The sequence below is a fragment of the Pseudomonas sp. ANT_J28 genome (assembly GCF_008370005.1).
Taxonomy (GTDB): Bacteria; Pseudomonadota; Gammaproteobacteria; order Pseudomonadales; family Pseudomonadaceae; genus Aquipseudomonas; species Aquipseudomonas frigoris.
Map to the genome: position 1 here is coordinate 57,672 of NZ_VOBM01000020.1, position 53,163 is coordinate 110,834.

A 53,163-nucleotide genomic window follows, 5' to 3' on the forward strand; every position below is an offset into this window, starting at 1 on the left:
TGTTGCACCAGCACTTTGCGACACGTGTCGTTATCGTCGACCACCAATACCCGTGCACCCTGCAGGGGGCCATCAAGGTCAGACGTCGGGTGTTCGAGGCGGTCAGGGTCCAGCGGCAGGGTCAGCCACAAGGTGCTGCCCTGGTTGGCGCCGCTCTTGACCCCGAACTCCCCTTGCATCAAGCGAATCAGCTGACGGGCGATCACCAGTCCCAGGTTGCCTCCCAAGCGGGTGGCCGAGAGAAAGTGTTTGCTGTGCAGTTCGGCGTGCATCAATGCGTCGCGCTCTTCGGCGTCCATCGGCTCACCGCTGTCCTGCACGGCAATGCGCAAGCGCGGTTTGGCACTGCGATCATCGAGCGCGACGACGATCAGAATTTCGCCTTCGTCGGTTTTCTTCAGGGCGTTTTCCAGCAGGCTCAGCAAGGTCTGACGCAGGCGAGTCGGGTCACCGCTGATGACGCGCGGCACTTGCGGCTGGATAAAGCTGATCAGCTCGACGTTCTGCTGTTCGGCCTTGGCGCGGAAGATGCTCAGGCAGTCTTCGATCAGCGCGTTGAGGTCGAACTGCACATCGTCCAGTTCGATCTGCCCGGATTCGAGCTTGGAGATGTCGAGAATCTCGTTGATCAGTGTCAGCAGTTCGTTGCCGGCACTGTGGATGGTCTGTACATAATCGCGCTGCTTGACCGAGAGCGGCGTGCCCAGCAGCAGCTCGGTCATGCCCAGCACGCCATTCATCGGGGTGCGGATTTCGTGGCTGATTTTTGCCAGGAATTCGGCCTTGGTGTTGATCTCTGCGTTGCTGGCGGCCAGGTCGCGGCTGACGCTGAAACGGTCTTCGGTGATGCTGCGCTGACGTTCGCTCAAGGCAATGCTCATCAACAGGCCACTGATGCAGATGAACACCAGCAATGTGGTGATCAGGCCTTGAGGCTCCACCAGGGTCAGCCCCAGCAGGGCGGGCAGGATAATCAGCGTACCGGCGTTGAACACCACCATTGCCGCCACGAAAAGACGCGCCGGGCGGTAGCCTTTCTGCCAGTGATAGGCGCTGACGAACAACATGGTAAGACCCGCGAGGGCGACCAGCGCGTAGGTAATGATGTTCAGCGGCAGTGTGTTGACGAACAACAGCAGCAAGCCGCAGACACTGATGAGCAGGATGTCGCCCAACAACAGCTTGTTCATCGGGTGCGGGCCGAGCGGGGCGAAGAAACGATAGGCGAACATCAGGCCACAGGGTGCCGTCAGCAGCAGGGCGAGGTAAGCGCCCGGCGTCTGGACCGCATGCCAGTTCGGTAACCAGGGGCCTGCTACGTTCAGCAGCAGGATCAGGCTGAGCATCAACAGCCCTTCGCAGCCCGCTAGCCAGAGACTGCTGCGTGAACGGGTGTAGGCATAACGAATGAGGTTGTGCAGGATCAGCATCGCGATACAGCCGAACAACAGTCCGTAGATCAGCGTCTGATTCTGATTGGCCGCGGTCATGACCGCCGACTGCAGGGTGATGTAAGGCCTCAACTGATGGTCGGAGACCATTCGCAGGTAAACATCGAGAGGTTTTTCGTTTTGCGGCAGCGGCAACATGAAGTCGCTGCTGGGCAGTGGCCGTTCAGCCTGGGGCTGGCGAGTGCCGGTGTTCAGTTGCTCGATCAGCGTGTCGCCGTCCAGCACATACAGATTGAGGTGCGACAGGTCGGGTGCGAACACCCGCAGCAACTGTTCATGCTTGCCGGGAGCGAGTCTGAAACGCAGCCATAACGCGCCATCGGGCTCGGCGGCGGTGAGGCGGTCGAGTTCAATGGGGCTGAATTGATTGGTGTAGCGAGCGGAACGGATGTCGCTGAGCTGCAGGTCACCCTGTTCGTCGAGCAATACCGCCCAGCCACTGCCTTGCGCGGCCTGAGCCGGGAGCATGCAGAGCAAGGTCAGCAGAGTGACGGTGAAACCTATGGCAATCCTGAGCCAGCGCACGGCGAAATCCCTTCGTAGGTTGATGCCAGAATATAACTATGCGCGGCGTCGGAATAGTCCGGCAAGGGCCCGAAGCCCTTGCCTGGCCGAATGGCGTTCTTATTCCTGATTTTCGCCACGCTCGCGGGCAATGGCACGGTAGCCAATGTCCTTGCGATAGAAACAGCCTTCCCAGTCAATTTTTGCCGCCAGCTTGTAAGCCTGCTGCTGAGCGGCGTCGACGCTGGCACCCATTGCCGTGGCGCAGAGTACCCGACCACCGGCCGTCACCACTTGACCGTCCTTGAGTGCAGTACCGGCGTGGAAGACTTTGCCTTCCAGTGCAGCAGCTGCATCGAGACCGTTGATGGCAACGCCTTTAGCGTAGTCACCAGGATAGCCGCCAGCCGCCAGCACGATGCCGACGCTCGGACGCGGATCCCATTGTGCTTCGACCTTGTCCAGGGCTTGCGCCAGCGCCGCTTCGACCAGTAACACCAGGCTCGACTGCAAACGCAGCATCACCGGTTGGGTCTCAGGGTCGCCGAAACGGCAGTTGAACTCGATAACTTTTGGGTTACCGGCTTTGTCGATCATCAGACCGGCGTACAGGAAACCGGTGTAGACGTTGCCTTCATCGGCCATGCCACGCACGGTTGGCCAGATCACCAGGTCCATGACGCGCTTGTGCACTTCAGCGGTCACGACCGGGGCAGGGGAGTAAGCACCCATGCCGCCGGTGTTCGGACCGGTGTCGCCGTCGCCGACGCGTTTGTGGTCCTGGCTGGTGGCCATCGGCAATACGTTCTTGCCGTCGACCATGACGATGAAGCTGGCTTCTTCGCCATCCAGGAACTCTTCGATTACTACGCGAGAACCGGCGTCGCCGAATGCGTTGCCCGCGAGCATGTCGCGTACGGCGTCTTCAGCTTCGGTCAGGGTCATCGCAACGATCACGCCTTTACCGGCGGCCAGGCCATCGGCCTTGATCACGATCGGTGCGCCTTTTTCACGCAGATAAGCAAGGGCTGGCTCGATCTCGGTGAAGTTCTGGTAGTCGGCGGTCGGGATCTTGTGGCGCGCCAGGAAATCCTTGGTGAAGGCTTTCGAACCTTCCAGCTGAGCAGCGCCAGCGGTCGGACCGAAGCAGTCCAAGCCACGGGAGCGGAACAGATCGACGACACCGGCGACCAGTGGCACTTCCGGGCCGACGATGGTCAGGGAAACATTCTTCTCGGCGAAGTCTGCCAGCTGTTCAAGGGCCAGCACGTCGATAGCGACGTTCTCGCACTTGGCTTCAATGGCGGTGCCGGCGTTGCCCGGGGCAACGAAAACCTTCTGCACGCGCGGATCCTGAGCCACTTTCCAGGCCAGGGCGTGTTCACGGCCGCCGCTGCCAATGATCAAAACATTCATTTCAAAAACCTCGGATGACGCTAATTCTTGATGCAGCCATGCAGCTGCTTTTCTGTGGGAGCGTCGTATCAGTGACGGAAGTGGCGCATGCCAGTAAAGACCATGGCGATGCCGGCCTCGTCTGCGGCAGCAATCACTTCGTTATCACGCATCGAGCCGCCTGGCTGGATCACCGCAGTGATACCAACCTTGGCCGCGTTGTCGATACCGTCGCGGAACGGGAAGAATGCATCCGATGCCATGACCGCACCTTGTACCTGCAAACCAGCGTGTTCAGCCTTGATCGCCGCAATACGAGCGGAGTTCACGCGGCTCATCTGGCCAGCGCCGACACCGATGGTCTGACGGTTCTTGGCGTAGACGATGGCGTTGGACTTAACGTATTTGGCGACTTTCCAGGCGAAGATCAGGTCGTGGATCTCTTGCTCGGTCGGGGCGCGCTGGGTCACGACTTTCAGGTCTTCACTGCCGATCATGCCGATGTCGCGGCTCTGCACCAGCAGGCCACCGTTGACGCGTTTGTAGTCCCACGCAGCAGCGCGATCAGCCGACCACTCGCCGCAGGCCAGCAGGCGCACGTTGGCTTTTGCCGCCACGATGGCGCGAGCTTCTGCGCTGACGGACGGGGCGATGATCACTTCGACGAACTGACGCTCGACGATGGCTTTGGCGGTTTCAGCATCCAGTTCGCGGTTGAAGGCGATGATGCCGCCGAACGCCGACTCGGTGTCGGTGGCGTAGGCCAGTTCGTAAGCCTGGCGGATACCGCCTTCGGCGTCCGGGCTCACGGCCACGCCGCACGGGTTGGCGTGCTTGACGATCACGCAGGCCGGTTTGACGAAGCTCTTCACGCATTCCAGCGCGGCGTCGGTGTCGGCCACGTTGTTGTACGACAGCTCTTTGCCTTGCAGCTGGGTGGCGGTGGCGATACCGACTTCGGCCGGTTTGGCTTCAACGTAGAACGCCGCGCTCTGGTGCGGGTTCTCGCCGTAGCGCATTTCCTGAGCCTTGACGAACTGGCTGTTGAAAGTGCGTGGGAACTCGCTGCGACCTTCGGTGCTGAGGGTGTCAGCCGCCTGGTTCACGGTGCCCATGTAGTTGGCGATCATGCCGTCATAGGCGGCGGTGTGTTCGAAGGCCTTGAGCATCAGGTCGAAACGCTGAGCGTAGGTCAGGCCGCCAGCCTTGAGGCTTTCGAGGACGCTGGCGTAGTCGCTGGCATTTACCACGATGGCCACGTCTTTGTGGTTTTTTGCAGCCGAACGGACCATGGTCGGGCCGCCGATATCGATGTTCTCGATCGCGGTCGGCAGGTCGCAGCCTGGCTTGTTGATAGTCGCTTCGAACGGGTACAGGTTGACCGCAACCAGGTCGATCGGCTTGATGCCGTGCTCGTTCATGATGGCGTCGTCGATACCGCGACGACCGAGGATTCCGCCGTGGATTTTCGGGTGCAGGGTTTTCACCCGACCGTCCATCATTTCTGCGAAACCGGTGTAATCCGCGACTTCCACTGCGGCAACACCGTTGTCGCGCAGCAGCTTGAACGTTCCGCCGGTGGAGAGGATCTCGACGCCCAGGGCTTCAAGCTCTTTGGCAAATTCGAGGATCCCGGTCTTGTCGGAAACGCTGATCAAGGCGCGGCGGATCGGCAGGCGGGTAGTCTGGTCGGTCATTTCAATTTCCATCAAAAGCAAAGGAGTCAGCAAAAAAGGCGACCGTTTTTACGCGGGCGCCTTTCTGGTTTGATTGAATGCTTACAGCAAATCGTACTGCTTGAGTTTCTTGCGCAGCGTGCCTCGGTTCAGTCCGAGCAGCTCACTGGCCTTGGTCTGGTTGCCCTTGACGTAGTTCATCACGCACTCGAGCAGGGGAGCCTCGACTTCGGAGAGCACCAGGTTGTACACATCCGTGACGGCAGCGCCCTCAAGGTGGGCGAAATAATTGTGCAGCGCCTTCTCGACACTCCCGCGAAGGGTCTGACCTTCTTCGCTCGGCGTATTGAGGTGCTGTTTCAAATTCACGTTGTCGCTCACGGGTGTTGTTCCACTCACTAAAGTCTCGGTCATCATCGTCATGCGGCCACCTCGTCTCCGTCCCCTGTCAGGCTCTTGTAACGTTCGGCGAAGAAGCCCTGAACGTTGGCGCATTGTGCTTCCGTATCTTCCAAACGATTGAAGTGGGCGCGAAACTCCCTGGCGCCCGGCAAGGTTGCGAGATACCAGCCCACATGCTTTCGAGCAATGCGTACGCCCATGACGTCTCCATAGAAGACGTGCAGCGCAGCCAGATGCTCTAGCAGAATGCGTTCCACCTCGATCAGCTCCAGTGCCGGGAGTTTCTCGCCGGTACGCAGAAAATGATCGATCTCACGAAAAATCCATGGCCGCCCTTGGGCGGCCCGGCCTACCAACAGACCATCGGCACCGGTCGCATCGAGCACGTATCGGGCCTTCTCTGGCGAATCGATATCGCCATTGGCAAAGACCGGAATCGACACGGCCTGCTTGATCGCGGCGATGGTGTCGTACTCGGCTTCGCCGGTGTACAGATCGGCACGGGTGCGGCCATGCACCGCCAACGCCGTAATGCCTGCCTGCTCGGCGATCTTCGCCACGGTCAGGCCGTTCTTGTTGTCCCGGTCCCAGCCGGTGCGGATCTTCAGGGTGACCGGCACATCAACCGCAGCCACTACGGCCTGCAGGATCTCGGTCACCAATGCTTCATCTTTCAACAGTGCGGACCCGGCAGCCTTGTTGCAGACCTTCTTCGCCGGACAGCCCATGTTGATATCAATAATCTGTGCGCCCAGTTCGACGTTGGCCCGGGCTGCATCTGCCAGCATCTGTGCATCACCACCGGCGATCTGTACCGAGCGGGGCTCGGGATCACCTTCGTGGATCATGCGCATCCGCGATTTGCGGGTGTTCCACAAGCTCATGTCGCTGGTGACCATTTCCGAGACTACAAGTCCTGCGCCCAGTCGCTTGCACAGCTGACGAAAGGGTTGGTCTGTGACCCCCGCCATCGGGGCGAGAATCAAGCCGTTGTGCAATGTGTAAGGACCGATGCGTACCGCCGACATAGGACTTCCCTGTTGTGGGGTCGGATCATGAGAGTTCGAAAAAGGGTTGGCATGATACCCGCTCTCGATGACTGGATAAAGGCTGAATTGAACAAAATCTGAACAGTTATTCTGTTATCGTCGGCGGTTTGGTATGAGCGGTCAAAGTCAGAAATATGCCGTCAAAGCCGTAACACTGAACCGTTTCACTCGGGCGAATGGAAGCTCAGGCTGTAATTCACCGCTTTGGAACCTGGATCGAGGATATCCAGTGCGATGTGGATCGGCGTTTGCGGAGGCATTTCCGCCATCCCTTCGAGATCGCCGTTCAGGTACTCGCCGGGTTTGAAGCGACGGCTGGCGATCAGGTGGCCGTTGAGGTCGGCAAAACGCAACTCCAGCAGCGGGAAAGGCTGGGAGAAGGGGGCGCGGTTGTAGATGATCGCGTCGACCACCAGTGCACCGTTGAAGTCCGGGTGACTGCGGACCACCAGGTTGCTGCTTTTGATTTTGGCGATGTCGACTTTGGATGGCACGGTGCAGCCGATTTGTGGGCACAGTTGCTGGAACCACGGACGGTACTGGTCCTGACGCGCCAGCTCGTCGAAATGGTAGGCAATGTACTGACCGGCGAGCGCAGCGGCGCCGAGCAGGACCAGCAGTAGCCAGAAAAATCGGCGACCCCAGGGTGAACGGCGCTTTTGCCAGTCCAGTTGCAGTGGGTCATCGGTCAGGTCTTGCAGGGCTTCAGCGCGGACAGCCGGCTCACGCTTTTTGCGCAAGGGCTCGATCGAGGGCAGATCGTCATCGACGTCACCGGTCGCCGACAGGCGTTCATGATGCATTGGGGCGTCGAGTGGGTCGTGCAGGCGCAGCTGGGGCGGCAGAGACTCGTCGTCCAGCTCCACCGGTTCCAGGGACAGCGAAGGTTCGGTGCGCGAGTATTTGCTCGGATCGAGTTCCAGCTCCGGCAAGTCGGCTTCGGTGGTCTGCGCACGATCGGCAGCCGATTCGCTGAACAGGCTGTCGGGCCACGGCGCTTCTTCGTGCTCGACGGTATCCCGGCTGGCACTCAGGTTGTCTACGCGCTGTCTGCCGAATTCGGTGGTCGGCTGGATCTCCCTTTGTTCGAGGCGGGCGAGCTCTTCGTCCAGGTCCAGACTGTCCAGGTCCATCTCGGCCGCGGTCCATTGCTTTTGGCTGATGGCTCGCGGCTCCGGCGGTTCGACGATGGCCGGGGCGACCGGCGTGATCGCGTCTTTGCCGGCCCGTTGCTCGAGCAACTGCTTGGCGGCGTTGAACACCTGCAAGCACGAGCCGCAACGAACCACTCCGCGGGCCACGCTCAATTGAGTATGGCTGACGCGGAAACTGGTTTGGCAATGCGGGCACTGGGTGACGAAGCTGTCGGTCATGCGGCGATCCGGTTTATGCAGGCGCTCATTCTAGCGCCGACGGCCAGTGATGCGCACCCAGCCATCGCGATTGGCGATCGGGTCCAGATCGAAGTCTTGGGCGTAGGCTTTGGCGACTTCTTCACCTTGCTCGGCGAGGATGCCCGACAGCGCCAAGCGACCACCGGATTTGACCAGGCTGGACAATTGCGGCGCCAGGGAAACCAGTGGGCCGGCAAGAATGTTGGCCACCAGCACGTCGGCCTGAACCTGCGGCAGATCTTCCGGCAGATACAGCGGGAAGAGTTCTTCGGCAATGTGGTTGCGCCCGGCATTATCGCGAGAAGCTTCCAGCGCCTGGACGTCGATATCGGTACCGACGGCTTCCTTGGCGCCCAGCAGCAGGGCCGCAATCGCCAGAATCCCCGAGCCGCAGCCGAAGTCCAGCACGTTGCAGTCTTTCAGGTCCTGACCGTCGAGCCATTCCAGGCACAGCGCGGTGGTCGGGTGAGTGCCGGTGCCGAACGCCAGGCCCGGATCCAGCAGCAGATTCACCGCGTCAGGCTCCGGTGCGGCGTGCCAGCTTGGGACGATCCACAGGCGCTGACCGAAACGCATCGGCTGAAAACCGTCCATCCAGCTGCGTTCCCAGTCCTGGTCTTCGATGACTTCGCTGTGATGCTCGGGCAGCGGGCTGCCGGTCAGCAACTCAAGATGGGCCAGCACGGTGGCGGCTTCGGTGCCACCTTCGAACAGGGCCAGCAGGTGCGTGTGCGACCACAGCGGGGTGGTGTTGAGTTCCGGCTCGAAGATCGGCTGATCTTCGGCGTCCATGAAAGTCACCGATACGGCGCCCACTTCAAGGAACGCGTCTTCGTAGGTTTCGGCTTGTTCTGGGCTGATGGCGAGACGGACTTGCAGCCAAGGCATGGCGGGCACCTTTGAAAAATATTGATTGCAGCCTAGCGGGCGGCGAGAAGCGCGCAAGTTTACGCGAGCGCGAAGGTTTTGTGGGAGCGGCCTTGCTCGCGTGCACATTATGAAACCCTCAGAAACAACAAAGCCGCTCGAAAGCGGCTTTGTTGGTCTGGATCACATCTTAATGCTGATGCCCTGCATTATTGGCTGTGAGCCATTGCAGGCCTTTGTTTGTCAGACGATAGCGTTGCAGGCGGCTGTTGGGGCGTTCAGGCAGCGTCATTTCAAGCACCCCGGCGGCCATGGCTGGCAGTATGTAAGCCTTGCGGAAGTAGTCAGCGTTTTTCAGGCCCATTCTGGTTTGAAGTTCCAGCCTGCTCATGTTGCCTTCAATGGCTCTTAGCACCGAAGCGACTTCCATGCTGACTTCCATGCTGACTTCCATGGTTGTTGCATCTGCTCTCTGTGACTGAGGGTGCGCTGGAAGCCGTACGACATACGAAATCCGATCATCGTCAGTTTCAAATAGTGGCGCAGGTGAGCCATTGACCGCCATGACCTTGAGAATTTTCGGGATGCCTGTCGAGCGGCCTTCGGTCAGACTCAGTTCTTTCAGGAACTCACCAATTCGCCGGTTACGGTAGCGGCGGCTCACGGCGCGACCTATTCGCAGGTCCTCCATTCGAATCGAGCGGTCTGGCCCCGGGAAGCTCAGAATCACCAATTCTTCCTGGCTGATGCGGACCTCAATCGGTTCGCGTTCTTCATAGGACCGGTGATAAACGGCATTGACCAGCGCCTCTTCAATTGCTGCGAAGGGGAAATTCCAGATCCTTGTAGCTTCGGCGCGGTCTGCGTGTTTGATCACTGTTTCATGCAGGTAGTTGCGCTGGATATAGGCCAGTGATTCGCGGGTTATGGTTGCCAGTGGCCCCTTGAAGATCTTTTCGTCAAAGCGATCACCGCCAGCCCCCTCCGGAAACCACAGAACATCAATCTGTGTGCCGGGGAAGAATCGCTCTGGGACTGGGCTAAAGAACATCAGGCCTGCATTTTTAGGCCATGGCGACTCGGTCGGGCCTCCCACGACGTTCATTTGTCGCCCTAGCGCTTCGGTAGACAGAACTGCTGCATCCTCGGCCAAGGCACTGCCCACTTCTTGCAGAAAGCTTTGCATTAGAGGTTTGGACAGATCACTGACACGAGCGCCCAGATTGAAGCGATCATCAAAAGGCACCTTGGCAGCAAGGCTCAAGAGTTCTTGTTCGGTTTCGCCCTTGGCTTCCACCGTGCTGCTGTAGCGACGGATGTAGTAATGCAAACTTCTGTGTTTGGCTGTCACAGCGGCCGGAGCTTTATAGGGGCGATTTTGCCCGCCGGGCGCCCATAGCACGATTAACTTGCGACCCTCGACCTCTTCCATACTCAACACTGGAAAGTAAGCAGGCTGAATTGATTGGCAAGCCGCTAGCAGTTCGAGCTGGATCTTATCGAGCACCTGATCGGAAAGCCCCTGTGGAGGAAAGATCGGCTGACCATTGGCTTCGCAATCCTGCCCAATCACAACGTAACCACCGCCCAGGTTTTCGAAGTCGTTGGCGAAAGCGCAGAGCGTGCGAATGATCGGATCAGGATTCCAGCCTGATTTGTATTCGATTCGCTCACCCTCGACTGTCCGCTGGCGCAATAGACCGTTGAGATTGATGGGCAGTTTTTCAGGCATGGGCTGGCTCTGGTTCATCGGCGTTGCGCTGATAAGTGAACGATTATAGCCAGCCCGGACAGACCGGTGCCTGTCAGATTAGCCCCGCAGGGACGGGTGAAACCTTCAGAAACAACAAAGCCGCCCGAAGGCGGCTTTGTTGATTGGGTCGAAGCTTAATGCTTTTCGCCAGCCAGCTTGTGTTCCAGGTAGTGGATGTTGATTCCACCTTTGCAGAAACCTTCATCGCGGACCAAGTCGCGGTGCAGCGGGATGTTGGTCTTGATCCCGTCGACAACGATTTCGTCCAGCGCATTGCGCATGCGCGCCAGGGCTTCGTCACGGGTTGCGCCGTAGGTGATCAGCTTGCCGATCAACGAATCGTAGTTCGGCGGAACGGCATAGCCACTGTACAGGTGCGAATCGACGCGAACGCCGTTGCCGCCTGGTGCGTGGAAATGCTTGACCGTGCCCGGGCTTGGCATGAAGGTTTTCGGGTCTTCGGCGTTGATCCGGCATTCCAGCGCGTGACCGCGGATGACGACGTCTTCCTGGGTATACGACAGCTTGTTGCCAGCGGCGATGCTGAGCATCTCCTTGACGATGTCGATGCCGGTGACCATTTCCGAAACCGGGTGCTCAACCTGAACGCGGGTGTTCATTTCGATGAAATAGAACGCGCCGTTCTCGTACAGGAACTCGAAAGTGCCCGCGCCACGGTAGTTGATGTCGATGCAAGCCTTGACGCAGCGTGCGAGGACTTCTGCGCGTGCTTTCTCGTCGATGCCCGGTGCCGGCGCTTCTTCGAGCACCTTCTGGTGACGACGTTGCAGCGAGCAATCGCGGTCGCCCAGATGGATGGCGTGGCCCTGGCCGTCGGAAAGTACCTGAACTTCCACGTGGCGTGGGTTGGTCAGGAATTTTTCCAGATAGACCATCGGGTTGCCGAACGCCGCGCCTGCTTCGGTGCGGGTCAGTTTGGCGAAGGAGATCAGGTCTTCTTCTTTATGCACAACGCGCATGCCGCGACCACCGCCGCCGCCAGCGGCCTTGATGATCACCGGGTAACCGACTTCGCGACCGATGCGCAGAGCGGTTTCTTCGTCTTCAGGCAGCGGGCCGTCGGAACCCGGAACGGTTGGAACGCCAGCAGCGATCATGGCGTGCTTGGCCGATACCTTGTCGCCCATCAGGCGAATGGTGTCGGCTTTCGGGCCAATGAACGCGAAGCCGGAGTTCTCGACCTGTTCAGCGAAATCAGCGTTTTCCGCAAGGAAACCGTAGCCTGGGTGAATGGCGGTAGCGCCGGTCACTTCAGCCGCGGCGATGATTGCCGGGATGTGCAGGTAAGAGTGCGCGGCCGAGGCCGGGCCGATGCAGACGGATTCGTCTGCCAGACCCAGGTGCATCAGCTCTTTGTCGGCCTTGGAGTAAACGGCGACAGTCTTGATGCCCATCTCTTTGCAGGCACGCAGAATCCGCAGGGCGATCTCACCGCGGTTGGCGATCAGAACTTTTTCCAACTTCGCAGTCATCAAAGTCTCTCCGCGGTTCAAACGATGGTGAACAGCGGTTGGTCGTACTCAACCGGCTGGCCGTCTTCGACGAGGATAGATTCGATCACACCGCTGGTTTCAGCTTCGATGTGGTTCATCATCTTCATGGCTTCGACGATGCACAGGGTGTCGCCTTTCTTCACGGTCTGGCCGACTTCAACGAAGGACGGCGAGGATGGCGAAGACTTGCGATAGAAGGTACCGACCATAGGCGAACGGGCAACGTTACCGTTCAGAACTGGCGCGGCCGGAGCAGCAGGTGCGGCGGCAGCAACCGGGGCAGCAGCAACAGGCGCAGGCGCCGGAGCATGCATTGGAGCCGGTGCGTAGTACTGCTGAGCCGGGGTCTTGCTGTGACGGCTGATGCGTACGGACTCTTCGCCTTCCTTGATCTCGAGCTCGTCGATGCCGGACTCTTCCAGCAGTTCGATCAGTTTCTTAACTTTACGGATATCCATGAATCATCAACTCCCAAGGGTCGGTCAGGGGCGTTACGCTTGTTGTTCAAGCTGTTGCCGGTCTTTCAAGCTGCTCTAGGGCGGCCTCCAGGGCCAGTCGATAACCGCTGGCGCCAAGGCCGCAGATCACTCCCACCGCTACGTCGGAGAAGTAAGAGTGATGGCGGAAAGGTTCGCGTTTGTGCACGTTAGACAAATGCACTTCGATGAATGGGATGCTCACCGCCAGCAGCGCGTCACGTAATGCGACACTTGTGTGCGTAAAAGCTGCTGGGTTGATCAGAATGAAGTCCACACCTTCGCTGCGGGCAGCGTGGATGCGGTCGATCAATTCGTACTCGGCGTTGCTTTGCAGGTGCAACAAATGGTGGCCGGCTTCACGGGCACGGCGTTCCAGGTCCTGGTTGATCTGCTCCAGTGTCGTAGCGCCATAGGTGCCCGGTTCACGGGTGCCGAGCATGTTCAGGTTGGGTCCGTGCAGAACCAGTAGCGTCGCCATCTGCTGTTCCTTGTGATCTGTGTGCAATTGTCAGAACCCGGCGACTATGCCGCAAAGCCTTTGTGACTGTCCAGTTCTATGCAATAGCCAGCACGATGGCCGATGTTTGCGCGAAATATGTGACCGCGTTATTAAATCCGGTCATTTGCTTTCGCAACACGTTCGGCGAAGTCGGTGGCGTTGATCTCGCCGATCACTCGCACATCGGTGTGTTCGACGCCGTCCTTGCCGAAAAACATCAGCGCTGGCGGGCCGAACAGTTTGTAGCGGTCAAGCAAGGCGCGTTGCTCGGCGTTGCTGGCGGTGATGTCGAAGCGGATCAGTCGATAGCCTTTGAGGAGTTCGACGACCCTGGCGTCGTTGAGCACCTTATGTTCGATGACTTTGCAGCTGATGCACCAGTCGGCGTACCAGTCGAGCAGCAGCGGGGTGCCTGATGATTTGGCTTCGGCGAGGACGCGGTCCAGGTCTGCCGGGGTGCTGACGGTTTGCCAGGCGCTGGTGTTTTGCGGATGCTCATTGCCGGCAACCGTGCGCGGCTGGCCAATTGGATTGAGCGGATCGGTCTGGCCGCTGAACGCTCCATACCAGCACGCCAGGGCATAAAACAGCAGGAACATCCCCAGCAATTGTCCCAGGCGTTTTCTCGGCGGTTTGTAGACGAACTCCAGCGCACCCATGAACAACCCGACGCCACCGGCCAGCAAGCCGATCAGCAGCAACGTGATCTGGCCCGGCAGTACTCGACTGAGCAGACCGATCGCCAACCCCAGCAACAAAACGCCAATCGCGTTTTTCACATAGATCAGCCAGGGACCGCTTTTCGGCAGCCAGGCGGCGCCACCAGTGGCGACCAGCAACAGCGGGGCGCCCATGCCAAGGCCGAGCATGAACAATTTCAGACCCCCGCCCAATGCATCGCCGCTGGCGCTGATGTACAGCAGCGCGCCGGCCAGTGGTGCCGAGACGCAGGGCGACACCAACAGGCTGGAAACCACGCCCAGCACGGCGGCGCCCCACAACGAACCACCCTCGGTGCGACCGGCGATTCGATCCAGCCGACTGCTGATGGCGTGAGGCAGCTTGAGTTCGAAGACGCCAAACATCGCCAAGGCAAACAGCGCAAAAAACATCGCGAACGGCACCAGCACCCACGCTGATTGCAGCCGCGCCTGAAGATTGAGTTGTGCGCCGAACATCCCCATCAGCGCGCCGAGCAGGGCGAAGCAGGCGGCCATTGGCAGCACATAAGCGAGGGACAGATTGAAGCCGCGCAACCCCCCCACCTGACCGCGCAACACCACGCCGGACAGGATCGGCAGCATCGGCAGCACACACGGCGTGAACGTCAGGCCTATGCCTGCGAGGAAGAACAGCGCCAGTTCGCGCCAGCTCCAGGCCGGGGGCGCGCCTGCGCTGCCATCAATACTCAGGCGCTCGGTCTCGGGTGGATAGCACAAGCCTTTGTCGGCGCACCCCTGATACGTAACCACCAGGGTGAAGGCGCGTTGATCGGTGCGCGGCAGTTCGACTTCGAGAATGCCGTGGTAGACCTCGACATCGCCGAAGTACTCATCGTGCTTCTGTTCACCCTTGGGCAGTTGCGCTGCACCGAGGCCAACATCGGCGGGTTCGGCGCGAAACTGAAAGCGGTGCCGGTAGAGGTAGTAGCCCTCTGTGGCGACGAAACGCAGTTTGATCGATTGCGGTGTGCTTTCTACCAGACTCAGCTGAAAGGCTTCACGCACCGGCAGAAAGTCGGCGCTGTTGTTGATCGAGCCCAACGTCGAACTGGGCCGACTGTCCAGCAAACCGGCGGCGGTGGCCGGCAGGGCGAGCACTAAAAACAACAGGCAGAGCAAACGGCGCATGACAATCTCGCGTATCGAAAGTGAAGGCATGATAGCGGACGGCGGTCAGGTGTGCAGGGCGGCGATCCGACGATGGCGATCTATCAGACGCGGAAGGCCTGAACGGCTGTATGCAGCCGTCCACCCAGCACCAACAAATGTTCCCCTTGCTCACGGCCCTGACCAATGCGCAGCAAGTTATCCCCACCCAATTGGTGAATCCGCTCACTGTGATCGCGGATTTCGCTGACGGCGCCACTCTGCTGGGCGGTGAAATCAGCGATGCGTACGGCGGTGTCGGAAATGGTCTGGATCGCGCCGACGATTTTATCCAGCGCACCGTCGGCGGCCTGGGCCTGATTGGCAGTGGCTTCGGCGTGTTCGACCTGGGCGCGCATGCCTTCCACCGATTGTCGCGCCGCGGTTTGCAAGGCGGCGATCAAGGTCTGGATCTCTGCGGTGGCGCCGGCGGTGCGTTGTGCCAGTGAGCGAACCTCTTCAGCCACAACTGCAAATCCGCGCCCCATTTCCCCGGCACGGGCCGCTTCGATGGCGGCGTTCAGGGCCAGCAGGTTGGTCTGGTCGGCAATCGAGCGGATGACCGTCAGCACGCCGCCAATGGTTGCCGACTCCTCGGCCAGGTGTTCGATCATTTGCGCGTTGCCTTGCACTTCACCGACCAGCGCGTGCAGCCCGGTGAGGCTCAAGCCGATGACTTTCTGGCCGTGCTCCACCGCCAGCCCGGCATGGCGGCTCGCGTCGGCCGCCTGGCTGGCATCGCCGGCAACCTGTTGAATGGTCGCTTCCAGCTCGCCGAGAGAATCACGTATCAGCGCCGTGTCGCCGGCCTGATGTTCGGCGCCGCTGTGCAGGTCATTGCTCAGCTCGGCCAGCGTTCGGCTACTGCCGGCGACCTGTTCGGCGTTGAGGCGAATGGTCCCGACCAGGTCGACCAGATAGGCGCGCAAGCGATTGAGCGACGCTTGAATGTCATGCAGTTCGCGATTGGTCGCACCCAGTTCAATGTCCCGGCTAAAGTCGCCTTCGGCCCAGGTCGAGAGGGCCGGGGCGAGGTTGGTCAGCGTCCGGGCCAGTTTCCGTTGCAAGGTGTCGATCAGCAAAGCAATAAGCAGAATCAGGCCAATCATCACCCCTTGCATCAGCCGCACTTCGCCCTGGATCTGCCCGTGCTGGGCGCGAACCACCGGTTCCAGTCCGGCAATGGCCTGCTGCACGGCGGCGATTTTCAGGTGAGTGGCGGCGCTTAGGTCGGTGCGTTTCTGGATCTGGTCGCGCGTGCGCGCCAGTTCGGCCGGGTAGCGAGTGAGGAGGCTGTTCAGTTCGCGCTTGAGGCCGACGCCTGCATCCTCGGCAACGGCTTTTTCAGTGTTCTCCAGACCCATCATCGCCGAGAAATCATCCGTGTTCGATTCACTTGTGCTCGTCACGCCCAGCAACGGCAAGGTGTCCAAAAGCTCAGCCTGGATGCGGATGCTGCTGACTTCACGCTCGACATCGGCGGCCAGTTCGCTGCGGCCGCTGCTGACCAGTTTGTCCCGGGCCAGAGACAATTTCCCCAAGTGCTGGGAGGCGGCGAGCAACGGCGTCAGATACGCCGCGTGAGTGCTGGCGTATTGACTGAGCTGATCGAGGCTGGCCCCGAGTTCGCGTTCAGCTTGCAGCAACAGTGCTTGCGGATCACCGGCCAGTTTACCGGCCGCCAGTAGGTCGGTTTTGCTGAATTCTTCCAGGCTCGACAGGCTTGGGCGCAAGGTGTCGGCCAATGCCGGCGGCAACTCACCGAGTTCCTTTTGCACGCCGTCGATGGCCTGACTGGCGCTGCTCAGGCGCAGGGCATCGCCGCTGGCGAGGTAGTCGTCGATGTTGCGCGCGACTTCATTTTGAAATTGCTGGGACAAGCCCAAGTAACGCTCCATCAAAAGATAGGGGCGCTGCAAGGCCTTTTGCGACCACCACAGTGTGGCGCCAAGGGCCACGCACACGGCGACTAAAAGGAGGGTATTGAGATTGGTCAGCAGCTTCAGGCGCATCGCGGGTCTACCAACGGCAGAATGGTAAGTGCCTGAAGTTATTGCGTTTGTATTACAGGGTTATGACCGAATCGGTCGATTCCGATGAAAAGGTGGCACTTTGCTTTGATGTTCTCGCGGCCTGCACGCGATTGCGTCCGGCGTCCTTCGCGCGGTACAGCGCTTCGTCTGCCTGGCTGGCCATCATCAGGCTGTCGGAGTTTTCACACAGTTCCACCACCCCGGCACTGAACGTGCACCAGAGGTCCTGCGGTTGAGCCGGATAGTGAATCTCGGCAAAGCGTCGACGGATTTCGTCGAGCACTTTGTGGGCCGATTCGAGATCGGTGTCCGGCATGACGATCGCGAACTCTTCACCGCCGTAACGGCCGATGAAATCGGTTTTGCGCAAGCGTTGCTTGAGAAACAGCGCCAGGCTCTTGATCACCCGATCGCCCATGGGGTGGCCGTGGCTGTCGTTGACTCGTTTGAAGTGGTCGATGTCGAGCATTGCAAAGCTCAGCGGCTTGTTCTCGCGACGGGCGCGGAACGAACAGTCTTCGAGCAATTGCAGAATGTGCGTGTGGTTGTACAAGCCGGTCAGGCTGTCGCGGACCATCCGCGCTTTCAGATTGCGTGCCCGCGCCGCGCGGTTGCGCACGGTGGTGATCAGGTGCCGGGGCTTGATCGGTTTGGTCAGGAAGTCGTCGCCGCCTTCGCTCATGGCGTCGAGCTGCTTGTCCAGATCGTCTTCAGCCGACAGGTAAATGATCGGTACGCTGACGTAACGGTCGTTGTGGCGGATTACCTTGGCCAGCTCAGTACCGGTGCAGGCTGGCATGTACATGTCGAGGATGATCAGGTCTGGCTGGAAGTCCGCGAGCTCGGCCATGGCCTGGATCGGCTCGATCAAGGTCCGCGTGACGATCCCGGCGCTGTTGAGCAGGCGCTCGGTGTGCAGGGCCTGGGCGCGGGAATCGTCGATGATCAGCACTTTATAAGGTTCGTACTGGGCGACGCAGGTCAGGACTTCGATTTTCTCCAGCAGGTTCGAGGCTTCGAGGGTGCCGGTCAGGAATTCCTGGCCACCGGCACGCACGGCGGCGAGGCGGGTCGGGGTGTCGGTTTCGTGCAGGCTGAAGAACAACAGCGGCAATTGATGATCGAGGCCTTCCTGGGCTTCGGCAGCCAGTTTCAGGCCGATGCCGGCGCCACTGAAGTCCACGTCCATGACGATCGCCGCAGGCAAGCGCTCAATCATCGAAGAGCGGAACGCCGCAACGCTGTCGAGGGCTTGAGCGCTGAGCCCAAAAAATTCCAGCTGCTTGGCCAGACGCTCGGCGCGGTCGTAATCCTGAAGCATCACGTAGATCGGCTTGCGCAGCGGCGGCAGGAAGGTTTGTTCGAGTTGGTCGCCATGGCGCAGACCGGTGCGCGACAGGCGCTGCATCAAACGATTGAGGTCAGTGATCAGTCCGCTGCTCAGGCGTCCGCGATTAGCGTCGACAGCCTCCAGCGACTGACCGATGTGGCGTGCCAGCTGGGTGTGTTCAGGTTGTTCGAAGCGCTCGGCGAAACGCAGCAGGCGCAGGTTGGCCTCGCTCAGTTCCGATAAGTCGGTGGTGGACCACTCGCTGCGTTGCAGGCGCTGCCATATCTCAAGAATTTGACGTGCCTGATGAATTACCCGCTGGGCAAAGTGGTGCTTGAGGCGCTCACGGCTGGGGTCTTCTGGCTCGGTCATATCCTGACTACTAGTTAGGGTGCATGCTGAGATCGACTGGTGGCTCTATGCTAGCACCTCTTTTCCATTGCATGAGTGTCGTACATCAATTAACTGTAAAGCGACCTTATTCAGTTTCTGACCGACTGGTCGCATAGGCTCAGCGCTGTGCTTCACTTATAGTGGCCGTCGATCGTGGCCATTGTGCGGGTAGGTGTTTGCGCAGGATTTAATGCGCGGCAAACGAGGCACGATGAGATAGGGTTGTGGTCGAACCGATGAACTCAAGTGATTGAAAGGATATCGCCATGCTGGACTGGAAGAACCGCGCGGGCAGCGCGCCTGAACGTGCCGCTGAACCGAAATCGGCCACCCGCAGTTATTTGGGTGGCCTGTTGTTCAGCCGGGCGCTGGCCACTCTGATTGGCCTTTACTTGCTGGTGGCTATTGCGCTGGGCTGGTACTGGAGCCAGGAACCTGCGCTGTTCCCGGTTCAGAAGAATGCCCAGATGGCCGCCGAGAAAGAAGGCAAGCAAATGGTCATCGGCTACACCACGGTCGAAACCCTCAAGACCGTCGCCGGTACTTTGCTGAGCAAACCGGGTGGTTATATTTCCAACGACCGTTTCCCGCCGGGCCTGTGGATGGACAACACGCCGAGCTGGGAATATGGCGTGCTGGTCCAGGTCCGCGACCTGAGTCGTGCCATGCGTAAAGACTTCGCCCGTTCGCAGTCGCAGTCCACCGAAGATGCTGACCTGGCCAAGGCCGAGCCGCGCTTCAACTTCGACAACAAGAGCTGGGTGCTGCCCTCCAGTGAGTCCGAATACCAGGAAGGCATCAACTCCCTGAGCCGTTATCAGGCGCGGCTGTCCGACCCGAGTCAGAAAAGCGCGCTGTTCTATGCTCGCGCCGACAACCTGAACAACTGGCTGGGCGATGTCGGTACTCGTTTGGGCTCGCTGTCGCAACGGCTGTCGGCCAGCGTAGGCCGGGTCAAGCTCAACACCGCGCTGAAAACCGAAGTCCTGGTTCCGGGTCAGGTGCCGCAGGTCGACGAAGAGATCGTCGAGACCCCGTGGATGCAGATCGATAACGTGTTCTATGAAGCTCGCGGTCAGGCTTGGGCCTTGTCTCACTTGCTGCGCGCCATCGAAGTCGACTTTGCCGATGTGCTGGCCAAGAAGAACGCCACGGTCAGCGTGCGCCAGATCATTCGTGAACTGGAAGCCTCGCAGGAACCGGTCTGGAGTCCTATGATCCTTAATGGCAGCGGCTTCGGGGTGCTGGCCAACCATTCGCTGGTCATGGCTAACTACATTTCCCGGGCCAACGCCGCAGTGATCGATTTGCGTCAATTGCTCAATCAGGGCTGAGTCATGGTCGATAGCGCCAGAGAGGTCGCGCACCGCGCGGCCTCGGATGCCGAACAGATCGCCTGGGTTGACGAGCAGGACAACCTGCTCGGCGCCCTGGTCCGCTCCGACCTGCGTGAACGCGGGCTGATCGGACGCGGCACTTACATCATGCTGTTCAATTCTGCCGGTGAACTCTGCGTGCATCGACGCACGCTGAGCAAAGCCATTTATCCAGGTTTCTGGGATGTGGCAGCGGGGGGGATGGTGCTCGCGACCGAAACCTACGCCGAATCGGCTGCCCGCGAGCTGGAAGAAGAACTGGGTGTGAGCGGTGTGGAACTGACCGCCCATGATCACTTTTTCTTCGAGGACACCGGCAATCGGCTCTGGTGTTCGGCGTTTTCGGCGGTGTGGGACGGTCCATTGATCCTGCAACCGGAGGAAGTGCTCGAAGCACGTTTTATACCCATTGATCAGGTGATGCTGGAAATCCAGCAAAAGCCTTATTGCCCGGACTCTCTGGCCGCATTGAAGCGGTATCTTTGGTCTCGGGCGAATGACGTCGCAAAAGAGGCATAAATTGGCGCCGATTGGCTCTTAGCAAGTCGGCTTTTTGCCGTTACACTGCGCGACCTTTTCAAGCTGAACCGGCATTGCCTGGCTCAGTAGCGCTGCCCCTGCCTGAGTGGGGCTTCGCGGTCGATGGCACTTGCCCAAGTTGCCGCGACCAGTCTTTGTCCTCCCAAGAGGATTGCCGGTGGCCAAAAAAGCCGCATCCTTCGCCGCCCTTGGTGGCCTGGTATTTTCCACCGACGCAGGTCGTCATTGCCCGGATTGCAGTCAACCGGTGGATGCCTGCATCTGCAAACAGACCGTTATCCCGGCCGGCGACGGCATCGCTCGCGTGCGTCGCGAAAGCAAGGGTCGTGGCGGCAAGACGGTGACCACCATCACCGGCGTGCCGTTGGCCGAAGACACACTCAAGGACCTGGCGACCACGTTGAAGAAACGTTGCGGGACCGGTGGTGCATTGAAAGACGGAATCATTGAAATCCAGGGCGATCATGTCGAGCTACTCTTGGCCGAGCTGATCAAACACGGTTTCAAGGCGAAGAAGTCCGGCGGCTAGCAGCTTCTGTGAAAACCACCCTCGGCTTGATCCAGTCCTGCCAGCAGGTCTGGCGTCGTCTACATGGTTTTCACAGAGCCTGTTCTGACCGGTTTCTAAACTCACTGCGGTCAGCGAGGTCTATCCCCTCGTTGACGAACCGTCATTTTCATTCTTTAGACTGCGCCGGCCTGAACCCAGGCGACGCTCTATGACTTCTTTATAGGGGACTTCAATGTCCGTACGACGCACACGCAAAGACGATGGCAGCCAATGGACAGTTGCGGACAGCCGCAGTGTTTACGGGATTCGCCATTGGGGGGCCGGGTACTTCGCGATCAATGACGCCGGTCGCGTCGAAGTTCGTCCGAACGGTCCGACCAGTTCGCCTATCGACCTGTTCGAGCAAGTTGACCAGCTGCGTAAAAGCGGCCTGTCCTTGCCGTTGCTGGTGCGTTTCCCTGACATTCTGCAAGACCGCGTGCGTCAGCTGACCGGCGCGTTCGATGCCAACATCGAGCGTCTGGAATACCAGAGCAAGTACACCGCGCTGTACCCGATCAAGGTGAACCAGCAAGAAGCGGTGATCGAGAACATCATTGCCACCCAGGACGTGTCCATCGGTCTTGAAGCCGGCTCCAAGCCTGAGCTGCTGGCCGTGCTGGCCCTGGCGCCGAAGGGCGGCACCATCGTCTGCAACGGTTACAAGGATCGCGAGTTCATTCGTCTGGCGCTGATGGGCCAAAAGCTTGGCCACAACGTGTTCATCGTGATCGAGAAAGAATCCGAAGTCGGGCTGGTGATCGAAGAAGCCGCCTCGCTGAAGGTCAAGCCACAGGTAGGCCTGCGCGTGCGTCTGTCGTCCCTGGCGTCGAGCAAGTGGGCCGACACCGGTGGCGAGAAATCCAAGTTCGGTCTGTCGGCGGCGCAACTGCTGTCGGTGGTCGAGCGTTTCCGGGCGGCGGGCCTGGACCAGGGCATTCGCCTGTTGCACTTCCACATGGGCTCGCAGATCGCCAACCTGGCGGACTACCAGCACGGCTTCAAGGAAGCGATTCGTTACTACGGCGAACTGCGCAACCTCGGCCTGCCGGTTGACCACATCGACGTCGGCGGCGGTTTGGGCGTGGACTACGATGGTACGCACTCGCGCAACGCCAGCTCGATCAACTACGACATGGATGATTACGCCGGTGTCGTGGTCGGGATGCTCAAGGAATTCTGCGACGCGCAGAACCTGCCGCACCCGAACATCTTCTCCGAAAGCGGCCGTTCCCTGACCGCTCACCACGCGATGCTGGTGGTGCAAGTGACCGACGTCGAGAAACACAACGACGACGTGCCGCAGATCGACAACAAGGAAGAACTGCCGGAAACCGTGCAGTGGCTGGTTGACCTGCTGGGTCCGACCGACATCGAGATGGTCACCGAAACCTACTGGCGCGCCACTCACTACATGAGCGACATTGCGACCCAGTACGCCGATGGCAAGCTGACCCTGGCCGAGAAAGCCCTGGCCGAGCAATGCTACTTCGCGGTGTGCCGTCGCCTGCACAACTCGTTGAAGGCTCGTCAGCGTTCGCACCGTCAGGTGCTCGACGAACTCAACGACAAGCTGGCCGACAAATACATCTGCAACTTCTCGGTATTCCAGAGCCTGCCGGACACTTGGGCCATCGGCCAGGTCCTGCCGATCCTGCCGCTGCACCGTCTCGACGAAGAGCCGCTGCGCCGTGCGGTGCTGCAAGATCTGACCTGCGACTCCGACGGCAAGATCAAGCAATACGTTGACGAGCAGAGCATCGAAACCAGCCTGCCGGTTCACGGTTTGAACGACGGTGAAGACTACCTGCTGGGTATCTTCCTGGTCGGCGCCTACCAGGAAATTCTCGGCGACATGCACAACCTGTTCGGTGACACCGACTCGGTGAATATCTACCAGAACGCTGACGGCAGCGTGTACCACGCAGGTATCGAAACCCACGACACCATCGAAGACATGCTGCGTTACGTGCACTTGTCGCCGGAAGAGTTGATGACCCACTACCGCGACAAATGCGCCAGTGCGCGCATCACCGCCGCCGAGCGTACCCAGTTCCTCGACGCGCTGCGTCTTGGTCTGACCCGTTCCTCTTACCTGTCTTCTTGAGGTAAGGCACCGCTCCCATCAAGTTGTCTGAAAATGTTCCGCACGTAGCGGAAATTTCAGATGACTTGGTGGGATGCCTCTCTGATTTCAAGCGAAATGACTTACATTCTTGGCCATCCAAGCGATGTGGTCTTCTTTTCGCGTAGGTCATTTCCTAAGTTGTACTTCGGCACTCTACTCGGCCAACTCTCTCGGAGAGAATCCCCGGCCGCCCCTCCTGTAGAGAATCGCCGATGTTCGATCCAGTCAACGAGCCGTCATTTCGTCTGGATGTAGAGGGTCTGCCCGACCCCTTTGAGGTCTTGGCCTTTACCGGTAGAGAAGCCATCAGCGAGCCTTTTGTGTTCGACGTGGATCTGCTGATCGATGACCCGACACTCGACCTTGCAAGCCTGCTGTACCGTCCGGCCTTTTTGCATGTCGGGCCTGCGGGAAACGGCTTTCACGGACAATTGCATGAACTCGTCCAGCGTGACCATGACTTGGCTGTCAGGCTCTGCCGCGTACGTCTGGAGCCGAAGCTGGCGTGCCTTTCCCTGCGCTTTAGTCAGCGAATTTTCAGCGCGCGCTCGGTGCCGCAAATCCTCAGTCAGGTGCTCAAGGAGCACGGTATTGCCGGCAAGAGTCGGCGCTTTGAGCTGCGTGGCGATTACCCGGCCCGTGAATTCTGTACGCAGTACCGGGAATCAGACCTGCAATTTATCCAGCGTTTGTGTGCCCAGGAGCGGCTTCACTACCATTTCGAACACGGCGAACGCGGGCATTGCGTGGTTTTCGGTGATGCTCAGGGGCACTTTCGTTTCGGTGAGAACGCGGTCTTCCAGGTCGAGAGCGAGCAACCGGCCGTGCGTCAGTTCAAGCTTCTGGGGTGCGCTGGGCAACGAACCGCGCCGATTGCCGAAGGTCGGACGGACCTGACGGCGCTGCGTAGCGGTCAGTTGATGGCGCTGTCCGGCCATCCGATCGCCGACTGGAATCATCTCTGGCTGCTGACCCATGTGGAGCATCAGGGCAGCCAGGATTTAACGGCGTCCTACAGCAACCAGATCCGCGCGATTCACTGGCAGGTGCCTTTTGTAGCGCCTCATTGCGCAGTGAAACCCAGGATGCACAGCCTGCAACGGGCTTGGGTGGTCAACATTGATCAGTCATGCCCCGATCCGTCCAGGCCGGTGGCCGTGCAATTTGACTGGCTCTATCAGGGCGAGGGTGCGGCGCCCAGCCACTGTTGGCTGCCGTTAGCCCCTGAGCTGGGCGACGCGGCAGTTACGCAGTTGAGTGAGGGGGCCGAGGTGGTGGTGAGCTTTATCGAGGGGGATCCGGATCAGCCGCTGATTACCGGGTTTCTTCACGTCCCTTCGTCCGTTGAAGAGGCTGAGGAAATCGGCCCGCCGCGCACATCCGCGACAGATGACGTCGAGGGCTTGCTGGAGCTTCTGCAGTCGAGCGAACCATTGATATTGCTATGCCTGCTGCCCGGTGGCGGCAGTTTCAACCACTGCACGCAGGCCCTCTGCACCTGCCGGGCGGCGATGCAGTTTGGCCAGAGTGGTGCGGCATGATCGCCGCGACCCCGCAATGGCTATTGCTGGATGTGCCGGGTGCGCCACAGGCGGGGGTGATGCTGCAACAGCAGTTTGCGCATGCCCAATGGTTCTGGTTGTTCGAAGGCACGGAGTGGCATGCTTTGCGTAAACAGGGCCCGGCCCTGATCGACCTTCGGACTTGCCCTGCGCTGACCGGGTTGTGCGACAGCGAAGCGCCCCTGTGGCGTGGCTTGCTGATGGCCAGCGAGGCGTCGTCGTCGCAGTTGCTGGAGCATTTGCGCCGCATGCTCACGGTCACTTTCGGTGTGCATCACCGAGCCTTGTTGAGTTACTTCAACCCGCAAACGGCCAGTTATTTGTTCGATGCCTGCGATGCGCAGGAGCTGAGTCGCTGGCTGGGTCCTGTCAGCCATTTGCGCTGGTTCGGCGGGACGTGGGCGGACCGCGCGATTGGCAGTCAGGGCTGGCAGCAGCTGGTCAATCCGGGGCTTGCCGTCAGCCCTTTGGCGGTTGAAGAAAACCTCAGTCCTCGTCAGCAGGAAAAACTGCAAACCTGCCTGCTGGAGCAACACGCCTGGCACTGGAGTCGATCCACCGGGACTGACTACAACACGCTGTGGTCCCACGTGCAGGAAGGGCTGGCGCTGAATTTTACCGAGCGCCCGGTACTCGATGACTGGTTATGGCTACGCTTGCAGTACCCCGGCGCTTTGCCTGGGCACGCATTGCCGGGACTCACCCAGCAGGAGCGTCTCGATAGCCTGCGCAACCGGTGGCAGGGCGATCAACCCTGAACACGAGGTTCGACATCGATGGCGAGCACCACACAGCGCTTGTTCAACCTGATAATCGGCGGCGTATTGCTGGCCGTGATGACGGCGTGCTCGCCGCTGAAGTTGCTCAATGCGCTGACTCCCGACGCAACCTACGACAAGACCGAGGGCATTGCCTACGGTCCTGACCCGCGGCAAAAACTCGATGTGTATGCACCGCGCCATCCCATGGAAAACGCCCCGGTGGTGGTGTTTTTCTACGGCGGCAGCTGGAACAGCGGTTCACGCAGCGATTACGCTTTTGTCGGCGAGGCCCTGGCGTCCCGGGGCATTGTTGCGGTGCTGGCGGACTATCGGTTGTACCCGCAGGTGCGTTATCCGCTGTTCCTGGAAGATGGTGCCCGGGCCGTGGCCTGGACCCATGAACACATTCGTCAATATTCCGGGAGCCCACAGCGGTTGTACCTGATGGGCCACAGTTCCGGGGCCTACAACGTCGCGATGCTGGCGCTGGACCCCGCGTTACTGGGGGCGGTGGGTCTGTCGCCGCACAACCTCCGTGGCTGGATCGGCCTGGCCGGGCCTTATGATTTTCTGCCGATCAAGAATCCGCAGGTGCGCCCGGTGTTTTTCTGGCCGGATTCACCACCCCGGTCGCAGCCGATCAATCATGTCAGTCGTGGCGCGCCACCGGCCTTGTTGATCGCGGCGAGCGACGATGAACTGGTCAACCCGGCCCGCAACACCGGTGGTCTGGCGCGCAAACTGCGCGAGGCGGGCGTGCCGGTGCAGGACCTGTATTTCTCGCGCACCAGCCACGCCACGCTGGTGGCGACGCTGTCGCGGCCGATGCGCGGTTTGGCCCCGGTGCTGGATGTGGTCACGGCCTTCGTCAAAGCCACGCCGACTCAGTGAGCTTTGCCGGCGAACCAGCCGTCGTTTTTGTGCAGGTACCAGGCAAACGCGCCGAGGGTCAGGCTGCGCAGCAACATGAACAGCAGAAAGGTTATCCACAGTCCATGGTTGCCCAAACCTTGCAGCGCCCAAGCGAACGGCAGCAACAAAATCACCGTCAGCAGCATGCCGTTGCGCATTTCCCGAGCCCGGGTGGCGCCGATAAACAACCCGTCGAGCAGGTAACTCCCGACCGCAATCAGCGGCAGCGCGGCGAGGTAGGGCAGGTAGGTGAACGCCGTGTCGCGCACGCTCTGAATGTTGGTCTGCATCTCGATAAACAGATGCCCGGCGAACAGGAACATCACGGCAAAACCCAGGCTCGCCAGCAACGACCAACCGCAAGCCACCACCAATGAACGACGCAAGGCCTCTCGATCGCGAGCACCAATGGCATGCCCACAAAGGGCTTCCACCGCGTGGGCCAGGCCGTCCAGCGCATGGGCGGTCAGCAGCAAACCATTGAGCAGCAGCGCATTGGCGGCGACGGTGGCATCACCCAATCGTGCGCCTTGCACGGTGATCAGGAAAAACACCGATTGCAGCGCCAGGCTGCGGATGAAAATGTCGCGGTTGACCGCCAATAGTGGTCGCCAGCTCTGCCACAGCGCCAGCGTGGCCCAGACGATGTGGCCGGGATAGGCGCGCAGGGCGTTGCGGGTCATCAGCAGGCCGATCAGCGCGCCGGTCCATTCGGCGATCACTGACGCTCGGGCCGCACCAACCACCCCCCACTCCAGCCCGAGAACGAACCACAGGTTCAGCGCGATGTTCACCAGGTTGGTGCTCAGCAGAATGGCCAGCGGCGCCCGGGCGTTCTGAGTGCCGAGGAACCAGCCGACCAGCGCATAACTGGCCAGTGCTGCCGGCAAACCGAACAGGCGCGTGTGGAAAAACTCGCGGGTCAGCTGATCCAGCTCCGCTGACGGCTGCATGAAATGCAGCGCGACCCCACTCAACGGCACACCCAGTGCTCCCAGGACAATGGCCAGGCCCATGGCCAGTAACAGGCCCTGCAGCAAGATCTGCCGCAATGCCGCACCGTCCCCACGCCCGGCGGCCTGTGCGGCGAACCCTGTGGTGCCCATGCGCAGAAAACCCATGGCCCAGGCGAGAAAGGTATACAGGCTGGCCCCGACCGCGACGGCGCCCAACTGATGGGCGTGGGGCAAGTGGCCGATGACGGTACTGTCGACCAGCGCCACCAGCGGTACGGAAATGTTCGAGAGAATCATCGGCGCGGCGAGCGCCCAGACTCGACGATGGGTAGGGCGGTCGCGCCAGTCGGCGATCAGGTTGGACATGCAGGCTCCTTGGGGGAGCGGCATTGTAGCGACACATCAGAATCCGCCGCGATTCATTGTGGGTGTCAGTGGATTATCCAGCTCAACAACCACAACCCCAGCAGCAACCAGATAATCCCCATGATGATCGACGCATTCATGAACGCCCGAATCGCCGACCACAACAGCATCAACCCCAAAATCAGCGCAATGATGCTGATGATCGACGTGTCCATGCCCAGCGCACGGGACAGCCCTTCGACAAAGTTGCTGCCGGCGTGGCTCAGCAGATTGAACAAGCCGCTGAGGCCGTCAACGATGAAACGGATAACCGAACCGAGTGCCTGGCCGAGCCATTCGAAAAAACTTTCTACCTGCATGTCGTGAGCGTCCTTGATGAAAGTGGTGGCGTGGTTGCCGGACTTGAGCCTTGGGCTATCGAGCAGGGTGGGGAGTTCCCTCCAAGCATAGTGGTTTTGCAGCGCTTGGCGCTTGCCTTCACTCCTCATCCCCCCGAAGCTATACGCCTTCAGGAGAGCCCGATGAACCTTGTTGAACTGACCGAACGCCTGCACGCCATCCGTGACCGCAATGACTGGCGGCCATTTCACAGCCCGAAAAACCTGGCCATGGCCGCGAGCGTGGAAATGTCCGAGCTGGTGGAGATTTTCCAGTGGCTGACCGAAGACCAGTCGCGCCAATTGCCGGCGGACACACTGGCCCATGCCGGGCAGGAAATCGGTGACATCGTGCTCTATCTACTGCTGCTGTGCAGCGAGTTGGGGTTGGACATGAATGAAGTGGTGCGCAGCAAACTCGCGGACAGTGAACGGAGGTTCAGCTGATGAGCGACCGTCATTTCGATCAACTGGCGACCCGCTTCGCCGAAAAAATCTACGGCGGTGCCAAAGGCGCGATCCGTCTGGCGGTGCTTCAGGCCGACTTGGCCGAAACCTTGCCGGACCGGCATTTACGCGTACTGGATATCGGTGCTGGTCTGGGCCACATGTCGTTGTGGCTGGCCCAGCGTGGTCATGAGGTCACGCTGGCCGAGCCCGCCGAGCCGATGCTCGAGGGCGCCCGCCAACGCTTTGCCGACGCCGGGCAAACGGCGACGTTCATTCAGGCGCCGTGGCAGGATCTGCTCGGCCAACTCACCGAACCCTACGACTTGGTGCTGTGCCACGCCGTGCTGGAATGGCTGGCCGAACCGCATGCGATCCTGCCGGTGTTGCATCAATTGACCAAGTCAGACGGCTGGTTGTCCCTGGCCTTCTACAACCGCGATGCGTTGATCTATCGCAACCTGCTCAAAGGCCATTTCCGCAAAATGCGCAAGAACGACATGGCTGGCGAAAAGCAAAGCCTGACGCCGCAGCAGCCGCTTGATCCGCGCGAACTGGCGGCGCAACTTGAAGGCCTGTGGCAGGTCGAAACCCAGAGCGGGGTGCGGGTTTTTCACGACTACATGCCAGTGGAATTCCAGGCCCGCGTCGAACTGGCGGACTTGCTGGAAATGGAATTGGCCCACCGCCGTCACCCAAGCTTTGCCGGGCTTGGGCGCTACTTGCACTGGATCTGTCGGCCGGTCTGATCGGAGCGCGAAATGAACAGTCGTTCTGGGTTATTGGTGGTCTGTCTGGGGTTGGCGGCCTGTCAGGGCAGCAACCCTTATGTGGCGTCATCCAACCCCCTGCCACCCGCGCCGCCTCAGGCGGCCAACACCTTTGACCGCAGCGCCTACCCGGCACCGCCGCGCGACTACGGGCACTACCGCAGCTGGGCCTGGCTCAACGGGCAACTGCCGCCGGGCAGCGCCTGGGCGGATTCGGCGCAGGTCGCCGAAGCTGTCAGCAATGCCCTCGATCAACGTGGCTTGCGCCCGCTGCACGATAACCGCCCGGCCGACCTGTTTGTCAGCGCCGACCTGCACCTGGAAACCCGCCTGCGTCAGGTTCGGGACGACTATGGTTATTCCGGCGGCGGTTATGGCGGTTACAACCGCTACGGCAGTGGTTACGGCATGTACAACACCGTGCCGATCGTTCGGACTTATCAGGAACAGGTCGTGGTGGTGCGGGTTGATTTGTTTGACGCCCAGAGTGGTCAACCGGTGTGGAGTGCCAGCGCCGAAACCAGCAATCGCGGCAGCCAGAGCGAGCGAGCCGACGCGATTCGGGAGGCTGTAGAAAAGGCGATGTCGGCGTATCCTCCTAGTTAGCTTCTGTCGTTAAGAAGCATTGCGCAGGTTCATGTCTTCAACCGGAGAAATATCATGTTCCGCCGTCTCGCTTTACTGGCTGTGGCCGCGCTGCTCAGTGCCTGCGCCGGCAACCAGGTCAGTCATGACTTCGATGCCAGCCGCGACTTCGCCGCCTATCGCAGCTGGAGCTGGAAAGAACCCGCCCTGCAATATCGCCCCGATGACCCACGGATCAAGAGCGACCTAACTGAACAACGCATCCGCCAATCGGTGACCGATCAGCTGGATCAGCGTGGCCTGCGTCCGGCTGCCGGTGGCAAAAAGGGTGATTTGAGCGTGCAGACCTATCTGATCGTCGAGCAGCGCCAGCAACAAGTCACCACCAACTACGGCGGCACTTGGGGTAATCCATGGAACGGCTACTGGGGCGGGCCGATGTACAACGAAACCCGTAACGTCAGCTACAAAGTGGCGATCATCCAGATCGACCTGCTCGATGGCAAGGACGGCAAATTGGTGTGGCGCGGCAGTGACGAGCAGATACTTAGCCGCACACCGAACCCGTCGGATCGCAGCATGGCGATACGTGAAACGGTGGGGCGAATTCTCGCCAACTACCCACCCAAATAAACACCACAAAAACCTGCTGGAGCAAGCTTTGCTTCTGCAGGCTTTTTGTTGTCTGCACTGGCATGTTGCCAGCACCCCAGCCAAGTCTTGACTACACTGCTGTTCACCCATGGAGGTAGCCCTCGGTTGTGCACCGGCAAAGGAGTGTGCGATGTCTCCCCGTTTGCAGTTTCGCAGCCCGTCCCGGCAACGGGGGGCGATCGGTTTGATGGCAGCGCTGACATTGGGCATGGCCCTGATGTTCTTGCTGGTCGTGGTCGACAGCGGTCGTTTGTACCTGGAAAAACGCGACCTGCAGCGCGTAGCGGACATGGCCGCACTTGAAGCTTCCACCCGAAGTGGTGATTGCGCCGCTGGCAACACCGCCACCGTCTATGCCACCGCCAGCGCAAACCGTAACGGCTTTACCCTTCCTGACCCCAATCGCAACCTGTTGGTCGCTTGCGGTGCCTTGAACTTGGATGCCAATAACCTTCAAGTATTTGGCACAGACCCGAGCAAGAGCGAAGCCATTCGGGTGATCGCCAGCCATTCGGTCCAGCAGAGTTTTGCCGGCGGTGTCGGCGCCCTGTTCGGCGGCGCTCCACGCGCAGCGACCATCAACCTGACGGCCAGCGCTGTCGCCGCATTACCGCCACCGCAGGCTTCGCTGACCCTGCGCAGCACGACGTTGAGCGTCGACACCAGCAAATCGGCCACGCTCAACGCACTGTTCGGTGGTTTGCTCGGGGGCAACCTGAACATCAACGGGGCGGGCTGGAACGGACTGGTGAACACCAACATCAGCCTGCTCGGCTACCTTGATCGATTGAAGGTCGACCTTAACCTCAGCGCTGCCGGGTATAACCAGGTATTGGGCAATACGATTGCCGTCAGCCAGCTGATCCAGACTGCCGTCAATGTGCTGGACCCCGGCGGCACACTCGGCGCGACCGCAACCATTGCCAGTCTTCAAGCGCTGAAGATCGCGGCAGGCGCAACCACCGTCGTACTCGGCAACGTGCTGCACGTCGAGGCTGGCAGCACCGTGACGGCGCTGGCGACCAACCTGAAAGTGTTCGACCTGATCGAAGCCGTCGTGCAACTGGCCAACAAGAAAAACGGCCTGGTGGCGACGTTGCCGATCAATCTGGCGGGCCTGGCGCAAATCACCGCCCGGGTGCAGGTGCTGGAGCCTCCGCAGCTGTCAGCCATTGGCAATCCGAAAAACGCCGCGCTCGCGCCTTTGGGGCCCAACCGGATCTATGTGCAAACTGCCCAGATCAGGACATTGCTGTCGATCGACTTGCCGGTGCTCAACTCCATCGTGGCGCTGATCAATGCGGCGGCTGATCTGGCAGGCCCGCTGACCAACACACTCAACGCCTTGCTCAATCTCAACCTGGTGGCAGTGCTCGATTCACTGACTTGTGCCTTGCTCGTGCCCTGTCAGACTCCCGACATCATCGTGCTGCCGCCACCGATACGTATCGACGTGGCGCTGGACGTTGCCAGCGCCAACAGCTATGTCACTGCCTACAGTTGCGTCAGTACCACCAACAAAACCCTGACCACCAACACCAGCACTTCGCTGGTAAATCTGAAGATCGGCAAGATCGATCCAGCCACCGCTTTCGGCAGCAACACCACGCCACCGGCGGTAGTGGTGCAGCCGTTGAAGGTGATCGATATCGGGGTGAAAACCTGTCTGAGGATTCTGCTCCTGCCCATCTCCTGCGACCCACGGATTCCGGGCGTCGGCGGCGGCATCAGTATCATGGCCGACACGACCGTCGTGCAGAACGCCAACATGCTCCACGTCTATTCCGCACCGCCGGCCACCAGCCTGCCGGAGATCAACCAGCCACCGTTCTACTATTCCTATTCCACCAGCAATATCGTCAGCAGCCTTACCGACACGGCGACCAATATCAAGGTCAACATGTACGGCCCGACGGGCAGTCTGGTCGGTGGTCTGGGGGCGATCCTCAGCACTGTCACCACATTGCTGGTCAACGCGATCAACGGCGTGCTCAGCCCGTTACTCGACACCTTGATCAACACACTGCTGCTCAGTCTGGGAATCGATCTGAACAAGGTCGATGTCGGCGCCAACCTCAGTTGTCACTCAGGACGAGCGACGCTGGCAATCTGATCGTTGGCGGCAATCGGCAGTTCGATACAAAACCGTGCGCCCTCGACCGAGTTTCTGACGCTCAGTTTTCCGCCCATGTTCTCGACGATGCCGTAACTCACCGACAACCCGAGCCCGGTGCCGACACCCACGGGTTTAGTGGTGAAGAACGGCTCGAAGATCCGCTCCAGTAGCCTGGGATCGATACCGCCGCCGTTGTCCTCGACCCACAGCCGCACCGAATACGCATCACGTTCGGCGTACACCGAGATCCACGGTTTGAACTCGCGGTCGGCCTCGCGTTTGCCGAGCAACGCATCCCGAGCGTTGACCATCAGATTGATCAACACCTGTTCGAGCTGATCGACGTAACCGCGCACTTGCACGTCAAAGCCGGTCTCGTTGACCCGCAGATCGACCCCTTTGCCGCGCATCCCTTCGGCCAGCAGCGACAGCGTGCCTTCGATGGCTTGCGCCGGATTAAACGGATGCTGCTCGATCTCCGAGCGGCGGCCAAACACCCGCATGTGATCCACCACCCGCGCGGCGCGCTGGACCTGTGCATCGATGCGGTTGAGCTTGTCGGTCAGGTAGTCGATCTGCGCATCGCCGTTGCTCAGACGCTTGAGCACGTTGACGATGGCCATGCGCATCACATTCAACGGCTGATTGATTTCATGGGCCAGCCCTGTGGCCATTTCACCGAGGGTGGCCATTTTTGCACTTTGGGTGAGCTGCTGCTGGGCGCGGCGGACCTCGGTGTTGTCGCGCCCCACGGCCTGAATCTCCAGCAAATGGCCGTGCTCATCGAACACCCCGCGATCCGACCACACCCACCAGGCATGTTCCCGTCCCGGCAGTTGCAGGTTGATTTCCGCGGTGCTGACCGGGAATTCCGGGCTGAGTTGGCTGAGCCGCTGGAGAAACGCTTCGCGCTGTTCCTGCGACATCCAGCTGCCCAGATTCACCCCGGGCAGTTGCTCGGGTTGGCACTCCAGGTAAGTCGCCAGCGGGCGGTTGCCGAAGATCAGGGTCAGGTCCGGGCGGTAGCGGCAGATCATCGCCGGAGAGTCTTCCACCAGGATCCGGTAGCGTTCTTCACTCTGTTTCACCTGTTCGGCGGCCAGGGTTGCTTCGGTGACGTCCAGCCACAGGCCGACGGCCTCCACCGGCAAGCCAAGGTCGTCGCGCAGTAGCTTGGCTTCATCGAGTAGCCAGTGGTATTCGCCGCGACTGTCGCGCAGCCGATAGCGGGCGCGCACCGAACCTTCACGCAGCAAATGTCGGGTACGTTCGAAATACCGATCGCGGTCATCCGGGTGGACCCTTTCAACCAAGGCTCCCGCCGCGCAATCAGCCAGTGTCCAGCCGAGCAGCGGCAGTAGGCTGTCACTGAAAAACGTCGGTTGCAGCGCACCTTCGTCATAGCGTTGCACGTAGATCACTGCCGGTGAGCTGGCGATCAGGTTGTCCAGTCGGGCATGGGCCGCCGCGGCGTTTTGCTCCTGGTTTTTGATGTCGCTGATGTCGAGCATGAAGCCCACCAACCGCCGGCTTTTACCGGTGCCCAGAACCTGGCCCTGCAGGCGATACCAGTTCGGTGTTTGTGCCAAACGCACGCACAGCAGCAGCGGGGTACCGTCGTCTTGCAAGGCTTGCAGACGACTGCTCAGCTCTTCCCGGTCTGCGGGGTGCACCCGATCAAGCCAGTCGTGCAGCGGCAAACGATCGATCGCAAGGTTCAGGTTACTGGCCAGCGACGGCGCCAATTGCACCTCGCGACTGTCGCGGAATACCTCCCACCATCCGGTGCCGAGCAAGGCTTGCAGCGACTCCAGCCGTTCCAGTTGCAGAAGGTGCCGGTGCTCGCGCAAGCGCTCAAGCAGCGGGCCTGCCAGCGCGGCGGTGAGTTGCAACCAGTCGCGATCATTCATGTCGGGTGCATGTTGCTGCACCGGATAAACGCCACACAGCAACCAGGCGGCCACACCCCGAGCATCGTGATAGGGCACCGCGAACCCTTCGGCATTACCGAAGGTGCCTTGCAAACGGGGATGTTCAGCGGGCGTCAGGCGTTGCGGCGCAGAGCCGTTCAGACTGTCGAGCCCCGCGCCCAGGCGCTGAGCGTTTTGCCACAGCTGGGGCGCATCGAAGGCCGCGTAATGCTGGTGTATCTGCCAGCCTTCTTCCTGTTCATCGAGCAACGCCACCGCAATGCATGGCATGTGGAAACACTGCGCCAGGCCTTGCAGCTGTTCCACCAACACCTCGGAAAGGCGCGTCAGGTTGCACCGGCGCAGCTGTTCGCCGATCTGCGCTGCAAGTAATTGGCATTGCTCACGGCTGCGTGATTGTCGACGTTCGAGCAACAAGTCTGCGATGTCCAGCAACTGCAACAACCAGGCATCGGCCAACGGCTGGACCCAGCCACGCAGCTGCAGGGGTTGTCCGTTGAGGCTGTAGAAGTCCAGGTCCAGAGACTGTCCCTGCCAGTCGACGGGCGCGCCTTCAACGGCGAGGCAGCTGTGGGGCATGAGGAAATCGAGCAGGTGCGGTGCTTGCGCCGCGGGCGTCTGCTGGGCCAGCGCATGCCGCAGCGGGCCGGTCAGGTGAGTCACGCGACCTTCGGCATCCAGATGCATCTGCAAACCGACACTTTGCACGCTCAGGGTGTCTGGCGTGTCCACTGGTTGAGGCGGATGGCGGTTGAGCAGGCGCCCGAAGAGTTTGTCTGCGGAACTCAAAATTGCAGGCTCGAACTGGCGGTGAGGTTTGCCGGCAGATTGGGCACTCGGCCAATTCCCGGCACGTTCAGAAACGGGATGACCTGCTGCAGTTTGCTGGTGGGGTAGTTGATGCTGACCTTCAACACCCCGCCCACGTAGGTGGCGCTGGCGTCGGTGGCGACATTGAAATTCAGTGCGGCAGGAATCCAGGCCAACTGTCGGCTCAGTTCTGTCGTGGCAACGGTTTTTACCGCGGTGTCGTATCCGGGGGTGGTCGGATCCAGCGCCACGCTTCGGCGCACCGCTTCGGCGGTCGACTGGGTGAACGATTGCATCAGCAACAGCGGCAAGCTGTAAGTGACAATTCCATAGAACACGGCGAAAAAGATGAGAAACACCAAAGCGAATTCAATCGCTACAGCGCCTTTTTGCTTACGGGGGAGGCCTATTTTCATGACTGCGTCTACCCTGTTATTCACGACGTGATATCAGCATAGAATCATTCAGCCAAAACGGACGTTTTTTACCGGATGCAGAGCTTTGTACTACTGATCTGGCTGACGCTATGCGCAGCACAGGATGCTCGAGAACGACACATCGCCAATGGCCTGACCCTTGGCGCAGGGGGGGTGGCGCTGGGGTATCTCTTGTGGACGGGCACTACCTGGCTGGGGGCCGAGGCGGTGCAGGGCGGCTGGGCTTTTTTGCTGGCGCTGGCTTTCACATTGCCCGGTTATGCGCTGAAACGCTTGGGTGCAGGCGATGTGAAGCTGATGACCGGCCTGGGGCTGGCGACGGACGGCATGCACCTGCTCGGCGTGTTCATCGGTGCCGGATTGGCCAGTGTGCTGTGGCTGCTGCTGGCGCCAAGAGTCTGGCTTCATATGGGCCAAGGGCTTAGAAATCATCTTCGATATCTGGGGCCTGGAATGTCAAAGAAACAGCCCTTTGCACCCTTCGTATTGGTGGGCCTGTTGCTCACACTCGCCTGGTTTCACTAATCGCCCGTTCTATGTACAGAGTCGGAAAGTACGTCTACTTTCATTTCAGTAGTTGTACAGCCTGTGGCTGTCACTAGGTCAACTTTGACCTCGCAGGGAGTCGCACGTGAACAAGCTTTCTTCGGCAGTAAAAGTCCTTGTGGTCGACGACCAGCCGTTTATTGCCGCGCAGCTTTGTGAGTTTCTTGAAGGCCGCGGTTACCGTTGCGTTCCTTGCGAGACTGGCAAACAGGCAGTCGAGCGTTTCAATGAAGACGAAGCGATTGGTCTGGTGCTTTGCGATTTGCACATGCCCGGTCTGGACGGGATTCAACTGGTTCAGGAGCTGCAACGGTTATCCGGCAAGCACCGTGTGTTTGAAGCGATCATGCTCACTGGGCGTGCGGACAAGCAGGATGTGATCAAGGCTTTGCGGGCCGGGTTTGCCGATTACTACCAGAAGCCGATTAATCTGGGCGAGTTGCTCGAAGGGATTGCGCGTCAGGCAGTGGTTTTGCAGGAACGGCAGAAGAGTGTGCAGCTGGGGCATCTGGATCAGAAGCTGCAGTATCTTGCCGAGTCGATCGATGATCTGTATCAGGATCTGGATAAGGTTCGGCGTGGGCCTCGGTTGTCGGTTTCCACGGATGACGATGTCAGTGCTGTGGATCGGGTTGAGATTCCGGCGATTTTCAGTCAGCTGTCGCCCAGGCAGTTGGATGTGGCGCGGTTGGTGGGGAAGGGGCAGACGAATTATCAGATTGCCTGTGAGTTGGGGATTACCGAGAACACGGTGAAGCTTTATGTGTCGCAGGTTTTGCGGTTGACGCATATGCATAATCGGACGCAGTTGGCGCTGGCCTTGTTACCCGGTCATTCTGGATTGCGTCAGGGGGTGACTGCGCATTAGGTTTTTGTTGGTGTCCCCCCAAGCGTCCAATTCCCGGACCAAGACTACCCCCCCGTCCCACTGTCCACCTTCCCGCTCTCATACTGATCAAAGTACGCCGGGATCTCATGCTGATAGCTCTTCAACCAGCGCTGCATGCTCAGGTCGCGCTCGGTCGCGGTTGAGGTTTGCGGTTTCTGGGAAGCCGCCTTGTTACTGCTTTGCAATTGCAGCCAGCCTTCGGTTTCCTGTTGTTGGGCCGAGGCGGGACCGGGGTCAATGGCGTGAGTGGTGAGGGGCAGGGCCAGCAGGCCGAGGCAGCAGAGGATGGTCGGTTTCATCAAAAACCTCTCCTTATTGAAGCGTTGGTGTGGCGACAGCGACCTGGTTTACGGCGGTCGGGCCTGACTTGCCCGGTGTCTTGAGTCTTTGCGCGCGGGCCTGGGCTTCGGTGACTTGGGCGGGGCTCAGGCCGAGACGGCTGACGAGTTCGGCCGCGCGGCTCCAGTCGTCCTGATAGATCAGCAGCGTCACCAGATTCAACGCTGCCAGTTGATCGCTTTGCTTGAGTTCCATGGCCGTCAGGAATTCAAAGCGCGCATCCTCGACGCGTAATTGATTGAGGTACACCACACCGAGGTCGTTGCGGATTTTCTCGTCGGTCGGCGCTAGCCGTGCAGCCCGTTGCAAGTGGGCTTGTGCCAGGCCGTTGTCGCCCTTGGCGGCTGCGAGTTGGCCCAGGCCGTGCTCGGCTTCGGCGGCCAGGCAACTGCCGAGCAGGCTACGGTACAACGGCTCGGCTTCGCTACGGCCCAGCAGTCGATAGACCTTGGCCTTGCGCAGGCGCACGTCGGCCAGGTTGTCGGGCAGGCTTTGCAGGTTGGCGAGGCTGGCGTGCAGTTTGCCGTCATTGGCCATGTCATCGGCAAGGTTCAGCGACAGCTGTTCCTCGGAGGTCAGCTTGCCGCAACTGGCCGTGTTGGTCAGGGCGCTCCAGGGCGTCGCGCCGTTGCTCGCGCAACCGCCTAACAACAGCAGAGTCAAACCGGCAATTATTGCTTTCATAACGATCCCTCTAAGAACCAAAGGCATGGGACAGGGCGGTGAAACCCGGGCCGGCCAGTACGATCAATAACGCCGGGAAGAGAAACAGCATCATCACGACGGACATTTTGGCGGACAGTTTGGAGATGTATTCCTGCAAGCGCGTCAGGCGCCGGTCATCGAGCAATTGCTTGAGGGTCAGCAGGGATTTCATCGCACCGCCCCCCTGATGGATCAACTGCTCAAGGATGACGCAGGTATCGGTGAACTCGTCGACGGCCAGCAATCGGGTGGCTTTGTGCAGTTCTTCGCCCAGTTCCAGGCCGGAATCGACCCGGGCCAATACCAGACGCAATTCATGGGTCAGGGCCGGCAATAATTGTTTGCCTTCATTGCTCAACACGCGCAGCGACTGCTCCACCGCCATGCCCGATTCGAACAGGATGCGCAGCAGCGGAATGAAGGTGGAAATCTCGCTCGCCAGGTGTTTCTGCCGACGCTGCGCGGCAGCGGCCAGCAACCGTTTGGGCAACAGATAGCCAATGCCGGTGGCGAACACCGGGGCCATCCAGTGGTTGTCTGTGTGAGGGAAGAACACGCCCTGGATCAGCAAGGTCAGGGCCAGGGCCAGCACCGGGGCGCCTACCTGGAACGCCGCGAACAGTGAGCGTCGCCGGGCGCTGCGCCAGCCGAGACGGTTAAGCAATGCCTGGGTTTCGTTATCCAGGTTGACCGAGCGCTGACCGATCCGGCTGCTGCCCAGCACCTGCAGCCACTGATTCACCCGGTTGTCGCTCGCCAGTTTGCCGTCGAGTCGTTGCGCCACCTGGCGAACCCGCCGACGGTGTTCCAGCAAACCGCTGAGCAGCAACAACGTTGCCCCCAGAAACAGCAATGCGCAGATCAGCAAAGGCACTTTCATACGCTGCGCAACATGTGCCAGAGTGCCAGGCTGCCGACCACCTGCAAGCCGAACGCGGACGCGAGCATGATTTGCCCCGAAGGGTCGTGCCACATGGCGAGCAAGTAATGAGGGTTGGTCGCGAGGAAATAGCCGGCCAGGCCAATCGGCAGGCAGCCCAGGACCCACGCGGTCACCCGGGTTTCACCGGTCATGGCCCTGAGTTGGCGCGCAGCCTGCTCGCGCTCACGGATCATCTTGATCAGGTTTTCCAGTAATTCGCTGGCATTGCCGCCATAGCGATGATTGACCTTCAAACCGAGTGCGAACAGGCGAAGTTCGTCTTTCTCATACAGCTCGGCGAGGTCAGCCGCGGCATCCGGCAGGCTGACCCCCAGCTGCACGTTGCGCTGAACCCGGCCCATGGCATTTTTCAGCGGATCTTCGGCGGCGTCGATGGCGCCCAGCACCGCATCGGCCAGGGTGCGCCCGGACTTCAGACTGCGCACGGTGTGATCGAGCATTTGTGGCAGTTGTTCGATCATGCGCTGGAGTCGGCGCTGATAACGCCAATTGACATACAGACGCAGAATCAATGGCGGCAGCAGTAACAGAGCCAGCAAGCCGACCCAGCCACCGGTAGCAAATCCGAGCAAGATGCCAAAGGTCCAGAGCAGCAGCCACCCCCCCAGATGCGCGGAGGGACGCCCAAGGCCGGCCCGCAGAAAGGTCCGATCCAGACCGACCCAGGAGGTTTTCGTCAGCGCCGGCTGCGGTTGCCCCTGGGTCAGGCGTCCCAGCACCCGCTCGGTGCCGGTCTGGCGCAAACCGCGATAAAACAGACGGATCGACAGTCCGAGCAAGGCCAGGCAAACGAGGATGAGCAGCACCGGTTTGAGCATGCCGTGGCCTTCAGTACGCAGAGGGAGAGAGCGCCAACTCACGGCGCAGTTTTTCGCTGGCGGGGTTGACCGCCTCGCGCATGAATCCGAAACCGCTGCGCCGGTCGAGCCGGAACAACGTGTTGGTGACATACACGTCATCACGCAAGCCGATCACCTCCACCACTTCGCTGACGCAGCGGCGGCCGTCGGGCATGCGCGTCAGCTGAATCACTACATCCAGTGCAGCGCAGATCATTTGCCGCAAGGTACGTTCGGCGATGGTGCGGCCCGTCAGGCCCACCAATGTCTCCAGGCGCAACAGTGCATCCTGGGCGTTGTTGGCGTGCACGGTGCTCATGGAGCCGTCGTGGCCGGTGTTCATTGCGGTGAGTACGTCCACCACTTCGACGCCACGAATCTCGCCGAGGATGATTCGGTCCGGGCGCATCCGCAGGGCGTTGCGAATCAGGTCACTGGATTTCACTTCGCCGTGGCCTTCGGCATTCGGCGGTCGGGTTTCCAGGCGCACCACGTGAGGGTGGCCCAGGTGCAGTTCGGCGACGTCCTCGATGGTGACGATTCGCTCGTGAGGGTTGATCAACTGGCTGAGAATGTTCAACAGCGTGGTCTTGCCGGTGCCAGTGCCGCCGCTGATCAGGATGTTGCAGCGCTTGCTCACGGCCTCCTGAAGAAAGTCGAAGATCGCCTGATCGATGGTTTGCATCGCCATCAGGTCTGAGCTTTTGAGCATGTCCTTGCGAAATTTACGTATCGACAGGCAGGGGCCATCGAGCGCAATCGGTGGAATGATCGCGTTGACCCGGCTACCGTCGGGCAGTCGTGCGTCGACCATCGGCGATGACTCATCGAGCCGTCGGCCGAGGGGCGCGAGGATCCGTTGCATAACCCGTTCGACGTGATGTGCATCGATGAAGCGCAGGTCGCTTTGATGCAGTACGCCGTCGCGTTCAATGAACACCCGGTGCGGGCCGTTGACCAGAATCTCTGTCACTGCCGGGTCCCGCAGCAGCACTTCCAAGGGGCCGAAACCGGTGAGTTCGTCGACGATTTCTTCGGACAGACGCTCCATTTCATAGCGGGAAATCGCCAGGTGCAGCCGGGCGACGTACTCGGCAACCTTGTCGATGACGAACTGTGAGAGCACCTGCCGTGAACCCTCCAGCAGGTTTTTTCCGGACTCCTCGATGGCGTCGATGATGTAGCGGTGCAGCACCAGTTTCAGACCTTCGTGGTCGGTGTTGCCAGTGGTGGTGCGTACAGGGGCACCGAAGAGTTTTTCACCGCTCATTGCGCACCCCTCAACCGGTTGAACCAGCCAGACTTGGGCGTGGCCACGCCCTCTGAGCGCTTGGCCAGCCGATCGCCGAGGGCGCGCAGGCTTTGAGTCAGGCCTTCGCGCGGGGCCAGTTGAAACAGAGTCATACCTTGGTTCTTGGCGTTAAGCCGCACTTCCGGGCTGTAGACGAGGGTCGCGATGATCTCCATGCCGTAGCTTTTGCTCAGGGTGTCGGCGTCCGGTGCGACGTTGCGCAGGTAGCGGTCCACCAGCAGCCTGGCGTGATCGAGGTTCATGCCTTTTTCACGCCACAGGTTGAGTACCGCCAGGTTGCGACGGCAGTCGAGCACGTTCTGATCGGTGTACCACAGCAACTTGTCGCAATGGGTGACGAAGGTGCGTAGCGCTTCGCTGTCCGGCTGGCCAGTCAGGTTCACCACGATGTGCTGGAAGTGTTGGCGCAGGGCGCTGAGCAGCATGTACAACTCGGCGGTGCTGGTGTGATCCAGCGGCTCATCGTGGCTGGCGTAGGCGAGGATCCGCAACCCGGCGGCGCAGGTGGTGAATGCGCTGTCGATCAGCGTCGCGTCGAGGCGCCGCAAGTGCCGGAGTGCATCGCCGAAGTGGAACGAACTCTCCAGCCCGAGCAAGGCCAGGCTGTCACCGCGCGGCAGGCCCAGGTCCAGCAACAGCGTTTGCTGGCCGCTCTTGTGTACCACCTGCGCCAAGTGGGTGGCGAGCAGCGCGCCGTCGGCGTTGATCTGCACACCGTAGAGCACCGTCAGGCTGCCCAGTTGGGTGTTCGGGGCCACGGGCGGCAGGCGTTTGCCCAGCCGTCGCACCAACCCCGCGACTTCACTGGAACGCGAACCGTAGGCCACGAAATCCCGTGCTCCGGCGCGCATGGCATTGAGCACGAGTTGGTTGTCCATGCCATCGCCCAGCGCGACGATCGCCAGCATCGGTTTGGCTTCCAGGGCACCTTCGATCAGTGCGCTTTGGGCCACCACGTGTTCGCGGTCCAGGCCGACAAACACCAGGCTGGCGAAGGTCACGTCCACCAGCGCCAGCAATTCGTCGAGGCTGCCACCGCCGGCGCTGACCACTTGGCCCAACGGGGCGAGGGCGCCTTGCAGCCACTCAAGGTCGGTGCTGTTGCGCGTGATCGCGAGGAAGGTCTGGCTCAGATTCTGGCTCTGGCTCATTGCGATAATCCGCTGCGTTTATCGAAGTCGCCGTTTTCGAGGAAGTACAGGCGATACCAGTTGGGGTCATAGTTGCGCAGCTTTTCACCCGGCAGCGACGGCAGTTGTGCGTTGGCAGCCAACGGTTGGACCAGGTGCGGCGTGACGATCATCAGCAGCTCACGCTCTTCGCGGTTGACCGATGAGTTGCGAAAAAACGCACCGAGAATCGGGATATCGCCCAGGCCTGGAAACTTGCTGACTTGCGAAATGTTGTGAGTGCTGATCAAACCGCTGATGACGAAACTCTCGCCATCGGCCAACGAGATGCTGGTATCGGTGCGGCGAATGGTGAACGCCGGGACGGTGGTGCCGCCGATGGTCACGCCATTGTTGAAGTCGAGTTCGCTGACCTCTGGCGCCACTTTGAGGGTGATGCGGTCGTGGCTGACCACGGTCGGTGTGAGCGTCAGGCGGATGCCGAATTCCTTGTATTCGATGGAGTAGCTGTTGCTGTTGGCGCTGGGTACCGGGATCGGGATTTCACCTCCTGCCAGGAAGCTCGCGCTCTGTCCGCTGAGGGCCACGAGGCTTGGCCGTGCCAGGGTGTAGGCGAAGCCGCTGCCTTCCAGGGCGTTGACGATACCGAGGACTTTGCTGCTGCCACCGCCCCAGACAATGTTGAAACTGTCGTTGAGCAGCGGAATGCTGGGCACCGCGATCCGCGGATCAATGTTAAACAGCGGCACCACGCCCGGCGTCACGGCCGTGTTGGGCACCGTACCGGGTGCGCCGAAGAGGAAGTTGTTCGAGCCTTTGCCGAAAATCGACGTACCGGCCTCTTTCAGTTTGGTCCGGCTGACTTCGACGAAACGAATGTCGGTCTGCACTTGCGACGGTAGCAGTGGGTCATCAGAGGGTAACCGAGTAGCGCTGGTCATCGCCGCGGTGGCCTTGCCCTGAACGAACACCATGCTTTGGCGCGGAGCACTGGAGCAGGCGGTCCAGACCATCAGGCTGGTCGCGCCGGGGGCCATCCCGGTCAGCAAAAACGCTTGATTAGCGTTGACTCGCACGTCGGCGATTTTCGGGTCACCCACCGCCACCCGAGTGATCGCCACTGGCGATTGCACCTCCTGTTGCAGCCCTTCACCGACTTCCAGCACCGCAGGCAACGAGCCCAGCGCGGCGCAATTGCCGACGGCTGCGAACGTTACGCTGAGCGGCACACCGCTCAGTAAAGAAACCCAGAGCAGGCCTTGAAACAGCGGCATGGAACGACTGCGCATTTAGATGCGTCCTTGCTCGATTCAGGGGGTTTGTTGAGTAATTTCGTTGCCGCGGATGACTTCCACGCTCGACTTGCGCGGTGCTGTGCCGCCGTGGGTAGCGACAGGTTTGGGTGGGGGCGTCATGGCCAGTTGGCTGAACTGGATCAACTCGCGGTTGGTACTAGCAAGGTTGGCCGATGAATCGCTTTCGCCGGCCCAGTAACGAGCCAGACGTTTTTCATCGGCGCTGCGTACGGCCAGGCGCAACACGCCGGCTTGGGCGGCGAGCATCAACCGACTCAGTAGTTGTTCGGGGACGGCAAGCAAGACGCTGCGGGCGCTGGCGCGCAATTGTTCCTGCCTGAGTTTTTCTTCGTTGCTGCGGACCGGGCTTGCGGGTTGACCGTCGTTGGTCAACCCCAGCTGTTCGCCCACCCCGAGCACCCGCAAGGCCGGCACCACCAGTTGCGCCGACGGCTGAAGGTTGTTGTTGTCCGTGCGCAGAAACAGCAGCACATCGACATAGTCCCCCGGTGTCAGTTGCCCACCGGCATTGATCACTTCATCCACCGCGACGGCGAGGGCGCGTTCATCGGGACGAATCATCCGCGCCAGTCTGCCACCGGCTTCAAAGCTTTCATCATTGAGCCAGGTGCCGGCGCTGAGGGCGCGCCAGGGCGTTCGGCCAATCGCTTGATCGAGGCGGCTCAGGCTGCCGGCCGGGACGGTACGGAGTTTTTCCAGGGTCACGTCAGCGGCGCTGATCGGCATGAACGCTGGTACATCATGCAGCAGCACCACCACCGGTTGGCGGGTGGGGTCGTCAACGGGGACAGGCGTCTGGGCGATGGGTGCAGGCGTGACGATCCCGGGTTGCACGACAGGCTCGGGAGCGGGTTGGCGGCTCAGCGTGAGGCCCCAGTAACCGGCAATAATGGCGCCCACCAGAAACAAGCCGGCCAGGCCCAGAGTGATACGACTGTTCATGACGGCTCTCCCTTTCCTGCTGCTTGAGAACTCGTCGCATCCAACGAGACAACTTAGCAATCAGGCAGCTATGAACATGGAACTATTTGGCTATTTGACGGTAGCTCAGCTAGAGCAAAAAGCCATTAGGAGCCTGAAAATAACTGGCGAAAGTAAGTCGCCAGGGCGAAAACGTGGCCTTTTTGACGTCAACGAAGCGACTAATGCTTTAGTGATAATTCGTTCTTACAGTTGTGGGTACGGGGATTGCGGACAATGCTGATGCTGGCAAAGGGGAATCATGTTGCGACCGAGCAACACCCGTCGTCTTTCAGGAGAACTGCCATGTCCTTTACCAAGATTGCTCAGAAGATCAAATCCGAAATCGCTTTTTACAAAGGCCTGGCCAAAGATACCGAAGGTGCTTCAGGTATTGAGTACGCGGTCGTTGCCGCGATGGTTGCGCTGGTGATTGCTGGACTGAGCTCGGGCATTGAAACCGCGGTCACCACTCTTTTTACAAGTATCAAGACTGCACTCTCATGACGAGAGCAGAGGCAACTTGCTAATGTTCCAAAGGGCTTCTAACGTCAGCGCTTAGTCCATTGCAGGTGTTGCCCATGAACGCTCCCTCACTTCCACGTCAACAGCTTCTTCTGGTCGATGATGAGGAGGATGCGTTGCTGGAGTTGGCGGAGTTGCTGGAGGGCGAGGGCTTCAATTGTTTTACCGCCACCTCGGTCAAGCTCGCGCTGAATCATCTGACGCGCCATCCTGATATTGCGCTGGTGATTACTGATTTGCGGATGCCGGAGGAGAGTGGCATGTCGTTGATCAAGCGATTGCGTGAACATACGTCCCGCCAGCATTTGCCGGTGATTGTGACGTCGGGGCATGCGGACATGGAGGATGTCAGTGACATGTTGCGGTTGCAGGTGCTCGACCTGTTTCGCAAGCCGATTTATCACGTGCGGTTGTTGGAGACATTGAATAATTTGTTTCCGCAGCCTCGCATGGATTTAGTGAGTCCGTGATTGATCGTTCCCACGCTCTGCGTGGGAATGCAGCCAGGGACGCGCGTCCCAAGAGCCGAACGCAGAGCGCAGGAACGATCGGGTCAGGCAACCGGTCGCCAATGCCCTGCCATATGCTCCAAATCCCCCACACCCACCAACAGCAAATCCCCGCTCGACCCTGCCGCACTAGCCAGCAATGTCACCTCACTGGGCAACCGCACCGGTTTCCTGAACTGCACCGCAATCTCGACATTCGCCGCCGGCAGATGCTCACTTAACGCCGCCAGCGTACGCGCCTTGATCCACAAACCATGGGCGATGGCGGTAGGAAATCCGAAGAGTTTGGCGCTGACGGCACTCAGGTGAATCGGGTTGTAGTCGCCGGACACTTTGGCGTACTGCCGCCCAATGTCCGACGGCGCTTTCCAGCGGGCCACCTCCGACATCTCCAGCGTCGATGCCAACACGTCCTCGACGGGCTCGCCTGCGAGTTTGACCCCGCGGCACAGCATCTGGCTTTCAGCTTCCCACAACGCCCCCAACTGATCGTCGAGCGTGGTCACCAGATCGAACGTCGCGCCCTTTTCATGGGGCTGAAGGTTTTGCACCTGAACGCTGACCCGCACACGATTCACGCCGCCCATTGGGCGAAAGATGCGAATGCGGTTGCTCAGGTGAATCAACCCCAGCAGCGGAAATGGAAACTCCCTGGCCGTCAGCAATTGCATCTGCAAGGCGAACGCCAGGATGTGTGGATAGGTCGGCGGCAGCAGGCCGTTGTTGGCAAAACCGCAGACCTTGCGATAGTCCGCCAGGCGCTTCGGATCGACATTGATCCAGCAGCGCAACCCCGAGTCGGGCAGGGTGGTGCCGGTGATTTTGCGCCGCGTCGCAGCCCGCACGTACAGTCCCGACAGGCTTGGTTCGCGGTTGAGTGTGTGCCAATCGATGATCATGCCTAAGCCCCCAAAACACTTTGCCCGCACACTCGCAGCGCCTGCCCGGTGAACGCGCCGGTGCCCGGTTGAGCCAGCCACGCCACCGCTTCGGCGACGTCTTGCGGCAGGCCGCCCTGGCCCAGCGAGCTCATGCGCCGCCCGGCCTCACGCACGCCGAACGGCAGGTGCGCGGTCATCTGGGTTTCGATGAAACCGGGTGCTACCGCATTGATGCTGATGCCGCGTTCATTGAGCGTCGGCGCCCAGGCCTGGGCCAGGCCGATCAGCCCGGCCTTGCTCGCGGCGTAATTGGTTTGCCCGCGATTGCCGGCGATGCCGCTGATGGACGCCAGCAGGATCACCCGGCCGTTGACGTGCAGGCTGCCGCTGTCGAGCAGTGCCTTGGTCAGCACTTGCGGCGCATTGAGGTTGACCGCCAGCACCGCGTCCCAGAATTCCGGGGTCATGTTGGCCAGGGTTTTATCCCGGGTGATGCCGGCGTTGTGGACCACGATGTCGATGCCGTCGGGCAGTTGCTCGATCAACTGCGCAGCGGCATCTTCGGCGCAAATGTCCAGGGTGATGCTGCGCCCGCCGAGGCGTGCGGCGAGGGCTTCGAGATCAGTCTTGGCGGGTGCTACGTCGAGCAGGATCACTTCGGCCCCATCGCGGGCCAGGGTTTCGGCGATGGAGGCGCCGATGCCGCGTGCCGCGCCGGTGACCAGTGCCTTGCGGCCGGACAATGGGCGAGTCCAGTCCGTCACCTGTGTGTCGCAAGCATTCAAGCGAATCACTTGCCCGGAAACGAACGCACTTTTGGGCGAGAGGAAAAACCTCAGAGGGCCTTCCAGTTGATCCTCCGCACCTTCGCCGACATAAATCAGCTGCAAGGTGCCGCCGCTGCGCAGCTCCTTGGCCAACGAACGGCTGAAACCTTCCAGCGCTCGCTGGGCGCTGGCGGCGAACGGATCGCTCAAGGTTTCCGGCGCGCGACCAAGAATCACCAGGTGCGCGCTGTGATCGAGGTTTTTTATGAGTGGCTGGAAGAACTCGCGCAGCTGTTTGAGTTGATCGGTCTGCACCAGGTTGCTGGCGTCGAACACCACGGCTTTGAGTTTGGGGCCGTGGCCGGGAATCCATGCAGTAGCCAGGGAAGGCTCGGTGCCGTAGCTGTAAATCGCGTCGGTCAGACGGTTGGCGAAGGTGCCGATTTTTTCCGTCAACGGGCCACCGCCTAACAACAGCGCCCCCTCGACAGGCCGCAGCCGGCCTGCTTGCCAGCGCTCCAGCCGAACCGGCGACGGCAGACCCAGGGCCCCGACCAAACGATGGCCGAAGGACGAATTGGCGAAGTCGATATAGCGGTCAGACATGTAACGCACTCCAGCAGCTGGGGTTCAAAGTGTGGACCATGAATGGCAATCAGTCGTTCGATCCACGAGATAAGGCCTACGCTTGTGAGTTATGGCCTTCACAGAATAGGAAGCTTTTCATGACTCAGCTGCGCCGCGTTGCGATTATTGGTGGTAACCGTATCCCCTTCGCCCGTTCCAACGGGCCGTACGCCACCGCCAGTAATCAGGCGATGCTCACCGCCGCGCTCGAAGGCCTGATCGAACGCTACAACCTGCACGGTTTGCGCCTGGGCGAGGTGGCGGCGGGGGCGGTGCTCAAGCACTCCCGGGATATGAGCCTGACCCGCGAGTGTGTGCTCGGCTCGCGGCTGTCGCCAACCACCCCGGCCTACGACATTCAGCAGGCGTGCGGCACCGGTCTGGAAGCGACGTTGCTGGTGGCGAATAAAATCGCGCTGGGCCAGATCGAGTGCGGAATCGCCGGCGGCGTAGACACCACCTCCGACGCGCCGATTGGGGTCAACGAAGGCCTGCGCAAAATCCTCCTGCAAGCCAACCACGCCAAAACCACCGCCGACAAACTGAAAACCTTCCTGCAACTGCGCCCCCGTCACCTGATCCCGGATCTGCCACGCATCGGCGAACCGCGCACCGGTCTGTCCATGGGCGAGCACTGCGAGTTGATGGCCCAGACCTGGAACATTCCGCGCGACGAACAGGACCAACTGGCCTTGGAAAGTCACCAGAAAATGGCCGCGTCCTACACCGAAGGCTGGCACAACGATTTGATGACGCCGTTCCTCGGCCTGACCCGCGACAACAACCTGCGCCCGGACCTGACCCTGGAAAAACTCGCTTCACTCAAACCGGCGTTCGAAAAAAGCGCCAAAGGCACTTTGACGGCGGGCAACTCGACGCCGCTCACCGATGGCGCGTCGCTGGTGCTGATGGGCAGTGAAGAATGGGCCAAGGAGCGTGGTCTGCCGATCCTTGCCTATTTGCGCGATGGCGAGGTGGCGGCGGTGGATTTCGTCAACGGTGCGGAAGGGCTGTTGATGGCGCCGGTGTATGCGGTGCCGCGTTTGCTGGCGCGCAATGGCCTGACCTTGCAAGACTTCGATTACTACGAAATCCACGAAGCCTTCGCTGCGCAGGTGCTCTGCACGCTAAAGGCCTGGGAGGATCCGGAATATTGCAAAACCCGCCTCGGCCTTGACGCACCGTTGGGCTCCATCGACCGCAGCCGGCTCAACGTCAAGGGCAGCTCACTGGCCGCCGGGCATCCGTTTGCCGCCACCGGTGCGCGCATCGTTGCCAACCTGGCGAAGTTGCTGGATGCGGCGGGCAAGGGCCGAGGGTTGATCTCGATCTGCGCCGCCGGTGGCCAGGGCGTTACAGTGATTATTGAGCGCTGAGGATCGCGGCGCTTTGCTGTGCGGCCAGTTGCCGGTTGCGGTTGGCGTAACTCTCGGCCATCACTGAGCAGACGATCAGCTGCAACGGGTGGTAGATCATGATCGGTAACAGGATCAGCCCAAGCCCCGGGTTGGCGCCGAAGATCAGCGCCGCCATTGGCGCACCGGCGGCCAGGGATTTCTTGCTGGCGCAAAATACCGCAGCGATTTCATCGGCCGGGCTGAATTTCAATGCGCGAGCGGTGCGGGTGGTCATCCACAGGATGATCGCCAGCAGGATCGCACTGCCGATCAGTGCCGTGAGGATTACGCTGTTGCCCTGTTTTTGCCACATCCCCGAGACCATCGAATTGCAGAACGCCGCGTAGACCAGCAACAGAATCACCAGCTTGTCGACGATGTTGGTGTAGCGCTTGTGGCGGGCGAAGAACTTGCCGAGGAAGGGCCGAACCCATTGGCCGAGCACCAGTGGCAACAGCAACATGGCGCAGAGGTCGAGCAGGGTTGAGCCCAGATCGATGCCGCCAGCGCCGCTACCGACCACGAAACTCACCAGCAATGGCGTCAGGAAGATCCCCAGCACGCTGGACAGGCTCGCGTTGAAAATCGCCGCCGGTACGTTGCCGCCCGCGCTGCCGGTCAGGGCCACGGACGAGGAGATGGTCGAGGGCAGGGCACAGAGGTACAGGAAACCCAGCATCAGCAGTGACGGAATGTGCGAACCCAGCAGCGTGTCGCTCAGCAGCCAGATCAGCGGAAACACCGCGAAGGTGAAACCCTGAACCATCACGTGCAGCTTCCAGTTTTTCAGACCGTGAGTGATCTGCTCGCTGGACAGGTTGACCCCGTGCAGGAAGAACACCAGGAACACACCGATGTTGATCACGTATTCAGCGTGCATTCCACCGCCGGTGGCGCCGAAGGTTGGGAAGAAATACGCCAGCAGCGTGGCGATCAACATGCCGCACAAGAACCAGTCGGTGACCACGCGTTTGAGGTGTTTGAAGGCATGCATAACAGGCACCGAATACATTTGTAAGAATTGGTGACTTAGCCTAACGTCGGCTTCATCAGCCGTCTTGCGACATAAGGCCAATCAATGCCGACTAACGGACAACTTTCTCTCGAGCGGACGATTCCGACGCTGACGGTGCTGCCACGTCCGCTGTATGCCCGTGCGGAAAGTCTCAACGCCGGTTCATGGACGCCGCCGCATCGACACGACTGGGTGCAGTTTTCCTACGCGATCAGCGGCGTTCTCGGCGTGCATACTGCCGAAGGCAGTTTCTTTGCGCCGCCGCAGTGGGGAATCTGGATTCCGGCGGATCTCGAACACCAGGTGGTGACTTCGATGCGCGCCGAGATGCGCAGCCTCTATGTTCGCCGCGAGGATTGTGAGTGGGCGGACGGGCGTTGTCGGGTGCTGGAAGTGACGCCGTTGGCCCGCGAGCTGATCAAGAATTTTTGTTTGCTGCCGGTTGAATATCCACAGGGCGACAGCCAGGAGTCGCGGCTGGTGAATGTACTCCTGGATCAGTTGGCGCATCTGCCGGAGGTGGGCTTCTCACTACCGTTACCGCGCCATGAACGGTTGCTGGGGTTGTGCAACGAGCTGATCGAAAGCCCTGAGCGGAACGTGACCTTGCAGGCGTGGGCCGAGCGGTTGGGCACCTCGGAGAAGACCTTGATGCGGTTGTTCCAGCGGGAAACCGGGTTGAGCTTTCGAGGGTGGCGCCAGCGGATGCGGTTGCTGTCGTCGTTGAGTTTGCTGGAGGAGGGGGACAGCGTGACGAATGCCGCGCTGTCTTGCGGGTATGACTCGACGTCGGCGTTTATTGCGGCGTTCAAAAGCCTGTTTGGGTTTACCCCGGGAGAATTGTTCAAGCAGTGACGACGCTAAAAGATCGCAGCCCGCGGCAGCTCAAGGTTTGGCGCTGCACCTGTAGGAGCATGGCTTGCCAGCGAAGGCTGCCGAACCGGCAACACCTGAACAACGCCCCACGCCAATTCAAAGAACAGGAAAACCACCAGCAAAGAGCTGGCGCCATGGAGCAAGGCATACAGCTGCCAAGCCGAAAACAGAAATCTGCCGACTGCGTCATATCGACCAAACACCTGCTGCGGATCACGAATCCGCAGCACCGCCCACACGCAGACAATCGACCCCAACAGATTGGCCATCAGCATGTGCATCGGCTCAAACGGCGGCAACTCGCCAGGCAAATTGAACGCCTGACTCACATTCAGCAAAACTCCATGCAACGCCGCAAAACTCCACGGCGTGGCAAACGCTGCCGTCACGATCAAGTCATACCACGCACTGCCCCGCACCAACCGGCGATATTGCGTTGAAGTCCACATCCGTCTTGCTCCATAAATTCAGGGAGCAACAAGGCTAAAGCCTGGAGTATGCTCCAGGGTCAAGCCCTCTCGAGACGTCATGATGCGCATCGGTGAATTAGCCCTGGCCAGCGCCGTCAGCCGCGACACGCTGCGCTTCTACGAACAACGCGGGTTGATTGCGGCACAACGCAGCGCCAACGGCTATCGCGACTATCCAGCGGACATGGTGCAACTGGTGCTGTACATCAAGACCGCTCAGCGGCTGGGCTTTACCCTCGGCGAGATCGGCAACAGCGTCGCTGCGTTATGGCAGTCGCCCGATCCGGACAGCGCCGTCACGCAATTGCTGCAAGACAAACTCAAACTGATCGAAACCCGAATGGACGAACTCGGCGCGCTGCGTCAGGAGTTGCAGCAACGGCTCGGTCAACGTTGTCCATTGAATCCGTGATCCTCATTTATCAAGGAAGCCACTCATGTCTACGGCAAAAACCGCACTCATCATCGGCGCCTCCCGGGGCTTGGGCCTCGGTCTGGTGAAAACCCTCCTGGCCGACGGCTGGCAAGTCACCGCCACCGTGCGCAACCCGCAGAACGCCGAAGCCTTGCAGGCCTTGGGCAAGGTGCGGATCGAAAAACTCGACATGGACGATCAGCAGGCAGTCATCGCCCTCAGCCAGCAGCTCAAGGGTGAAGTGTTTGACCTGCTGTTCGTGAATGCCGGGGTCAAGGGACCGGAGGTTCAGGCACCGGGCGGCGCGACGTTGGCCGAGGTCGGTCAATTGTTCTTCACCAACGCCGTGGCGCCGATCAACCTGGCCCAGCGTTTTGTCGGGCAGATACGTCCGGACAGCGGCGTGCTGGCGTTCATGAGTTCGGTGCTGGGCAGCGTGACCATGCCGGATGCGCCGGAGCTGGCGTTGTACAAGGCCAGTAAAGCCGCGCTGAACTCGATGACCAACAGCTTCGTCACTCAGTTGGGCGAGCAGAAGCTCACCGTACTGTCGCTGCATCCGGGTTGGGTGAAGACCGACATGGGCGGTGAAGGTGCCGACATCGATGTGGAAACCAGCACGCGCGGATTGGTCGATCAGGTGAACGCATACACCGGCAAGGGCGGGCATCATTTTGTGAATTACAGGGGTGAAACCATTCCCTGGTAATCACCGCCGTCCCAATGTGGGAGCGGGCTTGCTCGCGAAGGCGGAGTGTCAGTTGACATCAATGTTGCCTGACACACCGCCTTCGCGAGCAAGCCCGCTCCCACAAGG

At 60.3% G+C, this 53,163-nt stretch carries 50 protein-coding genes (1 of these 50 cut by a window edge); 20 read left to right on the forward strand and 30 right to left on the reverse strand.

Annotated features, from left to right (window positions below; translation table 11 throughout):
- From FQ187_RS15840 to gcbA, 14 genes are all read right to left on the reverse strand, one after another.
- Nucleotides 1–1,976, reverse strand: partial view of a hybrid sensor histidine kinase/response regulator gene (locus FQ187_RS15840; RefSeq protein WP_149630219.1) — the 5' portion only. The gene continues 802 nt to the left of window position 1, outside the view; the window shows 1,976 of its 2,778 coding nt (coding positions 1–1,976); it begins with the start codon at nucleotides 1,974–1,976; its stop codon lies off the left edge, out of view.
- Nucleotides 1,977–2,075: 99 nt separating this feature from the next.
- Entirely contained in the window at nucleotides 2,076–3,371 is a 1,296-nt protein-coding gene (gene purD, locus FQ187_RS15845; RefSeq protein ID WP_129438839.1) for a phosphoribosylamine--glycine ligase, read from the reverse strand.
- A gap of 68 nt (nucleotides 3,372–3,439) precedes the next feature.
- Nucleotides 3,440–5,047 carry a bifunctional phosphoribosylaminoimidazolecarboxamide formyltransferase/IMP cyclohydrolase gene (gene purH, locus FQ187_RS15850; RefSeq protein ID WP_149630220.1) on the reverse strand — a complete coding sequence of 536 codons (1,608 nt, stop codon included), beginning with the start codon at nucleotides 5,045–5,047 and terminating at the stop codon, nucleotides 3,440–3,442.
- An 81-nt stretch (nucleotides 5,048–5,128) separates the two neighbouring features.
- A complete protein-coding gene (gene fis / locus FQ187_RS15855; RefSeq protein ID WP_007907419.1) occupies nucleotides 5,129–5,449 on the reverse strand; it encodes a DNA-binding transcriptional regulator Fis in 321 nt (106 codons plus the stop codon).
- Nucleotides 5,446–6,456 (reverse strand): tRNA dihydrouridine synthase DusB, encoded by a 1,011-nt coding sequence (gene dusB / locus FQ187_RS15860; protein ID WP_008153758.1) that lies wholly within the window; start codon nucleotides 6,454–6,456, stop codon nucleotides 5,446–5,448. Before dusB ends, fis begins: the two co-directional genes overlap by 4 nt.
- A 185-nt stretch (nucleotides 6,457–6,641) precedes the next feature.
- Nucleotides 6,642–7,850: a DUF3426 domain-containing protein gene (locus tag FQ187_RS15865; RefSeq protein ID WP_149630221.1), complete on the reverse strand. Its 1,209-nt coding sequence runs from the start codon at nucleotides 7,848–7,850 to the stop codon at nucleotides 6,642–6,644.
- 30 nt (nucleotides 7,851–7,880) lie between these two features.
- The gene (prmA, locus tag FQ187_RS15870) at nucleotides 7,881–8,759 is read right to left on the reverse strand and encodes a 50S ribosomal protein L11 methyltransferase (RefSeq protein ID WP_149630222.1); all 879 of its coding nucleotides are present in this window, start codon (nucleotides 8,757–8,759) and stop codon (nucleotides 7,881–7,883) included.
- Nucleotides 8,760–8,928: 169 nt separating this feature from the next.
- The gene (locus FQ187_RS15875) at nucleotides 8,929–10,470 is read right to left on the reverse strand and encodes a Fic family protein (protein ID WP_149630223.1); all 1,542 of its coding nucleotides are present in this window, start codon (nucleotides 10,468–10,470) and stop codon (nucleotides 8,929–8,931) included.
- Nucleotides 10,471–10,625: 155 nt separating this feature from the next.
- Nucleotides 10,626–11,984: an acetyl-CoA carboxylase biotin carboxylase subunit gene (accC, locus tag FQ187_RS15880; RefSeq protein ID WP_008153754.1), complete on the reverse strand. Its 1,359-nt coding sequence runs from the start codon at nucleotides 11,982–11,984 to the stop codon at nucleotides 10,626–10,628.
- A gap of 17 nt (nucleotides 11,985–12,001) precedes the next feature.
- Nucleotides 12,002–12,463 (reverse strand): acetyl-CoA carboxylase biotin carboxyl carrier protein, encoded by a 462-nt coding sequence (accB, locus tag FQ187_RS15885; protein ID WP_046054523.1) that lies wholly within the window; start codon nucleotides 12,461–12,463, stop codon nucleotides 12,002–12,004.
- A 46-nt stretch (nucleotides 12,464–12,509) separates the two neighbouring features.
- On the reverse strand, nucleotides 12,510–12,962 hold the full coding sequence (aroQ, locus tag FQ187_RS15890; protein ID WP_149630224.1) for a type II 3-dehydroquinate dehydratase: 453 nt from the start codon (nucleotides 12,960–12,962) through the stop codon (nucleotides 12,510–12,512).
- A gap of 131 nt (nucleotides 12,963–13,093) precedes the next feature.
- Nucleotides 13,094–14,833 carry a protein-disulfide reductase DsbD gene (locus FQ187_RS15895; protein ID WP_149630225.1) on the reverse strand — a complete coding sequence of 580 codons (1,740 nt, stop codon included), beginning with the start codon at nucleotides 14,831–14,833 and terminating at the stop codon, nucleotides 13,094–13,096.
- A gap of 83 nt (nucleotides 14,834–14,916) precedes the next feature.
- Nucleotides 14,917–16,863 (reverse strand): methyl-accepting chemotaxis protein, encoded by a 1,947-nt coding sequence (locus tag FQ187_RS15900; protein ID WP_149630226.1) that lies wholly within the window; start codon nucleotides 16,861–16,863, stop codon nucleotides 14,917–14,919.
- 52 nt (nucleotides 16,864–16,915) lie between these two features.
- Complete coding sequence (gene gcbA / locus FQ187_RS15905) at nucleotides 16,916–18,586, reverse strand: diguanylate cyclase GcbA (protein WP_149630227.1); 1,671 nt, start codon at nucleotides 18,584–18,586, stop codon at nucleotides 16,916–16,918.
- Nucleotides 18,587–18,873: 287 nt separating this feature from the next.
- On the opposite strand from gcbA, the gene FQ187_RS15910 reads away from it, so the two are divergent.
- The 7 genes from FQ187_RS15910 to FQ187_RS15940 all read left to right on the forward strand — a co-directional run bounded on the left by FQ187_RS15910 (nucleotide 18,874) and on the right by FQ187_RS15940 (nucleotide 26,415).
- A complete protein-coding gene (locus FQ187_RS15910; RefSeq protein WP_149630228.1) occupies nucleotides 18,874–19,941 on the forward strand; it encodes a DUF2333 family protein in 1,068 nt (355 codons plus the stop codon).
- A gap of 3 nt (nucleotides 19,942–19,944) precedes the next feature.
- On the forward strand, nucleotides 19,945–20,502 hold the full coding sequence (locus FQ187_RS15915; protein ID WP_149630229.1) for an NUDIX hydrolase: 558 nt from the start codon (nucleotides 19,945–19,947) through the stop codon (nucleotides 20,500–20,502).
- A 178-nt stretch (nucleotides 20,503–20,680) separates the two neighbouring features.
- Nucleotides 20,681–21,052 carry a translation initiation factor Sui1 gene (locus FQ187_RS15920; RefSeq protein WP_149630230.1) on the forward strand — a complete coding sequence of 124 codons (372 nt, stop codon included), beginning with the start codon at nucleotides 20,681–20,683 and terminating at the stop codon, nucleotides 21,050–21,052.
- Nucleotides 21,053–21,266: 214 nt separating this feature from the next.
- Nucleotides 21,267–23,180: an arginine decarboxylase gene (gene speA / locus FQ187_RS15925; protein ID WP_008153741.1), complete on the forward strand. Its 1,914-nt coding sequence runs from the start codon at nucleotides 21,267–21,269 to the stop codon at nucleotides 23,178–23,180.
- Nucleotides 23,181–23,413: 233 nt separating this feature from the next.
- The gene (locus tag FQ187_RS15930) at nucleotides 23,414–24,742 is read left to right on the forward strand and encodes a type VI secretion system Vgr family protein (protein ID WP_149630231.1); all 1,329 of its coding nucleotides are present in this window, start codon (nucleotides 23,414–23,416) and stop codon (nucleotides 24,740–24,742) included.
- On the forward strand, nucleotides 24,739–25,521 hold the full coding sequence (locus tag FQ187_RS15935) for a DUF4123 domain-containing protein (protein ID WP_149630232.1): 783 nt from the start codon (nucleotides 24,739–24,741) through the stop codon (nucleotides 25,519–25,521). The genes FQ187_RS15930 and FQ187_RS15935 overlap by 4 nt, the downstream gene beginning before the upstream one ends.
- An 18-nt stretch (nucleotides 25,522–25,539) precedes the next feature.
- Nucleotides 25,540–26,415, forward strand: a complete 876-nt coding sequence (locus FQ187_RS15940; protein WP_149630233.1) for an alpha/beta hydrolase — start codon at nucleotides 25,540–25,542, stop codon at nucleotides 26,413–26,415.
- Here FQ187_RS15940 and FQ187_RS15945 read toward each other — a convergent pair.
- A complete protein-coding gene (locus FQ187_RS15945) occupies nucleotides 26,409–27,758 on the reverse strand; it encodes an MATE family efflux transporter (protein ID WP_149630234.1) in 1,350 nt (449 codons plus the stop codon). The two genes, FQ187_RS15940 and FQ187_RS15945, sit on opposite strands and share 7 nt — an antisense overlap.
- A gap of 65 nt (nucleotides 27,759–27,823) precedes the next feature.
- Nucleotides 27,824–28,117: a hypothetical protein gene (locus FQ187_RS15950; protein ID WP_109627794.1), complete on the reverse strand. Its 294-nt coding sequence runs from the start codon at nucleotides 28,115–28,117 to the stop codon at nucleotides 27,824–27,826.
- A gap of 162 nt (nucleotides 28,118–28,279) precedes the next feature.
- Here FQ187_RS15950 and FQ187_RS15955 point away from each other — a divergent pair, with 162 nt between their 5' ends.
- From FQ187_RS15955 to FQ187_RS15975, 5 genes are all read left to right on the forward strand, one after another.
- Nucleotides 28,280–28,582 carry a MazG-like family protein gene (locus tag FQ187_RS15955; protein WP_149630235.1) on the forward strand — a complete coding sequence of 101 codons (303 nt, stop codon included), beginning with the start codon at nucleotides 28,280–28,282 and terminating at the stop codon, nucleotides 28,580–28,582.
- Complete coding sequence (locus FQ187_RS15960; protein ID WP_149630236.1) at nucleotides 28,582–29,331, forward strand: methyltransferase domain-containing protein; 750 nt, start codon at nucleotides 28,582–28,584, stop codon at nucleotides 29,329–29,331. The genes FQ187_RS15955 and FQ187_RS15960 overlap by 1 nt, the downstream gene beginning before the upstream one ends.
- A gap of 12 nt (nucleotides 29,332–29,343) precedes the next feature.
- Nucleotides 29,344–29,958 (forward strand): DUF4136 domain-containing protein, encoded by a 615-nt coding sequence (locus FQ187_RS15965; RefSeq protein WP_149630237.1) that lies wholly within the window; start codon nucleotides 29,344–29,346, stop codon nucleotides 29,956–29,958.
- 54 nt (nucleotides 29,959–30,012) lie between these two features.
- Nucleotides 30,013–30,570 (forward strand): DUF4136 domain-containing protein, encoded by a 558-nt coding sequence (locus tag FQ187_RS15970; protein ID WP_149630238.1) that lies wholly within the window; start codon nucleotides 30,013–30,015, stop codon nucleotides 30,568–30,570.
- Nucleotides 30,571–30,721: 151 nt separating this feature from the next.
- Nucleotides 30,722–32,704 carry a pilus assembly protein TadG-related protein gene (locus FQ187_RS15975; protein WP_149630239.1) on the forward strand — a complete coding sequence of 661 codons (1,983 nt, stop codon included), beginning with the start codon at nucleotides 30,722–30,724 and terminating at the stop codon, nucleotides 32,702–32,704.
- On the opposite strand, the gene FQ187_RS15980 is transcribed toward FQ187_RS15975, so the two are convergent.
- Together FQ187_RS15980 and FQ187_RS15985 are read right to left on the reverse strand one after the other, a co-directional pair.
- Nucleotides 32,674–35,427, reverse strand: coding sequence for an ATP-binding protein (locus FQ187_RS15980; RefSeq protein ID WP_149630240.1), 2,754 nt, complete (start codon nucleotides 35,425–35,427; stop codon nucleotides 32,674–32,676). The two genes, FQ187_RS15975 and FQ187_RS15980, sit on opposite strands and share 31 nt — an antisense overlap.
- Nucleotides 35,424–35,864 carry a TadE/TadG family type IV pilus assembly protein gene (locus tag FQ187_RS15985; RefSeq protein WP_149630241.1) on the reverse strand — a complete coding sequence of 147 codons (441 nt, stop codon included), beginning with the start codon at nucleotides 35,862–35,864 and terminating at the stop codon, nucleotides 35,424–35,426. Before FQ187_RS15985 ends, FQ187_RS15980 begins: the two co-directional genes overlap by 4 nt.
- Before the next feature lie 75 nt (nucleotides 35,865–35,939).
- Between FQ187_RS15985 and FQ187_RS15990 the strand changes: the two genes are divergently transcribed.
- Together FQ187_RS15990 and FQ187_RS15995 are read left to right on the forward strand one after the other, a co-directional pair.
- Nucleotides 35,940–36,410: a prepilin peptidase gene (locus FQ187_RS15990; protein ID WP_149630242.1), complete on the forward strand. Its 471-nt coding sequence runs from the start codon at nucleotides 35,940–35,942 to the stop codon at nucleotides 36,408–36,410.
- A gap of 106 nt (nucleotides 36,411–36,516) precedes the next feature.
- Entirely contained in the window at nucleotides 36,517–37,299 is a 783-nt protein-coding gene (locus tag FQ187_RS15995; protein ID WP_149630243.1) for a response regulator transcription factor, read from the forward strand.
- Nucleotides 37,300–37,343: 44 nt separating this feature from the next.
- On the opposite strand, the gene FQ187_RS16000 is transcribed toward FQ187_RS15995, so the two are convergent.
- From FQ187_RS16000 to cpaB, 8 genes are read right to left on the reverse strand one after another with little or no spacing between them, the layout of a single operon-like run.
- Nucleotides 37,344–37,619, reverse strand: a complete 276-nt coding sequence (locus tag FQ187_RS16000; protein ID WP_149630244.1) for a DUF3613 domain-containing protein — start codon at nucleotides 37,617–37,619, stop codon at nucleotides 37,344–37,346.
- A 13-nt stretch (nucleotides 37,620–37,632) separates the two neighbouring features.
- Nucleotides 37,633–38,343, reverse strand: a complete 711-nt coding sequence (locus FQ187_RS16005) for a hypothetical protein (RefSeq protein ID WP_149630245.1) — start codon at nucleotides 38,341–38,343, stop codon at nucleotides 37,633–37,635.
- A 10-nt stretch (nucleotides 38,344–38,353) separates the two neighbouring features.
- Nucleotides 38,354–39,244, reverse strand: coding sequence for a type II secretion system F family protein (locus FQ187_RS16010; protein ID WP_149630246.1), 891 nt, complete (start codon nucleotides 39,242–39,244; stop codon nucleotides 38,354–38,356).
- Complete coding sequence (locus FQ187_RS16015) at nucleotides 39,241–40,125, reverse strand: type II secretion system F family protein (RefSeq protein WP_149630259.1); 885 nt, start codon at nucleotides 40,123–40,125, stop codon at nucleotides 39,241–39,243. Before FQ187_RS16015 ends, FQ187_RS16010 begins: the two co-directional genes overlap by 4 nt.
- 10 nt (nucleotides 40,126–40,135) lie before the next feature.
- Nucleotides 40,136–41,416, reverse strand: a complete 1,281-nt coding sequence (locus tag FQ187_RS16020; RefSeq protein WP_149630247.1) for a CpaF family protein — start codon at nucleotides 41,414–41,416, stop codon at nucleotides 40,136–40,138.
- Complete coding sequence (locus FQ187_RS16025; protein WP_149630248.1) at nucleotides 41,413–42,609, reverse strand: pilus assembly protein; 1,197 nt, start codon at nucleotides 42,607–42,609, stop codon at nucleotides 41,413–41,415. Before FQ187_RS16025 ends, FQ187_RS16020 begins: the two co-directional genes overlap by 4 nt.
- A complete protein-coding gene (locus tag FQ187_RS16030) occupies nucleotides 42,606–43,877 on the reverse strand; it encodes a type II and III secretion system protein family protein (protein ID WP_149630249.1) in 1,272 nt (423 codons plus the stop codon). Before FQ187_RS16030 ends, FQ187_RS16025 begins: the two co-directional genes overlap by 4 nt.
- A 21-nt stretch (nucleotides 43,878–43,898) precedes the next feature.
- Nucleotides 43,899–44,846 carry a Flp pilus assembly protein CpaB gene (cpaB, locus tag FQ187_RS16035; RefSeq protein ID WP_149630250.1) on the reverse strand — a complete coding sequence of 316 codons (948 nt, stop codon included), beginning with the start codon at nucleotides 44,844–44,846 and terminating at the stop codon, nucleotides 43,899–43,901.
- Between the two features lie 324 nt (nucleotides 44,847–45,170).
- Between cpaB and FQ187_RS16040 the strand changes: the two genes are divergently transcribed.
- Both FQ187_RS16040 and FQ187_RS16045 read left to right on the forward strand, forming a co-directional pair.
- The gene (locus tag FQ187_RS16040) at nucleotides 45,171–45,371 is read left to right on the forward strand and encodes a Flp family type IVb pilin (RefSeq protein WP_056746171.1); all 201 of its coding nucleotides are present in this window, start codon (nucleotides 45,171–45,173) and stop codon (nucleotides 45,369–45,371) included.
- A gap of 74 nt (nucleotides 45,372–45,445) precedes the next feature.
- Nucleotides 45,446–45,859: a response regulator gene (locus tag FQ187_RS16045; RefSeq protein ID WP_046044730.1), complete on the forward strand. Its 414-nt coding sequence runs from the start codon at nucleotides 45,446–45,448 to the stop codon at nucleotides 45,857–45,859.
- Nucleotides 45,860–45,942: 83 nt separating this feature from the next.
- Here the strand turns inward: FQ187_RS16045 and FQ187_RS16050 are convergent, their stop codons facing one another.
- Complete coding sequence (locus tag FQ187_RS16050) at nucleotides 45,943–46,797, reverse strand: MaoC family dehydratase (protein WP_149630251.1); 855 nt, start codon at nucleotides 46,795–46,797, stop codon at nucleotides 45,943–45,945.
- Between the two features lie 2 nt (nucleotides 46,798–46,799).
- Nucleotides 46,800–48,152, reverse strand: coding sequence for a 3-oxoacyl-ACP reductase (locus FQ187_RS16055; RefSeq protein WP_149630252.1), 1,353 nt, complete (start codon nucleotides 48,150–48,152; stop codon nucleotides 46,800–46,802).
- Between the two features lie 119 nt (nucleotides 48,153–48,271).
- On the opposite strand from FQ187_RS16055, the gene FQ187_RS16060 reads away from it, so the two are divergent.
- Complete coding sequence (locus FQ187_RS16060) at nucleotides 48,272–49,549, forward strand: acetyl-CoA C-acetyltransferase (RefSeq protein WP_149630253.1); 1,278 nt, start codon at nucleotides 48,272–48,274, stop codon at nucleotides 49,547–49,549.
- On the opposite strand, the gene FQ187_RS16065 is transcribed toward FQ187_RS16060, so the two are convergent.
- Nucleotides 49,536–50,564, reverse strand: coding sequence for a bile acid:sodium symporter family protein (locus tag FQ187_RS16065; RefSeq protein ID WP_149630254.1), 1,029 nt, complete (start codon nucleotides 50,562–50,564; stop codon nucleotides 49,536–49,538). The two genes, FQ187_RS16060 and FQ187_RS16065, sit on opposite strands and share 14 nt — an antisense overlap.
- An 84-nt stretch (nucleotides 50,565–50,648) precedes the next feature.
- Between FQ187_RS16065 and FQ187_RS16070 the strand changes: the two genes are divergently transcribed.
- Nucleotides 50,649–51,440 (forward strand): helix-turn-helix transcriptional regulator, encoded by a 792-nt coding sequence (locus FQ187_RS16070; protein ID WP_149630255.1) that lies wholly within the window; start codon nucleotides 50,649–50,651, stop codon nucleotides 51,438–51,440.
- Between the two features lie 5 nt (nucleotides 51,441–51,445).
- Here the strand turns inward: FQ187_RS16070 and FQ187_RS16075 are convergent, their stop codons facing one another.
- Entirely contained in the window at nucleotides 51,446–51,910 is a 465-nt protein-coding gene (locus FQ187_RS16075; RefSeq protein WP_149630256.1) for a hypothetical protein, read from the reverse strand.
- Between the two features lie 82 nt (nucleotides 51,911–51,992).
- Between FQ187_RS16075 and FQ187_RS16080 the strand changes: the two genes are divergently transcribed.
- Nucleotides 51,993–52,343 (forward strand): MerR family transcriptional regulator, encoded by a 351-nt coding sequence (locus FQ187_RS16080; protein WP_149630260.1) that lies wholly within the window; start codon nucleotides 51,993–51,995, stop codon nucleotides 52,341–52,343.
- Between the two features lie 25 nt (nucleotides 52,344–52,368).
- Entirely contained in the window at nucleotides 52,369–53,055 is a 687-nt protein-coding gene (locus FQ187_RS16085) for an SDR family oxidoreductase (protein WP_149630257.1), read from the forward strand.
- Nucleotides 53,056–53,163: the final 108 nt, after the last annotated feature.

Coding starts and splice junctions, on each gene's coding strand:
- prmA (WP_149630222.1), bottom strand. CDS start 8,759: ATGCCTTGGCTGCAAGTCCGTCTCGCCATCAGCCCAGAACAAGCCGAA.
- gcbA (WP_149630227.1), bottom strand. CDS start 18,586: ATGACCGAGCCAGAAGACCCCAGCCGTGAGCGCCTCAAGCACCACTTT.
- FQ187_RS15865 (WP_149630221.1), bottom strand. CDS start 7,850: ATGACCGACAGCTTCGTCACCCAGTGCCCGCATTGCCAAACCAGTTTC.
- FQ187_RS16040 (WP_056746171.1), top strand. CDS start 45,171: ATGTCCTTTACCAAGATTGCTCAGAAGATCAAATCCGAAATCGCTTTT.
- FQ187_RS16065 (WP_149630254.1), bottom strand. CDS start 50,564: ATGCATGCCTTCAAACACCTCAAACGCGTGGTCACCGACTGGTTCTTG.
- aroQ (WP_149630224.1), bottom strand. CDS start 12,962: ATGGCGACGCTACTGGTTCTGCACGGACCCAACCTGAACATGCTCGGC.
- FQ187_RS15940 (WP_149630233.1), top strand. CDS start 25,540: ATGGCGAGCACCACACAGCGCTTGTTCAACCTGATAATCGGCGGCGTA.
- FQ187_RS16000 (WP_149630244.1), bottom strand. CDS start 37,619: ATGAAACCGACCATCCTCTGCTGCCTCGGCCTGCTGGCCCTGCCCCTC.
- FQ187_RS16085 (WP_149630257.1), top strand. CDS start 52,369: ATGTCTACGGCAAAAACCGCACTCATCATCGGCGCCTCCCGGGGCTTG.
- FQ187_RS15900 (WP_149630226.1), bottom strand. CDS start 16,863: ATGCGCCTGAAGCTGCTGACCAATCTCAATACCCTCCTTTTAGTCGCC.
- FQ187_RS15960 (WP_149630236.1), top strand. CDS start 28,582: ATGAGCGACCGTCATTTCGATCAACTGGCGACCCGCTTCGCCGAAAAA.
- FQ187_RS16075 (WP_149630256.1), bottom strand. CDS start 51,910: ATGTGGACTTCAACGCAATATCGCCGGTTGGTGCGGGGCAGTGCGTGG.
- FQ187_RS16010 (WP_149630246.1), bottom strand. CDS start 39,244: ATGAAAGTGCCTTTGCTGATCTGCGCATTGCTGTTTCTGGGGGCAACG.
- FQ187_RS15970 (WP_149630238.1), top strand. CDS start 30,013: ATGTTCCGCCGTCTCGCTTTACTGGCTGTGGCCGCGCTGCTCAGTGCC.
- FQ187_RS16055 (WP_149630252.1), bottom strand. CDS start 48,152: ATGTCTGACCGCTATATCGACTTCGCCAATTCGTCCTTCGGCCATCGT.
- FQ187_RS15985 (WP_149630241.1), bottom strand. CDS start 35,864: ATGAAAATAGGCCTCCCCCGTAAGCAAAAAGGCGCTGTAGCGATTGAA.
- FQ187_RS16015 (WP_149630259.1), bottom strand. CDS start 40,125: ATGCTCAAACCGGTGCTGCTCATCCTCGTTTGCCTGGCCTTGCTCGGA.
- FQ187_RS15910 (WP_149630228.1), top strand. CDS start 18,874: ATGCTGGACTGGAAGAACCGCGCGGGCAGCGCGCCTGAACGTGCCGCT.
- FQ187_RS15955 (WP_149630235.1), top strand. CDS start 28,280: ATGAACCTTGTTGAACTGACCGAACGCCTGCACGCCATCCGTGACCGC.
- FQ187_RS15930 (WP_149630231.1), top strand. CDS start 23,414: ATGTTCGATCCAGTCAACGAGCCGTCATTTCGTCTGGATGTAGAGGGT.
- FQ187_RS16020 (WP_149630247.1), bottom strand. CDS start 41,416: ATGAGCGGTGAAAAACTCTTCGGTGCCCCTGTACGCACCACCACTGGC.
- FQ187_RS16005 (WP_149630245.1), bottom strand. CDS start 38,343: ATGAAAGCAATAATTGCCGGTTTGACTCTGCTGTTGTTAGGCGGTTGC.
- FQ187_RS15965 (WP_149630237.1), top strand. CDS start 29,344: ATGAACAGTCGTTCTGGGTTATTGGTGGTCTGTCTGGGGTTGGCGGCC.
- FQ187_RS16070 (WP_149630255.1), top strand. CDS start 50,649: ATGCCGACTAACGGACAACTTTCTCTCGAGCGGACGATTCCGACGCTG.
- accB (WP_046054523.1), bottom strand. CDS start 12,463: ATGGATATCCGTAAAGTTAAGAAACTGATCGAACTGCTGGAAGAGTCC.
- FQ187_RS16080 (WP_149630260.1), top strand. CDS start 51,993: ATGCGCATCGGTGAATTAGCCCTGGCCAGCGCCGTCAGCCGCGACACG.
- cpaB (WP_149630250.1), bottom strand. CDS start 44,846: ATGAACAGTCGTATCACTCTGGGCCTGGCCGGCTTGTTTCTGGTGGGC.
- FQ187_RS15975 (WP_149630239.1), top strand. CDS start 30,722: ATGTCTCCCCGTTTGCAGTTTCGCAGCCCGTCCCGGCAACGGGGGGCG.
- FQ187_RS16045 (WP_046044730.1), top strand. CDS start 45,446: ATGAACGCTCCCTCACTTCCACGTCAACAGCTTCTTCTGGTCGATGAT.
- FQ187_RS15935 (WP_149630232.1), top strand. CDS start 24,739: ATGATCGCCGCGACCCCGCAATGGCTATTGCTGGATGTGCCGGGTGCG.
- speA (WP_008153741.1), top strand. CDS start 21,267: ATGTCCGTACGACGCACACGCAAAGACGATGGCAGCCAATGGACAGTT.
- FQ187_RS15875 (WP_149630223.1), bottom strand. CDS start 10,470: ATGCCTGAAAAACTGCCCATCAATCTCAACGGTCTATTGCGCCAGCGG.
- FQ187_RS15915 (WP_149630229.1), top strand. CDS start 19,945: ATGGTCGATAGCGCCAGAGAGGTCGCGCACCGCGCGGCCTCGGATGCC.
- FQ187_RS16030 (WP_149630249.1), bottom strand. CDS start 43,877: ATGCGCAGTCGTTCCATGCCGCTGTTTCAAGGCCTGCTCTGGGTTTCT.
- dusB (WP_008153758.1), bottom strand. CDS start 6,456: ATGTCGGCGGTACGCATCGGTCCTTACACATTGCACAACGGCTTGATT.
- FQ187_RS16050 (WP_149630251.1), bottom strand. CDS start 46,797: ATGATCATCGATTGGCACACACTCAACCGCGAACCAAGCCTGTCGGGA.
- fis (WP_007907419.1), bottom strand. CDS start 5,449: ATGACGATGATGACCGAGACTTTAGTGAGTGGAACAACACCCGTGAGC.
- FQ187_RS15945 (WP_149630234.1), bottom strand. CDS start 27,758: ATGTCCAACCTGATCGCCGACTGGCGCGACCGCCCTACCCATCGTCGA.
- FQ187_RS15950 (WP_109627794.1), bottom strand. CDS start 28,117: ATGCAGGTAGAAAGTTTTTTCGAATGGCTCGGCCAGGCACTCGGTTCG.
- purH (WP_149630220.1), bottom strand. CDS start 5,047: ATGACCGACCAGACTACCCGCCTGCCGATCCGCCGCGCCTTGATCAGC.
- FQ187_RS15990 (WP_149630242.1), top strand. CDS start 35,940: ATGCAGAGCTTTGTACTACTGATCTGGCTGACGCTATGCGCAGCACAG.
- purD (WP_129438839.1), bottom strand. CDS start 3,371: ATGAATGTTTTGATCATTGGCAGCGGCGGCCGTGAACACGCCCTGGCC.
- FQ187_RS16025 (WP_149630248.1), bottom strand. CDS start 42,609: ATGAGCCAGAGCCAGAATCTGAGCCAGACCTTCCTCGCGATCACGCGC.
- FQ187_RS15895 (WP_149630225.1), bottom strand. CDS start 14,833: ATGCGCCGTTTGCTCTGCCTGTTGTTTTTAGTGCTCGCCCTGCCGGCC.
- accC (WP_008153754.1), bottom strand. CDS start 11,984: ATGACTGCGAAGTTGGAAAAAGTTCTGATCGCCAACCGCGGTGAGATC.
- FQ187_RS16060 (WP_149630253.1), top strand. CDS start 48,272: ATGACTCAGCTGCGCCGCGTTGCGATTATTGGTGGTAACCGTATCCCC.